The sequence below is a fragment of the Streptomyces sp. f51 genome (genome assembly GCF_037940415.1).
Lineage (GTDB): Bacteria > Actinomycetota > Actinomycetes > Streptomycetales > Streptomycetaceae > Streptomyces.
Genome location: NZ_CP149798.1, coordinates 7,372,339 through 7,430,009, shown reverse-complemented (window position 1 = coordinate 7,430,009; position 57,671 = coordinate 7,372,339). Strand labels below are relative to the sequence as shown.

Annotated in this window: 46 protein-coding genes (2 of these 46 only partly in view); 27 read left to right on the top strand and 19 right to left on the bottom strand. The window is 72.2% G+C overall.

Annotation, left to right across the window (positions count from 1 at the left end):
• A protein-coding gene (gene pntB / locus WJM95_RS32280) for a Re/Si-specific NAD(P)(+) transhydrogenase subunit beta (RefSeq protein WP_339134181.1) crosses the window boundary here: on the top strand, positions 1–920 show its 3' portion. It extends 535 nt beyond the left edge of the window; 920 of the gene's 1,455 nt are visible here — the last part of the coding sequence; the start codon falls outside the window, past its left edge; it ends in the stop codon at positions 918–920.
• Between the two features lie 129 nt (positions 921–1,049).
• Here pntB and WJM95_RS32275 read toward each other — a convergent pair whose 3' ends face one another.
• The gene (locus WJM95_RS32275; RefSeq protein WP_339134179.1) at positions 1,050–1,925 is read right to left on the bottom strand and encodes a PhzF family phenazine biosynthesis isomerase; all 876 of its coding nucleotides are present in this window, start codon (positions 1,923–1,925) and stop codon (positions 1,050–1,052) included.
• A 190-nt stretch (positions 1,926–2,115) separates the two neighbouring features.
• Here WJM95_RS32275 and WJM95_RS32270 point away from each other — a divergent pair, with 190 nt between their 5' ends.
• Both WJM95_RS32270 and WJM95_RS32265 read left to right on the top strand, forming a co-directional pair.
• Positions 2,116–2,787, top strand: a complete 672-nt coding sequence (locus tag WJM95_RS32270; RefSeq protein ID WP_339135990.1) for a HEAT repeat domain-containing protein — start codon at positions 2,116–2,118, stop codon at positions 2,785–2,787.
• A gap of 3 nt (positions 2,788–2,790) precedes the next feature.
• Entirely contained in the window at positions 2,791–3,795 is a 1,005-nt protein-coding gene (locus tag WJM95_RS32265; protein ID WP_339134177.1) for a HEAT repeat domain-containing protein, read from the top strand.
• A gap of 201 nt (positions 3,796–3,996) precedes the next feature.
• Here WJM95_RS32265 and WJM95_RS32260 read toward each other — a convergent pair whose 3' ends face one another.
• Positions 3,997–4,533, bottom strand: coding sequence for a hypothetical protein (locus WJM95_RS32260; protein WP_339134175.1), 537 nt, complete (start codon positions 4,531–4,533; stop codon positions 3,997–3,999).
• A 293-nt stretch (positions 4,534–4,826) separates the two neighbouring features.
• Between WJM95_RS32260 and WJM95_RS32255 the strand changes: the two genes are divergently transcribed.
• Positions 4,827–5,507: a DUF4232 domain-containing protein gene (locus WJM95_RS32255; RefSeq protein ID WP_339134173.1), complete on the top strand. Its 681-nt coding sequence runs from the start codon at positions 4,827–4,829 to the stop codon at positions 5,505–5,507.
• 85 nt (positions 5,508–5,592) lie between these two features.
• On the opposite strand, the gene WJM95_RS32250 is transcribed toward WJM95_RS32255, so the two are convergent.
• Both WJM95_RS32250 and WJM95_RS32245 read right to left on the bottom strand, forming a co-directional pair.
• Positions 5,593–6,501, bottom strand: coding sequence for an aldo/keto reductase (locus tag WJM95_RS32250; RefSeq protein WP_339134171.1), 909 nt, complete (start codon positions 6,499–6,501; stop codon positions 5,593–5,595).
• 330 nt (positions 6,502–6,831) lie between these two features.
• Positions 6,832–6,978, bottom strand: a complete 147-nt coding sequence (locus WJM95_RS32245; RefSeq protein ID WP_339134169.1) for a hypothetical protein — start codon at positions 6,976–6,978, stop codon at positions 6,832–6,834.
• A 196-nt stretch (positions 6,979–7,174) separates the two neighbouring features.
• Between WJM95_RS32245 and WJM95_RS32240 the strand changes: the two genes are divergently transcribed.
• Entirely contained in the window at positions 7,175–8,632 is a 1,458-nt protein-coding gene (locus WJM95_RS32240) for a hypothetical protein (protein ID WP_339134167.1), read from the top strand.
• A 359-nt stretch (positions 8,633–8,991) separates the two neighbouring features.
• On the top strand, positions 8,992–10,470 hold the full coding sequence (locus tag WJM95_RS32235) for a glutamate--cysteine ligase (protein WP_339134165.1): 1,479 nt from the start codon (positions 8,992–8,994) through the stop codon (positions 10,468–10,470).
• A gap of 142 nt (positions 10,471–10,612) precedes the next feature.
• On the opposite strand, the gene ltaE is transcribed toward WJM95_RS32235, so the two are convergent.
• Positions 10,613–11,749 (bottom strand): low-specificity L-threonine aldolase, encoded by a 1,137-nt coding sequence (ltaE, locus tag WJM95_RS32230; RefSeq protein ID WP_339134163.1) that lies wholly within the window; start codon positions 11,747–11,749, stop codon positions 10,613–10,615.
• Between the two features lie 290 nt (positions 11,750–12,039).
• Here ltaE and WJM95_RS32225 point away from each other — a divergent pair, with 290 nt between their 5' ends.
• On the top strand, positions 12,040–16,260 hold the full coding sequence (locus WJM95_RS32225) for a glycoside hydrolase domain-containing protein (RefSeq protein ID WP_339134161.1): 4,221 nt from the start codon (positions 12,040–12,042) through the stop codon (positions 16,258–16,260).
• 102 nt (positions 16,261–16,362) lie between these two features.
• Here the strand turns inward: WJM95_RS32225 and WJM95_RS32220 are convergent, their stop codons facing one another.
• Entirely contained in the window at positions 16,363–17,025 is a 663-nt protein-coding gene (locus WJM95_RS32220; protein ID WP_339134159.1) for an LUD domain-containing protein, read from the bottom strand.
• 167 nt (positions 17,026–17,192) lie between these two features.
• On the opposite strand from WJM95_RS32220, the gene sigJ reads away from it, so the two are divergent.
• Complete coding sequence (gene sigJ, locus WJM95_RS32215) at positions 17,193–18,128, top strand: RNA polymerase sigma factor SigJ (protein ID WP_339134157.1); 936 nt, start codon at positions 17,193–17,195, stop codon at positions 18,126–18,128.
• Positions 18,129–18,176: 48 nt separating this feature from the next.
• Here the strand turns inward: sigJ and WJM95_RS32210 are convergent, their stop codons facing one another.
• Together WJM95_RS32210 and WJM95_RS32205 are read right to left on the bottom strand one after the other, a co-directional pair.
• Complete coding sequence (locus tag WJM95_RS32210; protein WP_339134155.1) at positions 18,177–20,861, bottom strand: cellulase family glycosylhydrolase; 2,685 nt, start codon at positions 20,859–20,861, stop codon at positions 18,177–18,179.
• Positions 20,862–21,179: 318 nt separating this feature from the next.
• Positions 21,180–21,614 (bottom strand): VOC family protein, encoded by a 435-nt coding sequence (locus WJM95_RS32205; RefSeq protein ID WP_339134153.1) that lies wholly within the window; start codon positions 21,612–21,614, stop codon positions 21,180–21,182.
• A 221-nt stretch (positions 21,615–21,835) separates the two neighbouring features.
• On the opposite strand from WJM95_RS32205, the gene WJM95_RS32200 reads away from it, so the two are divergent.
• Positions 21,836–22,606, top strand: coding sequence for a polysaccharide deacetylase family protein (locus WJM95_RS32200; RefSeq protein ID WP_339134151.1), 771 nt, complete (start codon positions 21,836–21,838; stop codon positions 22,604–22,606).
• A gap of 20 nt (positions 22,607–22,626) precedes the next feature.
• Here WJM95_RS32200 and WJM95_RS32195 read toward each other — a convergent pair whose 3' ends face one another.
• Positions 22,627–23,289, bottom strand: a complete 663-nt coding sequence (locus WJM95_RS32195; protein WP_339134149.1) for a hemopexin repeat-containing protein — start codon at positions 23,287–23,289, stop codon at positions 22,627–22,629.
• Positions 23,290–23,515: 226 nt separating this feature from the next.
• On the opposite strand from WJM95_RS32195, the gene WJM95_RS32190 reads away from it, so the two are divergent.
• Both WJM95_RS32190 and WJM95_RS32185 read left to right on the top strand, forming a co-directional pair.
• Positions 23,516–28,819, top strand: coding sequence for a hypothetical protein (locus tag WJM95_RS32190; RefSeq protein WP_339134147.1), 5,304 nt, complete (start codon positions 23,516–23,518; stop codon positions 28,817–28,819).
• Complete coding sequence (locus WJM95_RS32185; protein WP_339134145.1) at positions 28,816–31,929, top strand: hypothetical protein; 3,114 nt, start codon at positions 28,816–28,818, stop codon at positions 31,927–31,929. The genes WJM95_RS32190 and WJM95_RS32185 overlap by 4 nt, the downstream gene beginning before the upstream one ends.
• Before the next feature lie 81 nt (positions 31,930–32,010).
• Here WJM95_RS32185 and WJM95_RS32180 read toward each other — a convergent pair whose 3' ends face one another.
• The 3 genes from WJM95_RS32180 to secD all read right to left on the bottom strand — a co-directional run bounded on the left by WJM95_RS32180 (position 32,011) and on the right by secD (position 35,710).
• A complete protein-coding gene (locus WJM95_RS32180; RefSeq protein WP_339134143.1) occupies positions 32,011–32,217 on the bottom strand; it encodes a hypothetical protein in 207 nt (68 codons plus the stop codon).
• A 284-nt stretch (positions 32,218–32,501) separates the two neighbouring features.
• A complete protein-coding gene (locus WJM95_RS32175) occupies positions 32,502–33,296 on the bottom strand; it encodes a hypothetical protein (protein ID WP_339134141.1) in 795 nt (264 codons plus the stop codon).
• A gap of 161 nt (positions 33,297–33,457) precedes the next feature.
• A complete protein-coding gene (gene secD, locus WJM95_RS32170) occupies positions 33,458–35,710 on the bottom strand; it encodes a protein translocase subunit SecD (RefSeq protein WP_339134139.1) in 2,253 nt (750 codons plus the stop codon).
• A 364-nt stretch (positions 35,711–36,074) separates the two neighbouring features.
• Between secD and WJM95_RS32165 the strand changes: the two genes are divergently transcribed.
• The gene (locus WJM95_RS32165) at positions 36,075–36,638 is read left to right on the top strand and encodes a hypothetical protein (protein WP_339134137.1); all 564 of its coding nucleotides are present in this window, start codon (positions 36,075–36,077) and stop codon (positions 36,636–36,638) included.
• Here WJM95_RS32165 and WJM95_RS32160 read toward each other — a convergent pair.
• Complete coding sequence (locus tag WJM95_RS32160; protein WP_339134135.1) at positions 36,605–37,270, bottom strand: response regulator transcription factor; 666 nt, start codon at positions 37,268–37,270, stop codon at positions 36,605–36,607. The genes WJM95_RS32165 and WJM95_RS32160 overlap by 34 nt on opposite strands.
• Positions 37,267–38,220 carry a sensor histidine kinase gene (locus WJM95_RS32155; protein WP_339134133.1) on the bottom strand — a complete coding sequence of 318 codons (954 nt, stop codon included), beginning with the start codon at positions 38,218–38,220 and terminating at the stop codon, positions 37,267–37,269. The genes WJM95_RS32160 and WJM95_RS32155 overlap by 4 nt, the downstream gene beginning before the upstream one ends.
• A 342-nt stretch (positions 38,221–38,562) precedes the next feature.
• Here WJM95_RS32155 and WJM95_RS32150 point away from each other — a divergent pair, with 342 nt between their 5' ends.
• The 4 genes from WJM95_RS32150 (at position 38,563) to WJM95_RS32135 (ending at position 41,166) form a co-directional block, all read left to right on the top strand.
• The gene (locus tag WJM95_RS32150) at positions 38,563–38,889 is read left to right on the top strand and encodes a TraR/DksA C4-type zinc finger protein (protein ID WP_339134131.1); all 327 of its coding nucleotides are present in this window, start codon (positions 38,563–38,565) and stop codon (positions 38,887–38,889) included.
• Between the two features lie 50 nt (positions 38,890–38,939).
• A complete protein-coding gene (locus WJM95_RS32145) occupies positions 38,940–39,308 on the top strand; it encodes a TraR/DksA C4-type zinc finger protein (RefSeq protein WP_339134129.1) in 369 nt (122 codons plus the stop codon).
• Between the two features lie 201 nt (positions 39,309–39,509).
• Positions 39,510–40,724: a glycoside hydrolase family 3 N-terminal domain-containing protein gene (locus WJM95_RS32140; RefSeq protein WP_339134127.1), complete on the top strand. Its 1,215-nt coding sequence runs from the start codon at positions 39,510–39,512 to the stop codon at positions 40,722–40,724.
• A 58-nt stretch (positions 40,725–40,782) separates the two neighbouring features.
• Positions 40,783–41,166, top strand: coding sequence for a VOC family protein (locus WJM95_RS32135; RefSeq protein WP_339134125.1), 384 nt, complete (start codon positions 40,783–40,785; stop codon positions 41,164–41,166).
• A 131-nt stretch (positions 41,167–41,297) separates the two neighbouring features.
• On the opposite strand, the gene WJM95_RS32130 is transcribed toward WJM95_RS32135, so the two are convergent.
• Positions 41,298–43,721 (bottom strand): FtsX-like permease family protein, encoded by a 2,424-nt coding sequence (locus WJM95_RS32130; protein ID WP_339134123.1) that lies wholly within the window; start codon positions 43,719–43,721, stop codon positions 41,298–41,300.
• Positions 43,718–44,410 carry an ABC transporter ATP-binding protein gene (locus WJM95_RS32125; protein WP_339134121.1) on the bottom strand — a complete coding sequence of 231 codons (693 nt, stop codon included), beginning with the start codon at positions 44,408–44,410 and terminating at the stop codon, positions 43,718–43,720. Before WJM95_RS32125 ends, WJM95_RS32130 begins: the two co-directional genes overlap by 4 nt.
• A gap of 222 nt (positions 44,411–44,632) precedes the next feature.
• On the opposite strand from WJM95_RS32125, the gene WJM95_RS32120 reads away from it, so the two are divergent.
• Both WJM95_RS32120 and WJM95_RS32115 read left to right on the top strand, forming a co-directional pair.
• Positions 44,633–46,096 (top strand): histidine kinase, encoded by a 1,464-nt coding sequence (locus tag WJM95_RS32120; protein WP_339134119.1) that lies wholly within the window; start codon positions 44,633–44,635, stop codon positions 46,094–46,096.
• Positions 46,093–46,797, top strand: a complete 705-nt coding sequence (locus tag WJM95_RS32115) for a response regulator transcription factor (protein ID WP_339134117.1) — start codon at positions 46,093–46,095, stop codon at positions 46,795–46,797. Before WJM95_RS32120 ends, WJM95_RS32115 begins: the two co-directional genes overlap by 4 nt.
• Positions 46,798–46,890: 93 nt before the next feature.
• Here the strand turns inward: WJM95_RS32115 and WJM95_RS32110 are convergent, their stop codons facing one another.
• A complete protein-coding gene (locus WJM95_RS32110) occupies positions 46,891–48,036 on the bottom strand; it encodes a winged helix DNA-binding domain-containing protein (RefSeq protein ID WP_339134115.1) in 1,146 nt (381 codons plus the stop codon).
• Between the two features lie 144 nt (positions 48,037–48,180).
• On the opposite strand from WJM95_RS32110, the gene WJM95_RS32105 reads away from it, so the two are divergent.
• From WJM95_RS32105 to WJM95_RS32090, 4 genes are all read left to right on the top strand, one after another.
• Positions 48,181–48,951 (top strand): hypothetical protein, encoded by a 771-nt coding sequence (locus tag WJM95_RS32105; RefSeq protein ID WP_339134113.1) that lies wholly within the window; start codon positions 48,181–48,183, stop codon positions 48,949–48,951.
• A 51-nt stretch (positions 48,952–49,002) separates the two neighbouring features.
• Positions 49,003–49,905 (top strand): DUF4239 domain-containing protein, encoded by a 903-nt coding sequence (locus WJM95_RS32100; RefSeq protein ID WP_339134111.1) that lies wholly within the window; start codon positions 49,003–49,005, stop codon positions 49,903–49,905.
• Positions 49,906–49,927: 22 nt separating this feature from the next.
• Positions 49,928–50,845 carry an aminoglycoside phosphotransferase family protein gene (locus WJM95_RS32095; RefSeq protein ID WP_339134109.1) on the top strand — a complete coding sequence of 306 codons (918 nt, stop codon included), beginning with the start codon at positions 49,928–49,930 and terminating at the stop codon, positions 50,843–50,845.
• A gap of 115 nt (positions 50,846–50,960) precedes the next feature.
• On the top strand, positions 50,961–51,692 hold the full coding sequence (locus WJM95_RS32090) for a VOC family protein (protein ID WP_339134107.1): 732 nt from the start codon (positions 50,961–50,963) through the stop codon (positions 51,690–51,692).
• Between the two features lie 22 nt (positions 51,693–51,714).
• Here the strand turns inward: WJM95_RS32090 and WJM95_RS32085 are convergent, their stop codons facing one another.
• Positions 51,715–52,629 (bottom strand): EamA family transporter, encoded by a 915-nt coding sequence (locus tag WJM95_RS32085; RefSeq protein ID WP_339134105.1) that lies wholly within the window; start codon positions 52,627–52,629, stop codon positions 51,715–51,717.
• Positions 52,630–52,669: 40 nt separating this feature from the next.
• On the opposite strand from WJM95_RS32085, the gene WJM95_RS32080 reads away from it, so the two are divergent.
• Genes WJM95_RS32080 through WJM95_RS32070 form a run of 3 tightly spaced genes read left to right on the top strand, consistent with a single transcriptional unit; the run spans position 52,670 to position 53,920 of the window.
• Positions 52,670–53,251 carry a MarR family transcriptional regulator gene (locus WJM95_RS32080; protein ID WP_339134103.1) on the top strand — a complete coding sequence of 194 codons (582 nt, stop codon included), beginning with the start codon at positions 52,670–52,672 and terminating at the stop codon, positions 53,249–53,251.
• A gap of 35 nt (positions 53,252–53,286) precedes the next feature.
• Positions 53,287–53,538, top strand: a complete 252-nt coding sequence (locus WJM95_RS32075; RefSeq protein ID WP_339134101.1) for a hypothetical protein — start codon at positions 53,287–53,289, stop codon at positions 53,536–53,538.
• A gap of 4 nt (positions 53,539–53,542) precedes the next feature.
• Positions 53,543–53,920, top strand: coding sequence for a toxin Doc (locus WJM95_RS32070; protein ID WP_339134099.1), 378 nt, complete (start codon positions 53,543–53,545; stop codon positions 53,918–53,920).
• 31 nt (positions 53,921–53,951) lie between these two features.
• On the opposite strand, the gene WJM95_RS32065 is transcribed toward WJM95_RS32070, so the two are convergent.
• Positions 53,952–54,452, bottom strand: coding sequence for a hypothetical protein (locus WJM95_RS32065; RefSeq protein ID WP_339134097.1), 501 nt, complete (start codon positions 54,450–54,452; stop codon positions 53,952–53,954).
• Between the two features lie 153 nt (positions 54,453–54,605).
• Here WJM95_RS32065 and WJM95_RS32060 point away from each other — a divergent pair, with 153 nt between their 5' ends.
• A complete protein-coding gene (locus WJM95_RS32060; RefSeq protein WP_339134095.1) occupies positions 54,606–55,721 on the top strand; it encodes a MerR family transcriptional regulator in 1,116 nt (371 codons plus the stop codon).
• Between the two features lie 311 nt (positions 55,722–56,032).
• Positions 56,033–57,671 carry the 5' portion of a rifamycin-inactivating phosphotransferase gene (rph, locus tag WJM95_RS32055; protein ID WP_339134094.1) on the top strand. The gene runs 962 nt beyond the window's last position, so the window shows 1,639 of its 2,601 coding nt (coding positions 1–1,639); its start codon is at positions 56,033–56,035; its stop codon lies beyond the right edge, outside the window.

Below are 57,671 nucleotides of genomic sequence, written 5' to 3'. Positions count from 1 at the left end.
TGGCTGCTTTCGTGGCGCTGACGGTCTGGTTCACGATCACGCCGAGCCTGGGTCTGATGATCGCTGTGACCGTGCTCGCGCTCGTCCTGGGCTGGCACCTCGTCGCCTCGATCGGCGGCGGCGACATGCCGGTCGTCGTCTCCATGCTCAACAGCTACTCCGGCTGGGCCGCCGCGGCGGCGGGATTCCTGCTCGACAACAACCTGCTGATCGTCACGGGCGCGCTCGTCGGATCGTCGGGCGCCTACCTGTCGTACATCATGTGCAAGGCGATGAACCGTTCCTTCTTCTCGGTCATCGCAGGCGGGTTCGGCATCGAGGCGCCCTCGGGCGGGGACGAGGAGCAGGGTGAGCACCGCGAGGTCCACGCCCAGGAGGTGGCCGAGCTGCTGACGCAGGCCCGCTCGGTCGTGATCACCCCCGGCTACGGCATGGCCGTGGCCCAGGCCCAGCACCCGGTCGCCGAACTCACGCGCCAGCTGCGGGAGCGCGGTGTGGAGGTCCGCTTCGGCGTCCACCCCGTGGCCGGCCGGCTGCCCGGGCACATGAACGTGCTCCTGGCCGAGGCCAAGGTGCCGTACGACATCGTCCTGGAGATGGACGAGATCAACGACGACCTCGCCGACACCTCCGTCGTCCTGGTCATCGGTGCCAACGACACGGTCAACCCGGCCGCGGAGGATGATCCGGGCAGCCCGATCGCGGGCATGCCGGTGCTGCGGGTGTGGGAGGCGGAGCACGTCGTCGTCTTCAAGCGCTCGATGGCCTCCGGCTACGCGGGCGTGCAGAACCCGCTGTTCTTCCGGGAGAACAGCGGCATGCTGTTCGGCGACGCCAAGCAGAGCGTCGAGGACATCCTTCGCGCCCTCCCCTCCGACCCGCGCGCCCAGGCGTCGAGCGAGGCCGCTCTCGCCCGCTGACGCCCGCGCCCCGCGCATGGCCGCGTCCTCGTCACCGGCCCTGTCTCCCACGACGGCCCACCGGCTGCCCCCCTCACCCCCGAGTGCGGGAGGGCGGCCGGTGGGCCGCTGGCGTTCCTTGGCGAACGGCTAGCCGATACGGGTTCCGGCGCCGCTCACCCGGACACGCGGGTCGCCCGCGCGCAGTGTCACCGTGAGCTCGCCGGGGCGGCCCAGGTCCTCGCCCTGGTGCAGGGTCAGGACGGCGTCCTCGGGAACGAGGCCGAGTTCACGGACGTACGCACCGAACGCGGCGGCCGCGGCACCGGTCGCCGGGTCCTCCACGACACCGCCGACGGGGAACGGGTCCCGGACGTGGAAGACATCGGCCGACTCGCGCCAGACGAGCTGGACCGTGGTCAGGTCAAGGCGGTGCATCAGGGCTTCGAGGCGGGCGAAGTCGTAGGCGAGATCGGCGAGCCGGGCGCGCGTGGCCGCAGCGAGGACCAGGTGGCGGGCCCCGGCGAACGCGATCCGGGGCGGGAAGGCCGGGTCGAGGTCGGTGTCCGGCCAGCCGAGCGCGGCGAGCGCCTCGTCGAGGTCGGCGGCGTCGATCCCGTCGAGGTGCGGCTCCACGCTGGTGAGTGTGGCCCGGACGGTTCCGTGTTCCTGGACCACACTGACCGGCACGATGCCGGCCTGTGTGCTGAAGACCAGCTCTCCGGGTCCGATCCGCTCGGCGAGCGCGATGGCGGAGGCGACGGTGGCGTGCCCGCAGAACGGCACCTCCGCCTTCGGGCTGAAGTAGCGGACGCCGTAGGCCCGCCCCTCGTGTCCTTCGAGCCCGTCCGGGAGCGCGGTCAGGAAGGCCGACTCGGAGTATCCGAGGTCGGCGGCGATCGCGAGCATGTCACCGGCGTCCAGGTGCGTGGCGTCCAGGACGACGCCGGCGGGGTTTCCGCCCTCGGGTTCGGCGGAGAAGGCGGTGTAGCGCAGTACCTCGGGCCGCGGCGCATTCGTAGTCATGATCATCAAAACAGGGGGCATCCGCCGGCTATTCCGGGGCGGGTGTCCGGGTTCCTCGGCGGGCATCGGGGTTCCTTCAGCCCTGTGTCTTCGGGGGCGGCGGAGGAGAGCGCCCCCTGTCCTCCCGGCGGTGCCGGTTGACCTTGACACCGTGGCAAGGACTTCACTGCCTGCCGAGGAGGTGGTCTCGATGACGGTCACGGGACAGGACACGGATCAGGTACGCATGCTTCGGGCGCTGGAGCACGGCAGCTCGTCCGTACGGCTGCGGGCGGCCCTCGCGGTCGGCACCGCGCCCGATCCGCTCTTCGTCGCCGAGCTCGTACGGCGCTGCGCGGTGGAGCCCGAGTTCTTCGTCCGCGACATGCTGACCTGGGCGCTCACCCGCCACCCGGTGTCCGTGACACTGCCGGCGCTGCTCGGCGAAGTCCGCTCCGACCGTGCGCAGGCACGCAGCCAGGCACTGCACACGCTGTCCAAGATCGGGGACCGGCGGGCATGGCCGGCGATCACGCCCGCCCTGCTCCACGACCCCGAGGACGAGGTCGCCCGGAGCGCCTGGCGCGCCTCGGTCGTCCTCGCCCCGCCCGGCGAAGAAGCCGTACTGGCGGCGGAGTTGGCGAAGCAGCTCGGACGCGGCGGCAAGGAGACGCACCTGAGCCTCAGCCAGGCTCTGGTGGCGCTGGGCGATGTCGTCGTGCCCGTCCTGCTTGCCGCGACAGCGGCTCCGCACCCGCGCGTACGGGCGCACGCGCTCGCCACGGAGCGGCTGTTGCGCGATCCGGACGCCGGATTCGAGTCGGCCGTCGAGGAGGCGAAGCGCGTCGCGGTCCTGGACGGGCCCGGACACGAGGGACGATAGGGCGTGTTGATCGGTGAGGTGGCGCGACGGTCCGGTGTCAGTGCCCGCATGCTGCGGCACTACGAGTCGCTGGGTCTGGTGCACCCTTCGGGGCGGACCGGTTCCGGCTACCGGGAGTACTCCGGGGACGACATCCGGCGGATCTTCCACATCGAGAGTCTGCGCTCCCTCGGGCTGTCCCTGCGCGAGATCGGGCGCGCGCTCGACGATCCCGGGTTCGCCCCCTCGTCGCTCGTCGGCGGTCTCATCGGTCGGACCCGCGAACGCATCGCGGCGGAGAGCGAGTTGCTCACACGACTGCACAGGATCCAGGACGCGGAACCCGCCGACTGGGAGGACGTGCTCCAAGTCGTCGCGCTGCTCAACGCGTTGACGTCGAAGAGCGCCGACGCTCGGCAGCGTGCGGCGCTGTCCTCGGCCGGCGAGGTGCCGGTGCCGGTGGAGGCTCTGGTCGAGGCCGTTCTCGGCGAGTCGGAGCCGAACGTCGCCGGGGCCCTTCGATGGGCACTGGCGCGCTCCGGCGACCGCGGAGCTGCGCTGCTCGCGGAGGGCCTGGATTCACCGGAGGCCGCGGTGCGGGAACGCGCCGTACGGTCGCTCGCCGAGATGCCCGGCGCCGAGGCCGCCGCCTGTCTGCGAACGGCCCTCGCGGACTCCGACTCCCGGGTCCGCGGACACGCGGCGCTGGCACTGGGGGCGCGCGGGGCGGCCGATGCCGTGCCGACCCTCGTCGACATGATCGTGGAGGGGTGCAACGACACCGAGGCGGCGGACGCGCTGAGCGTGCTGGCGAGCGACCCCGCCACGGCGGACCGGCTCGCGAGCGGGCTCCTCGACCGGCTCGCCGCCCCCGCCACGGAGGCGCCCGCACGCGGACGGCTGACCCAGGCACTGGCGGGCATCCCGGGAACGAGGGCCACGGACGCGCTGGTGGAACTGTCGGCGGACCAGGATCGCGCCGTCGCCCTGACCGCGGCCTACGTCCTTCGACTGCGCGACGGACGGTGAGCGACGGGAGACGGGCGAGGTGTCCTCGCCCGGGACGACGTCACGAGGGCGGGGCGGTCCCGGTGCGCAGGTCCGACGGGGCCGCCCCGGTGCGCTGGTCCCGACGGGGCGGACGCGGTGCGCTGGTCCCGACGGGGCGGACGCGGTGCCGCCGAGGGCCGGGGGCGCGACCGGGAGAGCCCCGCCCTCGTCGTCGCTCCGTCAGCGGCCGTCGATCAAGAGGTACTGGCCCTGGCCGTCGAACTCGACGCGGCAGCTCAGGTTGCCCTCGGCGGAGCAGTTCGGCGCCACCTTCCCGTCGGAGGTGACCGTCGCGGTGATGCGGACCTGCCCGGCGCTGCCGTCGGACGCGTACACGGCCGTGGAGGGGCCGTCGATCGGCACATTGACGAGGTAGTTCGGGTAGATGGCGCGGGGATAGTCTCCGCTGCCTTCGTGCGACGCGAGCTGCACCCCCTGGAACGGCACGCGGGTGCCCGCGACGATACGCACCACCGCCACGCTCGCGCCGGGGGCGCCGACTCCCGTCGACGGGGCTCCGTTCCCGTTGCCCGAGCCGACGACGTTGTCGTGGCCCACGTTGAAGATGTCGCCGTCCGCGCGCTGGTTCACGTTGTTGATGACGACGAGGGGTCCGTCGCCCTTGCCCGCGGCGACGGCGGACGCGGCGGCGGTGCAGGGCAGGGCGACGAGGACCGAGGCGAGCAGTGCGGCGGCCCTGGCAACTGCGCGGTTCACAGATCGTTCCTTCGCGTTCGTCCGTTGGGTTCGAACACGACCGTAGGAACCGCGCAACCGCTCGTGCCGCATCGTCGCCCGCCCGGGTGGTGTCGCTGCGCCGATCGCTCCACCGCGGCGGGTCCCGCGCCCGGGACACCTGAGTACGCGTCCCTGGCGATCCTGCGTGTAACAGGCCTGTACTACAGATCGGCCGGGCGGAACGGGGTGCCGGGGCCCGAGGCTCTTGCTGGTCACAGACGCTCGCTCCCGGCGAGCCGCCGGCACCACCGACCGACACTGGGGAAGAAACCATGCGCGTTCACCAGCTCACCCTCGCCGCTCTGGCCGTTGTCGCGGGTCTCTCGCTCACGGCCTGCCAGAACGGGGACGACGGTACGGGGCAGAGCGCGCCGCCTTCCCCGGCCGGCTCGGCGTCCACGAACGGTGGTTCGGGTCAGGGCGGCGCTTCCGCCTCGGGCGGTTCGGACCAGGGTGGCGGGACCGGTGGCACCGGGAAGGGTTCCGCGGGCAAGGGGACGGAGAGCGGGACGGGTTCCAACGGGGGCGCCCAGGTCGCCAGGTGTCACACGGACGCGTTGGAGATCACGGCGAAGGAGAACACCATCAGCGGCGACCCCGACGGAACGGTCGTCGTCCAGCTGAAGAACCGCGGCGGCAGCGCCTGCGCGATCTCCGGGTACGCGGGCGTCGACCTGAAGACCGCCTCGGGGACCGTGTCCGCGAAGCGCACGGGTCAGCAGGCAACCCGGTCGGTCCTCAAGAGCGGGCAGTCGACCGCCTTCGGCATCACCTACCCGCTCAACACGACGGGCGGCTCCGGCGTCCGCATCACGGGTCTGCTGGTGACCCCGCCGAACGAGACCAAGACGGTCGCCCTGGCCTGGCCGGGCGGTGCCTCGCTGCCGGTCACGGACGGCTCCGGCACCCCGGTGAAGGTCGGCCCGGTCGGAAGCGCCGGCCAGGGCGGCTGACAGGGCGGCTGACCGGCACCACCGCCGGCCGGCGTGCCCGGCCGGCGGCGTGGCGCCGCGATCCCCGGCCAGCGGGGTGGCGCCACTAGGCTCCAGGCGATCCGATCGCGTTCAGGCGGGCCACCTCGTCCTCCGAGAGCCGCAAGGCACCGGCCTCCACGTTCTGCGCGAGGTGCTCCGGATCGCCGGTCCCCGGGATCGCCAGCACATGCGGACCCTGGCGCAGGGTCCAGGCCAGCCGGACCTGCGCCACGGACACCCCGTGCGCGCGGGCGACGGCCCGCACCGCCTCGCGGTCCTGGGCGACCGGCCCCGCCTCGCGCCCGGCGCCCGCGATCGCGAAGAACGGGACGAACGCCAGGCCGAGTTCACCGCAGCGCCGCAGAAGTGCCCGGTCCTCGCCGGACGCACCGATCCCGTACGGGTTCTGCACGCAGACCACCGGGGCGATGGCCCGGGCCTCGTCCAGTTGCCCGGACGTGACGTGGGAGACGCCGAGGTGGCGAATGAGCCCGGCGTCGCGCAGTTCGGCCAGCACGCCGAAGTGCTCGGCGATCGGGCCGGTCCGCAGGCTCGGCGGCACGCGCAGGTTCACCACGTCCAGGTGGTCGCGGCCGAGTTGGCGCAGGTTCTCCTCGACCTGGCCGCGCAACTGCGCCGGCGAGGCCCACCACCAGGCGCCCGAGGGATCGCGGCCCGGCCACACCTTGGTGGTGACGACCAGGTCCTCCGGGTAGGGCGCGAGCGCCCGGTTGATCAGCTCGTTGGCGGAGCGCGTCGCCGAGAAGTAGTAGGCGGCGGTGTCGATGTGGTTCACGCCGAGCTCGATCGCCCTCCGGAGCACGCCGATCGACCGATCGCGGTCGCGCGGCACGCCGTGGCCGAAGGGCGCGGTACCCGTCAGGCGCATCGCCCCGAACCCGACACGGTTGACGATCCGGTCACCGAGCTGCCAAGTACCTTTGACAGGTGGGGTGTTCGTCGATGGACACATGACGTTGATCTCCTCTTGCGGTGAGAAAACGAAGAACTCATCGGTGGGCGCCGCGCGTTCGGGTCGCCAGGCAGGACGAGAACCTCGAACCGGGCCCACCGGCTTCGGGGCAGACAGGCCCCGGGCATGAAAAAAGCCTCCTCGGCGGATCGGGGATCCGTGCCGAGAAGGCTTGCGTGACGGGACCCATTCTAGCAGGGCGGGGGCTCCGCCAACGCGGCACCGGGCAATGGTGTCGGCCTGTTGCCGCGCCCCGGCTCGGATCAGCCCTGCGGCACGGACACGCCGTGCGTCCGGTGCGCAGGTAGTCGCGTCGTGCCCACCAGAAAATCAGGCGCACCGCCACGCCGCACGGGCGTTGTCCGCGTAGGACTGCGCCTGCTTCGAGATCTCGTCGGCTCGCCGGTCCGCGGCTCGGGCCGCCTTCTGCGCGTAGTCGTAGTGACGGCAGCCGCAGCAGCTGCTGTCGCAGAGCATGTGACCGCATTGCGACTTCGCGCTGGAGCCGCCGGACCGCCGACTCCGCGCCAGTTCCTCGATCTCGTCCGGGCCCAGGCGCTCCGCGTCACGCCCTGGTTGCCGCAGACGGCCCTCGTGGGCACGGTCGGCCTCTCGCTGGCTCCGGGTCGATACCGTCGATCATGTTCGGTAGGCGGCCTGGCACTATGGATCGATGCCCGCATCCTTCGAACGTCCTGTCATCGCGCAGCGGAACCTGGCGGTGTTGCTGCGCGGTTTGGCAGGCAACTCCTCCGCACAGCCGGAGATTCTTGTTCGCCTCGCGGAGGCGAACATCGATCGAACCGAGCTCGCGCGGCGCCGTGACCTGCCCGCGCAGGCCGCGGTGATCCTTGCCGGCGATGAGGATGCGAACCTGCGGTCGGAGCTGGCCGCGCATCCGAATCTCCCGGCCGAGGTCCAGATCGTCCTCGCCCGAGACGTCGACTCGCGGGTGCGCGGCCGGTTGGCGGAAGGTGCCGAGTACTTCACCACCGTCGGCGTGCACGGGCGGCATTTCCCGGGGCCGTTGTCACACGAGGTCTACGAACTGCTGGCCCGAGACCCGGAGCCGAAGGTCCGCCGTGCCCTGGCGTTCAACCGCCACCTGCCCGACAACATCCGGGCCGGCATGCTCGATGATGGGGATGCGCGAACGGCCGCCATCGTCGCCGCCGAGTGGAACCCTGCGCCGACCGCCCGGATCGGCGAACTCCTTTCGCAGGCCACCGGTGCCTTCGACCGTAAGATGCTCTTGCTCCGCCTGGACGGTCCGCTTCCCGTTGAGGCTGCCCGCGGCATGCTCGCCGACATCGAATCCTCCGCAGACCCGGCGCACACCGCGGGGCTCCTGCGGCAAATCGCCGCGACCGCCGACCTGGACGCCGATCTGACCGACCGCTTCCTGACGGACCCGCAACTGCGCGTTGCGGTTGCCGCCAATCCGACACTGGACCCCCAGCATGTCGCGGCTCTGGCACACGATCCCGACAACGAGGTCCGCGCGGCAGTCGTCGCACGCCACGGCCTCGACCCGGTACTGCGTGAGTCGGTATCGGTCGAGTACGACGACCGCAGCAGCGGAAACGCCGTCGAGTGGCTGCTGGCCGAAGACCTGTCCGAATCCGATCAGGTCGCCTTCGCGCGAAGCCGTCACCAGGTCTTCCGCAAGACGCTGGCCATGCGCACCGATCTGTCTGACGAGGCCGTGGAGATCCTCGCCGCCGACGACAGCTTCGCCGTGCGGCTGTTCGTGTGCGAACGCCAACCGAACGCCCCCGGTTGGTTGCTGGCACGCATTGCCGCCGACTGGAAGAGCTACAGCCGCTGGGACATGCTCGCCCACAAGAACTTCCCTGCCGATGCCGCCACTGCCCTGGCCCGCTCCGACAACCCGCATGACCGGGTCGTCGCCGCAGCACATCCCGGGCTTCCGATCGAAACGATCGAGGCGCTGCTGGCAGACCACGCCGACTACGTACGACGTCGAGCAGCGACCAACCCGTCAATCCCGACCGACCGGCTGATCACTCTCCTCGAGGCCGACGAGTCGGCCGTCGCCTCCGGGGCGGCCGCGAACCGGACGCTTCCCGTCGTGACGATGCACCAGGTGCTCGATCAAGCCGCGCTGTAAGGATGTGACGCCCGTTGACGGGTGTCTACTGGTGTGACCGCCGGCGGAGGCTCAGCGGTAGCCGCTGACCCGGATCATGGTCCGGTCGGGATGAGGGAGCTGACCCGGTTCTCGCGCTCGCGGCGGGCCTTTCCCTGGGCCGGAACCGCGGGGGCCCCGGACGGCCGGCGAAACCGCCGCCACCGCCACCGCCACCGGGGGCGCCCAGGACGCCGTCGAGCGACCGGCAGCGGGCGCGGAGCCGGCGGTGCACGGCGGGGACGGCACTGACCCACGTGCGTCCCGTCCCGCATGGTCAGACTCGCCCCATGGTGCGACGCTGGAGGGGAGAGGTATCCGTGGGGCCACCGGGAGGACCTATGGGACGCGACGTTCCGGCGCAGGTCTTCACCCGCGAGGACCGGCGCCGGTACCGGATCAAGATGCAGGAGTGCCTCGACGCCTTCGCGCAGATGCTGCGAGAGGCACGGTTCGACATGGAGCGGCCCCAGGTCGGCCTGGAGATCGAGCTGAACCTGACCGACACCGAGGGCGAGCCCACGATGCGGAACGCGGACGTGCTCGACGCCATCGCGGATCCGGCCTGGGACACCGAGCTGGGCCGCTTCAACCTGGAGATCAACATTCCTCCCCGGCGGCTGATCGCGGGCGGTCCCGACGCCTGGGAGGACGAGATACGCGCCGCCCTGAACCACGCGGACGAGCGTGCCAGGTCGATCGGCGTCCATCTGATCATGATCGGCATCCTGCCCACGCTGACGGAGGAGGACGTGGGACCGGAGGCCCTGTCGGAGAACGCCCGCTACCGGCTGATCAACGAGCAGGTCTTCGCGGCACGCGGCGAGGACCTGCTCATCGAGGTGGACGGCGTCGACCGGCTGCGTACGTACGCGGAGACCATCACGCCCGAGGCCGCGTGCACGAGCACGCAGTTCCATCTCCAGGTGTCGCCCGAGGAGTTCGCCGACTACTGGAACGCGGCGCAGGCGATCGCCGGGGTGCAGGTCGCCCTGGCGGCCAACTCGCCCTTCCTGTTCGGCAAAGAGCTGGCGCACGAGACCCGTATCCCGCTCTTCGAGCAGGCGACGGACACCCGCCCGCAGGAGATCAAGGCACAGGGAGTACGGCCCCGGGTCTGGTTCGGCGAGCGGTGGATCAACAGCGTCTTCGATCTCTTCGAGGAGAACCTGCGCTATTTTCCGGCGCTCCTGCCCCTGTGCGAGGACCAGGACCCCACGCAGACGCTGGACCGCGGGGACACGCCGGAGCTGTCCGAACTCACCCTGCACAACGGCACGATCTACCGCTGGAACCGTCCGGTCTACGCCGTGGCCCGGGGCAGGCCGCACCTGAGGGTGGAGAACCGTGTGCTGCCCGCGGGCCCGACGGTCGCCGACACGCTCGCCAACGGCGCCTTCTACTACGGGCTCACCCGCGCCCTGGTGGAGGAGGACCGGCCGGTGTGGTCTCGGATGTCCTTCTCCGCCGCCGAGGACAATCTGCACGCGGCCGCACGGCACGGCATCGACGCCCGGCTGTACTGGCCGGGGGCCGGTGAGATACCGGTGCCCGAACTCGTGCTGCGACGGCTGCTGCCGCTGGCGCACCAGGGCCTGGAGCGCACGGGCATGGACGAGGCGTGGCGGGAGCCGCTGCTCGGCATCATCGAGCAGCGCTGCGTCAACGCGCGCAACGGCGCCGTCTGGCAGAAGGAGATGGTGCACCGCTTCGAGAGGTCGGACCACTGCGGCCGTCACGAGGCACTGCGGCGCATGACACGCCAGTACATCGACTACATGCACCTGAACGCGCCGGTGCACACCTGGCCGGTGGACTGACGCACCGCCGCAGCACATGGCCGGTGAGCTGAAGCGCCGCCGCGGCACGATCCGGGACGCCTCAGCACACCTCAAACACGCCCAGGACGCCCAGGACGCCCAGGACGCCCAGGACGAAAGCCCGGCCAACCGCCCGCCAGGATCAGCCCGTTGTCATCTCGGTCAGCGTCTCGCGCACGATCCGCACCGCGGCTTCCGTGTCGGCCCGGGTCACGTCCAGGTGGAACACGAAGCGCAGCTGACCCGGGTATCCCGCGCAGAGCAGGCCACGACGGGCCAGCCGGTCGCGCAGCTCGTCGGTCTCGACGCCGGGGGCGGACTTCGCGAAGACCATGTTGGTCCCGCTGGGCTCCATGGTCAGGCCCTCGACGTCCTTGAGGCCCTCGGCGAACAGCTCGGCATGGGCGTGGTCGTCGGCGAGCCGTGTCACCTGGTGGTCGAGCGCGTACAGCGCCGCGGCCGCCAGCACTCCGGCCTGGCGCATCCCGCCGCCCAGCACCTTGCGCCAGCGCCGAGCCTCGGCCACGAACTCCCGTGACCCCACGAGCGCCGAGCCGACCGGCGCGCCCAGGCCCTTGCTGAAGCAGACGGAGACGCTGTCGAAGTGGCCGGCGATCTGCCGCGCCTGCTCGTACGGGTCGCCTCCGGCGGCCACCGCCGCGTTGAACAGCCGCGCCCCGTCCAGATGCGTGGCGAGTCCGTGGTCGCGGGCCACGTGCGTGGCCGTCTTCAGGTACTCCACCGGCACGGCCCGGCCACCGATGGTGTTCTCAAGGCAGAGCAGCCGCGTGCGCGCGAAGTGGGCGTCGTCCGGTTTCACGGCGGCCGCGATGTCCAGCGGGTCCAGCGTCCCGTCGGCGCGGTGGGACAGCGGCTGGGGCTGGATGCCTCCGAGCACGGCGGCGCCGCCGCCCTCCCAGCGGTACATGTGGGCCATCTGTCCGGCGATGTACTCGTCCCCGCGGCCGCAATGGGTCAGCAGGGCGCACAGGTTGCTCTGTGTCCCCGAGGAGACGAACAGCGCGGACTCGAAGCCGAGCAGTCCGGCGATCCGCTCCTGAAGCGCGTTGACGGTCGGATCGTCCCCGAAGACGTCGTCGCCGACCTCGGCCTCGGCCATCGCGCGGCGCATCGCCTCACCGGGCCGGGTGACGGTGTCGCTGCGCAGATCGATGAGGCGGCCGGGCTCACCCCGGACGGCACCGGCCGTGTTCGCGGCACGGGAGACATCGGCGGCTTCTGCGGCATCCGCGGCACGGGCGGAATCAGTGGTGGACACACGCACACTCTGCCATGTCAGGAGGGGGACAAGGGCGTGCGGGGTTCGTTCCGCGTTCCGGTCGGGGCACGTCCGCCGTACGCGTACCGTTCGCCCGCCGTACGCCTTCTCCGTGTCTCCTTACCGGTGGCCGTGAACACGACAGGGTGCAATCCCGCGTACGGCTGCCATTCTGTGTGTCCACCTCGTTCTCGACCCCGGTTCGCACGCCCGGCCTCCCGCTCCGACAACGTTGTCTTCCGGGTGGGGCCGGAACCCTGCGTGCGAATGAGTGACGCTGGAGAGGTCCCGTGCCCATCAGAACCCGTGCCCCCTTGCCCCGCGTGCCCCGTACGAGGACCGCCGTCGGACGTCACCGGCCGCTGCGCGCGACGGTCGTCACGCTGCTCGCCGGCGCGCTCGCCCTCGCCGGCGCGGCGGGTGGCGGGACGGCCGCGGCCGTGCCTCGCGCCGCCGGGCCCGTGACGTCCGCGGCCTCCGTGGCACCCGGCGGGACGACCGGCGGGCCGCCGCACGGCACCGACTACACGAAGCTCGTCGACCCGTTCGTGTCGACCGCAGGCGACGACGGCAACGACCTCCCGGGCGCACAGGCGCCCCACGGTCTGGCCAAGGTCAACCCGATGACCACGCCGGGCCGCAACCACTCCGGGTACGACTACGACGAGAACCGCGTCGCCGGGTTCACCGCCACGGACCTCGACGGCGTCGGCGGCTCGGGAGGCGGTGGCGACCTGCTGGTCGTGCCGACCTCCGTGCGGTACGACCGGCGCCCGGCCCCCGGCACGTACGCCCACGCCTCCACGCACGACGACGAGACCGCGACACCCGGGTACTACCGGGCGGGACTCGGGTCGGTCTCCGGGACCGGTGGCTCGGTGACACGGGACTCGGGAACCATCGAGGCCGAGGTGACCGCGACCACCCGCACCGCACTGGAACGCTACCGCTTCCCCTCAGGGGCGAACCCCGAACTGGTCCTCGACCTGGCCAACAACTTCACCAGCCGCACCCGTTCCACGCTCAAGGCGACGACGCTCCCCGACGGGACCACCTCGATCACCGGCCTTGTCGCGGGGTCGTTCAACGGCGCCTCGTACCAGCTGTATTACTACGCCACCACGAACATCCCCGTGACCTCGCTGAAGAGTTGGGGCGGTGACGGCACCCTCAGTGACGCCACCGCGCGGACGGGCGCCGACACCGGCGCCGTCCTGGGCTTCGACTCGGCCGCGGGCCGCGACGTCGAACTGCGCATCACCCTCTCGCCGGTCAGCGCGGAACAGGCCGCCACGGACCAGCGCAACGAGGTGGGCGGGCTCACCTTCGACGAGGCGGGCGCCCGGACCCGGGCGGACTGGAACCGCGCGCTCGGCGCCGTCGACGTGCGAGCCTCCGCGACGTCCGACCCCGGGGCGACGCTCACCAAGGAGTTCTACACGCACCTCTACCGCATGTACGCGCTGCCGGTGAACGCCACCAGCACCAGTGGCACGTACCGCGGCGCGGACGGAGTGGTGCACCGGACGAACGGCTTCACCTATTACGACGGTTGGTCCACCTGGGACGACTTCCGGAAGTACTCCGTGGAGGCGTACATCGACCCGCCCACATACCGGGACATGGTGCAGTCGCTCGTCGAGCTCTTCGCCGACGCGCACACCGCGGGCAAGAACCCGGGCAGCCTGACCCACTCGGTCCCGACCGTCCGCTGGGAGCGCTCGGCCGTGCTGGTGGCCGACGCCCTGTCCAAGGGATACAAGGACTTCGACCGGCTCGACGAGGCGTATCCGGCGTTGGTGTCGTACGCGGGGACCTACACGGACGCGGAGTTGCGGCAGGGGTACATCGCGGGGGATCCCGGGACGACCGTGCAGCGCGGCTACGACCAGTGGGCGCTGTCCGTCATCGCCCACGCGCTCGGCAAGGACAGCGACGCGAAGCAGCTGCGCGCCCGGTCGACCATGGCGATCGACCACCTCGTGAAGTCCGGTGCCTGGACCGCGTCCGACGGCACCGAGGTCGGGCTGCTCACCCCCCGCGCGTCCGGCGGTGACTGGCAGAGCGCCGACTACGAGAAGTTCGAGGCGGCCGGGCTCTACCAGGGCACGCTCTGGCAGTACCACTGGTACGACGCCTACGACATGGGCGGTCTCATCGAGGCCATGGGCGGTGCGAAGGCGGGCAAGGCCGCCGTGGAGCACCTGTTCGGCGAGGACTCCGGCGCCGACGACGGTTCGACCATGCTGCATTCCAACGCGAACGAGATCGATCTCCAGGCCCCGTACCTCTTCAACTACGTCGGCGAGCCGAGCCTGACGCAGAAGTGGGTGCGCGCCATCTACACCGGCTCGACCTGGAACCGCTACATCGCGACGGGCTCCTCGAACGAACTCCCCAGTTCCGGCGGCGAGTTCCGCCCGCCGGTCAGGACTCAGGTCTACCGGCTCTCCCCGAAGGGCTTTCTGCCGACCATGGACAACGACGCCGGCACCATGTCGACCATGTTCGTCGGCGCCGCCCTCGGGCTGTTCCCGGTGACCGCCGGCTCCAGCCAGTTCCAGATCGGGAGCCCGTTCTTCGACTCCACGACCATCCGCTACGCGAACGGCGCCCGGTTCACGGTGAAGGCCCACGGGGTGTCGCCCGACCACTACTACGTGCAGAGCGCGCAGCTCAACGGCAGTCGGTTCTCCGACACTTGGCTCGACTACGCGCAGATCGTCTCCGGCGGGACCCTGGACTTCACCATGGGCTCCAAGCCCTCCGGGTGGGGCGCGCGTACCCGGCCCGCGTACTCGCTGAACACGGACCCGGGTTACCCGGGCGACGGCACGGCGACGGGCAAGGGCGTCACCGTCGTCTCCCTGCGACCCGGCAGCCTCGACACGAAGGCCGACGGCTCCGTCCACCACAGCGTCCACCTCATCCTGTCCAGGCCCGCGTTGTTCGGCGCCCGCAAGGGAACCAGCCTCACCGGCACCGGGGCCGCCACGGTGACCGGGCTGCCGGACGGACTCACGGCGGACCTGCGCGTCAGCGGGCGGCGCACGGCGGAACTCATGCTCACCGGCAGCACGAGGACCGACGCCCGCCTCGGCCTCACGTTCCAGGACAATGCCTTCGGTCACGGCGTGCGGGTCTCGACCGTGCGCGGCACCGGTGTCTCGCCGACCGACCCGCTCCTCGTGTCGGCCGCCGCGCCGCACCGCGAGGCGCTCGACGCGTTCGTCGGCCAGGCGGAGTCGGTACGCCGGGCGAACTACTCCGACAGCTCGTGGAACGCGTTCCGGTCCGCCCTCGACCGCGCGCGGACGGTCCTCGCGGACACCGCGTCCGCGACCGGCACGTTCATGGCGGCGGAGGACGTACTCCGGTCCGCGGCCGGCGCGCTCGCCATCGACGAGGGAGGTTACGCCGTCCTCCAGGCCGAGGACCCGGACCAGAAGGAGGGCCCCTCCCTCGTGAGCGAGGCGTACTACTCGGACGGCGACCTCGGCGGTGTCACCGAGGGATCGTGGGAGCGGTTCACCCGGCTGGACTTCGACGGGACCGCACCGCGGAGCGTCTCGGTCCGGTACGCGAACGCGCAGGCGACGAGCGCCAGGCCGAGCAGCGTCGACATCCACGCCGGTGCCGCCGACGGCCCTCTCGTGGCCACCGTCCAGCTCCCCGGGACGGGCGGCTGGCAGTACTACGGCACGGTGCGTGCGGCCGTCACCGACCCGGAGGCCCTGCTGGGCGCGGCGAGCGCGACCTTCGTCTTCCACGCCCCCTCCGGCCAGTCGTGGGTGTCGAACTTCGACTGGTACCGGTTCTCGCCGAACGACGCCTCCCCCGTGGCCTTCGACGCGACCGCGTTCCGCTCGAACAGCGGCGGCGGCCTCAAGAGCGAGGCGGCCGGCTGGAGCGGCGCGGGTTCCGCCACCGACCTCGGCGGCACCTACGACGGGGCGTGGCTCGACTACGGGGACCTCGACTTCGGTGACTCCGCCAAGAACACCGTCACCCTGACCTATGTGAACAACTCCGCCCGCTGCGGCACCGGTTCGGTCGTCCAGATCTACCTGGACTCCTTCGACGCGGCCTCCCCCGGGACGCCGTACGCGACGGTCCCGCTGCCCGTCACGGGAGCCGCCTGGTCGTCCGGGGGAACGGCGAGCCTGACGCTGCCCGAGGCGGTCACCGGCACCCATGCCGTCCATCTGCGGCTGGTGACGACCCCCGACTCCTCGCACCCCTACGTCGCCAACCTGGGCCGGATCACCTTCGACCAGGTGGACGCGCCCGCCGTCACGGACACGTCCGGCCTGCGGAAGGCGATCGAGAGGTACGCGGGACTCTCCGGTGAGGCGGAGCGCTACGACACGATCGACTTCGGGGTGTTCGAGCGCGAACTCGGCGCGGCGCGCGCCCTCTTGGACGCGGACGGCGTGACCCAGCTCGAAGTCGACGCGCAGACCCGGCGGCTGAGGCTCGCCGCCGAGCAACTGGTCCCGCTCCCCGGCTGAGACGGAAGCACTCCGGCAGGGAGCGCGGCGCTCCCCCACTCCCCCGTTCCGCGCCGACGGACACCCGCCGCGTGCCCTCACGGCGCGGCCGGTTCCGCCGGGTCAGAACCCGATGGCCTCCCGCAGGAGCAGGACCGTGCCGCGCCCCGGGTGGGGTTCCGCGTTGAGGACGAGCAGGCGGTTGAGCGCGCTGGGCACGCCGTAGACCTTCTTGGCCCGCTCGTCCTCCAGTGGGACGCAGTACTCGCCGACGCGGCGCAGCGCGGTGTCCAGGTCGGAAACGACCTTCTGCGCCCCGACGACCCAGATCGCGCGGGGGGCGGAGCCGGCGAAGGCGGGCAGCTGGCTGCCGCTGGCCGAGGCGGCCACGAGGGAGCCGGTCTCGGTGACCGCGCAGACGCTGCCCACCACGACGTCGGGGCAGGCGATCATCCGCCAGATCTCGGCCATCTGCGTGGCGCGGTCCATGGTCAGCCCGCGTGCTTTGACGGAGTCGTACCGCCCGCTTTCGTTGATGTCCGCTTCGATGCCGGACAGCCGCAGGGTCTCACTGGCCACGGTGAACACGGCGCTGCCCTCGGGGATCAGGTCCTTGACCCGGGCGCGTGCCGCGGCGGCGTCGTCGAGGATCTCGACGTCGAAGTTCTTCTCCTTGAGCGCGGCGGCCACCCGTTCGAGCAGTTCGTCGGTCGCCGGGGCGGTGAACGGTCCCGGCGAGGGGGTGCTCGGTGTCGACGAGGCGGTGATCGGTGTCGGGGCAGTCATGATGGCTCGGGCCTTCCTGTCCGCTGGATGATGGGTCGGCTGTTCCGGTCCCATCGGTTCGACAGGACAGCCCCGCGGAATGTGAGGCGCGGCTCCGGCCTCACATTCCGGTGCGCTGTCCTGTCGAACCTGTGAGAGCGGATGCGACCGAGGGAGCTGTCGGCACCATGACCACCCGATCCGAACCAGAGGACGTCCGGCCCGGTCCGGGCCTGGACGCGGTGATGAGCGAGCGGCGTCATCTGGTCAACCTCGCCTACCGGCTGCTGGGTTCCCTGACGGAGGCCGAGGACGCCGTCCAGGAGACGTACACCCGCTGGTACGCCATGTCCCGCGAGCAGCAGGACGCCATCGAGTCCCCGGGCGCCTGGCTGACGACGGTCGCCAGTCGCGTCTGCCTGAACGTGCTCGGCTCGGCACGGGTCAGGCGCGAGACCTACGTGGGTGAGTGGATCCCCGAGCCGCTGCCCGGGCGCACCGAGTGGATCAGCGGGCGGACGGGGGGCGCGAGCGTCGACCCGGCGGACCGGGTGACGCTGGACGAGTCGGTCGGTCTGGCGTTTCTGGTCGTGCTCGATGCGATGACCCCGGCCGAGCGCGTCGCGTTCGTGCTGCACGACGTCTTCTGCCATTCCTTCGCGGAGGTCGCCGACATCGTCGGCCGTACCCCGGCGGCCTGCCGCCAGCTGGCGTCCTCCGCCCGCCGCCGGGTCCGGGCCGCGCGGCCTTCCGTGACGGCGACCGGAGGGCGCGCCGATGTCGTCGGCGCCTTCAAGGAGGCGTGGGAGGCCAAAGACATCGACGCCCTCATCGGTCTGCTCGATCCGGACGCCACGGCGGTCGCCGACGGCGGCGGACTCGCCTCGACCTTCCTGCACCCCATCGAGGGCGGGGAGCGGATCGCGCACGCCTGGGTCGAACTCGCCCGCCGCAGGCCGGAAGGCATGACCCTGTTGGAGCGTACGGTCAACGGCCGGCCCGGCCTGGTGGCCCGGCAGGACGGTGTCACCGTCACGGTGTTCGGGTTCGAGGTCGCGGGCGACCGGATCCGGCACATCTGGGTGGTGCGCAACCCGGAGAAGCTGCGTCGCTGGACCGCCTGATGACCGTCGGCCGGCCCGCCCCCGAGGCGGGCCGGCCGACGGCCGGCTCTACGCCACGTGCAGGGTGTAGCGGCCGGAGGTCCGCGCGGTGAGCCGCCAACCACCGGGCCTGCGCTCCAGCCCGATACCGGTGAGGCCGCTCTTCTCGACCTCGGGACGGCCCGCTCCGGGAACCCAGACGTCCAGGGTGCCCGTCCCGTCACCCGCCAGCCGCAGGTCCCGCTGCGTGAGCGAGGACCGCAGCGAGGTCAGGCGGCCGGGCGCGCTGCGCGGGTAGGCCTGGGACAGCGCCGTGATCTCGAAGGCCGCGCTCGGCAGCGGCTTGCCTTCGGGGCAGGTGTACAGCACGACGCCGCCACCCGAGGTGGTCGCCGCGGGGTCGTTCTGCGGATCGCCGCAGGCCTTCTTCCACACCCAGATCGCCGAGCCCAGCAGGTCGGTGTTCTGCCGTCGCAGGAAGCGGTCGAACCGGGCGCGGAAGTCGTCGGGTTCCCCGAACCAGCCCCACTCGCCCGACCACAGCGGTGCCCCGTAGGCGCGGGCGGTGCGCTCGGCGGCGGTGTAGCCCTGCTCGATCGAGGTGAGGGTGACGCCCAGGCCCTGGTCCATGGTGATCGACTCGCTGTACAGGTGGGGCGAGAAGACGAGCAGCGGGTCGTCGGCGAACCCGGCCGGCGGGGTGGTGTCGAAGCCGAGGCCCGACCAGAGGATCGAGGGCTCGAAGAACACCAGGTGGTGGAAGCTGCCCGGCACCTTCGACTCCGCGGTCCGGATCGAGGTGATCGCCTGCTGGTAGAGGCGTCCGAGCAGGATCGAGGAGGTGACACCGGGGGCGTTGCCGGGGCCGGGCTCGTTGAGGAGGTCGTAGCCGGCGACCGCGGGTTCGTCCGCGAAGGCGTCGGCGAGGTGGCCCCAGGCGCGGGCGAACTCGGTGCCGATGCCGTCGGTGTCGTCGTAGAGGTTGGTGAACGCCTGCTGCACATTGGGGGCGAGGTCGCGGCCGAGGAAGCCGCAGGCCTTGGCGCCTTCGGTGCGGGTCGCCCACTTCGGGGCGCCGTCGTTGCCGAACTCCGGTGAGGCGTTGGCGCGGCACCGTGTTCCCGGTGCGGCGCTGACGTACTTCGAGAACGTGTCCTGGTGCAGGTCCAGGACGGTGTGGATCCCATGGGCGGCGGCCTGGTCGACGGCGGTGCGCACCCGTGCGAGATACGCCTCGTCGAAGTCGCCCCGCTTCGGCTCCAGGGCCGACCAGGACAGGGCCAGACGCTGGACGTCGAACCCGTACCGCGCCATCAGGGCGTAGTCGGAGTCCTCGAGCGGCCACACCGTGGGCTTGCCCGGGTCGGGCTGTCCGTAGTCGACGAGCTGGTTGACGTTCACGCCGCGGAGCAGCACCTGGCGTCCCGTGCTGTCACCGATGACCGGGTCCTGCCCCTCGCGGCGCAGCACGGTCAGCGGCAGCAGTCCGGTCCGGTCGCCGAGGGAGGCGGCCTGTCTCGGCGCGTCGACGGCGGCGACTCCCGTCACCGATCCCGGTGCGAGGGTGCCTGCGGCGAGGGCGAGTACGGCGGCGATCGCGACCGGCGGTGCCCAGCGGACGGCGAGGGCGAGGCCGCCGCGCTCGGCCGAGGCCTCCGTACGGCGCCTCCACGCCAGCTCCGCGACCCAGGGCACGCACACGACGCCCGCGCACACGCCAGCCGTCGCGCCCTCGGCGACGTGCGCGAGCACCGACGCGACCGGGAACAGCGCTCCGCCGAAGCCGTTGAGGATCCCGTCGAGAAGCCACAGGGGCGCGAATCCGAGGACGCCCGCCACGGTGAGGGTCGTCGCGAGCGACCACAGCGTCACGCCGGTGCCGGCGCGGGACAGGCCCGGTGAGACCACCCGGCGCCACAGCCCGATACCGGCGAGGACGGCCGCGGCCCCGGTGACCAGCGTGGCCGTGCCCAGGCCGCCGGGTATCGGGCCCGCGGCCCAGGCGAATCCGCCGCCACCCGCCTGGAGCGCCACGGCGGCACCGGCCGGCAGCCACGCGAACCCGGCGATCCCCGCGATCCCGGCGACTCCGGCGCGGCCGGTGCCGGCGATCCCGGCGGTACGCCCGACGCGCTCGTCACCGTCCTCGCGCGCTTCGCCTTCACCGCGCGCCGCGCCGGCACCGCTTCCGCCGCTCTCGTTGCTCTCGCCGCGCTTGTTGCTCCTGCCGCTCTTGCCGCTCTGGTCGCGGAAGCGCCCGACAGCGATCCTGTAGGCCGCCGCGGCCGGGCCCGCGACCAGCGGCCCGAACACCGCGTACTTCGCGCCCGTCATCCCGCATTCGGCGAGCAGCGCCCCGGCCGTCGGGAACAGGTGCAGTCCGCCCGGACCGGCGATCGCCAGAAGCAGCACGCTGTAGGCCAGCTTGGCCAGGAACGCGACCAGGATCAGGCTCGACCAGACGGCGCCGAAGACCCACCGCGCGGTCGCCGCCGGGGCAACTGCGCGCACCAGCCGGTGGACGGCCAGCGTGCTGCCGCCGATGAGCAGCGGCAGGAACACCACGGTGGCCCAGGCGGGGCTGGTCGCGCCGTCGGGTACGAGTCCCGCGTCCGGCCAGTTCTCCGGAGCGAACAGCCCGGTCCCGTCGGCGTAGCCGAGAACGGCGCAGAGGACCGCGAGGACGACCGCGGTGGTGAGAGAGGCGGTGTGGCCGAGCCGACGGCCGCCGCGCTGATCATCGGCAAGGAGCATGGATGCAGAAGATAGAGCAGCCCGAAGGTCACGCGGAAGGCCTGTGAGCAGGAATTTCTTCGAATCGACGGCGTCTGGTCCAGACCGGGCCGGGCGGTGGCCCGGTGCCGTTCCCGCGGCGTCCGTACACCGGAGCGGGCGGCGGGAGCCGAACTCGCCCTCCGGGCTGGGGAGTCACCGGATCCGGCACTCCCCTTCCCCGCGCCGGAAAGGCCCCGGAGGGACCGCCGGCCGTCCCCCGGGGCGCCGGATCACAAGGTGGACACGGTGGCGCCGACGGGGACGGCGAGGATGCCGGGGACGGCGGGGACGGCGAAATCAGTCGAGGCAGAACTCGTTGCCCTCGATGTCCTGCATCGGGATGCAGGACTCGTTCTCGTCGTCGGCGAGGAGCGTCCGCACGTGCACCGCGCCGAGCGCGACCAGTCGTGCGCATTCGGCCTCCAGCGCCGCCAGGCGCTCCGCGCCCACGAGTCCGGTGCCGACCCGTACGTCGAGATGCACCCGGTTCTTGACGACCCTGCCCTCGGGGACGCGCTGGAAGTACAGCCGCGGTCCGGCGTTTTCGGGATCGACGGCCACGAACCACGCATCCCGGTCCTCGGGCGACTGCGAGCTCTTGAACTCGTCCCAGGTGGCGAACCCCTGCGGCGGCGGTGGCACGACGTATCCCAGCACCTCGCACCAGAAGCGGGCGACACGCTCCGGTTCCGCGCAGTCGAAGGTGACCTGGACCTGCCTCACGGATGACATCTGATCACCGTATCAGGGCAGCCATGCCGCTCAACTTCTTTATGGAGCGGCTCCGTTGCCCCGCATCGCGCGCCCCTTCTGCCCCGTATCCCGTGCCGCATTGTCCCGGTTCCCTCCCGGAATTGTCCGTGATCCGTAACAGGCGGATCCCCCGGCGGACGACGCTCGTCCTGCCAGGTGGTCGGGGGACGACCGGAGAACTGCGCGAGAGTGGGGCGGACATGGCACGGCACGGCAGCAGGCGTGGCTGGTACGGCAAGGTGGCCGGGGCGGCGCTTGGGGTGACATTGCTGGCCGCCGGCGCCTCGATGTGGACCGCTCAGGCCGGCGCCGTGCACGGCCCGTCGACCCGCCCCTCCTCTTCGGGCGCCCGGGCCGCCGTCAAGCCGGTCGAGGTCACCATCGCGCACTCCTCGGACAAGGGACCGCAGGGCGTCAACATCACCATCGACGACGGACCCGACCCCGTGTGGACCCCTCAAGTCCTGGACGTGCTGCGCGAGTACGGGGTGAAGGCGACCTTCTGCATGGTGGGCACGCAGGCGCAGGCCCACCCCGACCTCGTGAAGAAGGTCGTCGCGGCCGGACACCGGCTGTGCGACCACTCCGTGTCGCACGACACGACGATGGACACCAAGCCCGAGGCGTACCAGTCGCGCGAGATACTCGACGCCGAGCGCATGATCACCAAGGCGTCCGGAGGTGTGCGGCCGATGTACTACCGCGCGCCCGGCGGGGCCTTCACCCCCTACAGCCGCAAGCTGGCCGCCTCCCGGGGCATGCGGCCCCTGGGCTGGAACGTGGACTCGAAGGACTTCGAGCGGCCGGGCACGGACGCGGTCGTCGCCACGGTGCAGCGGGAACTGCCCAACGGCCCGACCATCCTGTTCCACGACGCGGGCGGTGACCGCTCCGAGACCGTGCAGGCCCTGCGACGGCTCCTCCCCTGGCTCAAGGGGCAGGGTCACACCTTCGGCTTCCCGGTGCGCTGACCCCCGCCCGCGGCCGAGCCTCAGGGGTGGTTCGGGTTGATCCACACCGCGTCGAAGTCCCGCGGGGTGAACGTCGACGGCCAGCCGACCCACTCGTCCGCGGTCTTCAGCGGATAGCCGCTGTCGACCGTGAGGGTCAGCGGGTCGGCACGGACGTACATGTCCTCCTTGAAGAGGTACGCCTTGCCGTTGGGGAGACGTACGGCGTCGTCGATGTCGAAGCCGAGTCCCGCGTCGGCGAGGCTCGGCGCCAGGGACGCGATCGGGTCCGGGCCGGTGATGATTCCGCTGGAGGCGTCCCCGCGCAGGCACATGTCGTCGTGGAAGAACCAGCACGTGCCGTCCCCCACGTCGAGGGCGCCGTCGATGTAGTTCTCAAAGCCCGTGCCGGTCACGAAGTTTGACCATCCGTCCGTGAGCGGCCACGGATAGGGCGGTTCACCCACGAGGTCGGAGATGTTGTTCGCCGCGATGTCGTACCGGACGTACGTGCCGGCCTGGTAGAAGTAGACGTATCCGGCGCCGTCGTTCACGGCGGCGTCGATGCCCCGGTCGAATCCGCGCACGGCCATGCTTCCCCAGTTCGCGCCGATCGATTTGACGTATTCGACGGTTCCGGGATCCGGGTCGAGCGCGTAACGCGCATAGCTGTCGCCCTTGATGAAGTAGACCTTGGCTCCCATGGCACGCACCTTCTCGGAGGCGTCAAATCACGGCCGTTCAGCTGCGATCCATGGTTCTCTCCCGTGACAGGACACGCAAACGCAGTAGCGGAGCGGGGCGCCCGTCCCCGCAACGGGAACGCCGCCCGGCTCGGGGCGGGAACTGGCCTGGTTCGCCGTACGGTTGCGGATCACCAGCCAGGGGAGCAGGCTTTTCTTAGGTGCCGGGTCGACGAAGAGGTCTGTCGTGACCGTGACGATGCTCGACTTCCTGGAACCGCTCCTCCCCGACGCTCTGGCCCGTATCGTCCTTCCGGCCGACATCCGCGGGCTGCTCGACCACCTGGCGCCCGACCCGTCCGCGCCGGCCGGTCCTGTCACGGGCCCGTTCTCGGGAAACCTGAGAGCGACGGCCGACGACTCCGCCGGCGGTTTCGCCCGGCTCTCCGTCACTCCCCTCGGACCCGCGATCCCTTTCACGCTGCGGCTGACCGGACCGGTGGCCGCCCGCACCGGCTTCGAGTTGGACCTGATCCCGGCGAGCGGACTGCTGAAGCTGCCGGCCGCCTGCGGGCCGGCCTCGGTCCAGCCGGATCCCGTCACCGGCGGGCGCCGGCTAGTCGCCGATCCGGCGGGCGGCACCGTCGCCCTCACGCTCAACGGAACGGATCCGCTGGCCATTCGGATCGAGGGCAGCGCCGGTGGGATCGCCCGGCAGGGCATCGTCGCCCTCGACGCGGCAGGGCAGGGACTGTTGACCGTCGGGACGGCACCCGACGCCTTCCTGCTGGGCGGTCAGGGTTTCGGGCTCCATCTGCCCGGTGGGCTCACGGTCGACTCGTCGCCGTCGCTCGCACCCCCGCCGGGCCCCGCCGGCACGGGCGGGCCGCCGCCCTCCGAAACGCCGGGCTGGCAGGGCATCGCCGTCCGGGGAGCCGAACTCTTCCTGCCCGCGAGCACTCCCCTGGTCGGCGCGGGGCCGATCCCCGTCGACCTCGACCTCGGCACACCGGTCGGTCTCTACGGACGGACCGAGGTCCGTGTACAGGCCGACGGACCGCGCCCGGCCTTCGACGCCACCGTCGTCTGGGACGACCCGGGTGCCACCTCGCTCGCCTCGGCACTCCCGGCCATGATCGAGATTCGCGTCTCCTGGAGCCCAGACATCACACCGGGGCCGCCCGGCGCCGGGTCGATCGAATGGCTCGGCGGGCGCCCGCTGCGCGTGACCGGCCGGTTCACCCGCAGGTCCGGCAGCGGCGACTTCGACTTCGGTCTCGTCGTGGAGGCCGAAGGCGACCAGGGGCTGCTGGTCGTGAAGGGCCCCGGCACGGCCGGCATGGTCGTCGTCACCGCGGCCGCGGTCGCCGCCGCCTTCATGGCCGACGCCGACCCGCCGACTCCCCAACAGCCCCGGTACGACGGCTTCGGCGCGACGCTCCACGCGCTGCTCGTGGCGGCAGTGGGGCTGAGCGCCTTCACCGAGAACGGCACCGTCACCGTGCACGCCGTCGAGGTGGACTCCGGCTTCTCCCCCGCCGGGACCATGCTCGGCCTGCGGGTCGACTACAGCGTCGACGTGCTGGTCAAGAGCATCGACCTCGGATTCATGAGCATCGGCATGAAACCCGACGTGCCGATGCGCCTGCGCTATCGCAACGTCCGGCTGCTGGTCGACTTCGCCCAGCAGGGACTCGAACGCTTCCACCTCTCCTACGGCGAGGCCGACGTGGACGTGGAGGACCCCGGAGGGTGGCGGGTCGACTCGCCCGGAACCCTCAAGGACCTCTTCGATGTGCTGGGCAGCCGCTCCGGCCACGGCTCCCAGTGGTTCGAGATCGACCTCCGCTTCGCCCTCGACCTCGGTCCGGTCAAGGTCAGCGGCGCGACCGTCCGTGTCACGCTCGCGCCGAGCGGCGCCCTGCACCCCCAACTGCGCGGCCTCGACGCCGCCTTGGAGATGCCCGGACTGTTCGAGGGCGAGGGAAGGGCGTCACTGGGTGAGGGCGAGCTTGACCTCGCCCTGGCCGCCCGGATCGTCCCGCTGAACATCGCCACGGCCGCCTCCCTCACGTACAAGCCCTGCGGCTCGGGCGCGAACCAGCTGGTCCTCTCGCTGCGGACCGACCTGCCGGGGCCCATCCCGCTCGGCAACAGCGGACTCGGTCTCTACGGGCTCGGTGGCGTGTTCGGTGTCCACGCGGCGCTGCCCCGTCCCGGCCCCGGCGTCGATCCGGTCCTCTTCCAGCTCCGCCTCGACCCGTTCAGGACCGACGCCTACACCTGCGCCGACGGCAGCGTGTTCGGACTCGGCGCGGTCGTCGGCACCGCGCCCGACCTCGGCTTCACCTTCAGCGCCAAGTGCGTCCTCGTGATCGGGCTGCCGGACGTCGCCGTGCGGGCCTCGCTCCAGGGCCGGTTCCTCTCACCCCGCGTGACGATGACCGAGGACCTCGGAGAACCGTCCGCCGGCGGCAGCCTCGTCGGCGCGCTCACCGTCGACGACGACGGCGTCACGGCCGCGCTGCGCGCGCACTACGAGGTGCCGGTCCTGTTCACCGCCGACGCGCCCTTCGGTGCCCGATTCCCCGCCCGGGGGCGCGACTGGTACGTCAGGCTCGGCTCGGACAACGTGCTGGGGCGCGGACCGGGACCGCTTCAAGTACGAGTGCTGCCCGACTTCTTCCCCATCGGCGCGTGGGCCTATCTGATGGTCGAGGGCGACGGGATCCCGCATCTGGGCGGCGACCCCGCGCTGTCACCGGCCGGGTTCTCGCTCGGCTTCGGCGCCGGGTTCACCGCCCGATTCGGCATCCCGCTCATCCACGTCGACGTCAGCGCCTCCGTCCTGCTGGCCCTCGGCACCCGGCCCGTCCTGCTGGCCGGCGTCGGCCACCTGTCCGGCAGCCTGCATCTGGGGCCGGTCTCCATCGGCGCCAGTGCGGAGGTGACGTTCCAGGTCGCCCCCGAACTCGGCGACACCTGGATCCAGTTCAAGGTCTGCGGCGAGGTCGACCTGTTCTTCTTCAGCCTCCAGGGCTGTGCCGGCGTCGAACTCGGCACGAAGGGCGACACGATCCCCGACCCGGTCGACTGGCCGCTCGAATCGGTCGCGCTCGCCGACCACCGCTACACCACGACGGCCGTCGCCGTACGGTCCGAGACCCGGCCGCCGACGGACTCCCTGCCCACCGTGTGGCCGGACGCCATTCCCCTGCTCCAGTTCACCACCGGACCGGCCGACGGCCTTCAGCCGGGCCCCTTCAGCGCCGATCTGGCCTGGGCCGCCGCCGAGATCGGGGACGGAGTCGTCGGCAACGACCGGATCAGCCACACCTACACCCTCACCTCGCTCGATCTGACCGCGGTCGACCCCGCGACCGGTGCCGAGACACCGGTCGACGGGCCGCTCGACGCCGCCTGGCAGGACATCAAAGCCGGAGCGCCCGGGCAACGCGGCGCGCGCGAACTGGCGCTGCTCACCTGGGAGTCGGCCCTGTGGACGCGCAAACTGGCCGACGGCGGCGCCCTCGATCCGAACAACCCCGCCCCGAAGATCGCACACCGCTGCCGCACCCGGTACGAGCCCGACCCCGGATGGGCCCTGGGTGAACTCGGCGTCCGGCACGGCCCGGGAACCCCGTGGCGGCTGCCCACCGAGCCCGCGACCAACGCGTACGCCTCGGTGTTCGACGCGGGTGTCGACGCCGTCTGGGGCCACGTCCCCCTGGACGACCCGACCGCGGGCCTGTTCCCGTACACCTTCCCCCTGCGGCTCGGCACGCCCGTCTCCTTCGATGGGCAACTGACCACGGCCGAGCGCCCGTTCACCGGTGCCTTCGCCCTCCCGCACGTGGACGGCCTGCCGTACGACAGCGACCCGCAGGAGAGCGCTCCCGGGGTCGGAGAGGTGTGGATCGACGTCTTCCTCGCCTTCTCCGAGGAGCTCAGGGACCCGTGCCTGATGCTTCAACTGCCCTTCTGGCCGGACGGGTTCGCGGACCGGATGCAGGTCGCGCTGCTCGGTCCCGACGGTTCGTCGACGCCGTTCCCGTACACGCCCGCGGACGACCGGCAGGGACGCGGTGACACGTTCGTCCGGCGCTACGAACTGCGGGACGGCACGGAGTACACGGGGGTCCTCCTGAGCTACCACCCCGCGCTCGCCCCCCAGGTACTGGGAGTCAGGGCCGTCACCCACAAGGCGTGGGAGACCGCCGAGGCGTCCACGTCCGCGGCCGGGCAGGCCGGGAGCACCGCGGCGGCGAAGGCGGCCGCCGTCACCCCGCAGCCGATGCTGCGGCCCGGCACCGTCTACCGCCTCGACGTCGGCGTCGACGGCCGGGGCCGGCGCGACGGCAAGGACGGAAACCCGGTCCACCACACGGACCGCTACTGGTTCCGTACCGCCGACATGTCGGGGCCCGCCCCCAGCGGCGGCGAGCAGTACGTACAGGGCCCCACACCGCCCACCCCCGCGTCACGCGCGCTGGCCAGGAACCACTACGGCGCCTTCGTCGCCGCACCGAGCGTCCACCGGCGGACCGACCGCTTCGACCCCGTCTACCTCCAGCGCTACGTCCTGTCCTGGATGCCCCGGGACAAGGCCGGCGCCTGGTTCCACGGCGACCCCGTCGGCGTCCAGCTGGAGGTCGACCACGTTCCCGATCTGGCGGCCGTCTACGACCACGACACCGTCGTACGGGTCCGCCGCACGGACCCGACCAAGGGGCACCCGGACCCGTTCGAGGAACAGTCCTTCACGGCCGCGGGGCATCTCTGGAAGGCCGTCGTCTCCGAGGCGCAGTCACCGGCGGACCGGCTGCTCCAGAAGGAGCTCGGCGCGTACGGTGGCTGCGCCTATCCGAAGCCCGGCGCGACGGCGGGCGGCAGACCCACGCTCCAGCCGCTGAGCACGTACGAACTCTCCCTCGCCTTCCCGTTCCTCGATTCCGGTGGCACCGGGGACACGGGCGGCGCGGAGATCCGCGGCGGGATCTTCGGCACCTCCCGCTACAGCGGTCCCCCGGAGCTCCTCGAGGACCTCGGCTTCACGCATGACGGCACCGGAGGCGGGCTCGCCGGTGATCTGCGGGCCGTGAAGGTGCCGATGCCCCCGGGCGACACCACGGCGGACGGCGGTCTCGAACAGGCCCTCGTACGGCTCGGGATCGACCGGCTCGCGGCCGTCCGCTCCGGACGCACGAGCGCGCTGTGGGTGGACCAGGGCGGCGTCTGGGCCCTCCACGGCGTGCTGGTGGAAGCGCCCGAACCGGTGCACAGGACCGACTCCCTCGGCATCAGCGGCTACGGCGGACGGCTACGGGTGGGCGGTCTGCGCTGCGGTCCGCACGCCTTCGAGACGGTGATCCGCAGCGGTTCGGGGGACCGGCTCCTCTTCCTCACCGCCGGACCGTTCCGGCCGGCCGGTCCGCTCGCCCTGTCCGTGACGGTGCAGGACGTACCGCTGGAGACCGCCACCACGGCGACGACGGCGGACGTCGTCTGCCCCGTGCCGACGACGCCCGGTTTCGCGGAGGACCTGCCATGAGCACCCCCATCGCCCCGCCCTCGCTGTTCCGGGCCGGCGCCCTCGCCGCGAGCGACACGACCTGGCTGGCCGAGGGCTTCCACCTCCGTGTGCGGGTCAGTCCCTGGCTCGGGTTCCCGCTGCACCCCTTCGCCGCCTGGCGGTTGTCCGGCTTCGAGACGGAACGGACGCAGGTCGTGTGGCGGGACGTCCGCGGACAGCGCCTGACCGTCCCGTTCGAGCTGGAGGACGCCGGCGGGCGGGCCGAGGGCTGCCTCTTCGGCGTCCCCGCCGACGACCCGTACGTCTGGGCCGAGGTCTCGGTGCCCGACGACCGGGGGCTGCGGATGGACCTGCTGGACGCGAACCGCACGGCGGGCGGGGGCGACCGGGTCGTCGCCACCCGGACCTCGGCGTCCTACCGCTTCGGCCACACACCCGTCGTCCGGCTGCGGGCGACCGGCGCCGGAACCATCGGCGAGACCCTGGGCGTACGACAGTCGTCCGTGAACCTGTCGGGCCTCGGCGACCTTCGCCCCGAGGTGTTCGGGCTGCCGATCGAGCTTCCGCCGTACTGGTACGCCCCTGATCCGCGCACCTCCCCGCGGGGCGCCGCACGGGACCGTGTCGCCGCGGCCGTCCCGCCCCGGCTCGGCCCGCCGGACGAGTACGGTCCTGACCCTTCGGGACCCGATCCCAGCGCGGACACCGACAGGACGATGGAGCGGATCGGGCCCGAGTTCATCGACCCGTGGCTCTCCAGCGGCTGGAGCGATCCCGCCACGGCACCGGCCCTCGCCTCCTTCGGCGATCTGCTCACCCTGGACGACGGCCGGACCGGCCGTGCCACGGCCCCGGTGACCCCGTCGCTGCTGACCATGTCCGTGGACCCGCAGACGGCCCGCTATCTCGGGCTGGCGACCCTGGTTCCCTTCGGCTCCACCGGACCGGTCGAGGACTGCAACCTCTGGCTCGTCGCGGCCCGCTGGGCGGTCCAGGAACGGCGCGTGGTCCGGGAAGCGGGCAGTGCCTTCACCGGACCGGTCACCCTGGGCGACGTGCTCGGACCCCCGCCCGCACTGCCCGGCGGCCTCGACCAGACGCTCGACGCCCTCTTCCCCGACGCGCCCGACCTCATCGCCGGCCTTTCGGACGTGGACGGCGGTGACTCCGGCCCCTGGACGTGCCGCACTCTCCTGACCCTCGCTGTCGCCCCGGGCGACGCGCAGCAGGACCCGCCCGACCCCTTCCGGCTCGCCGCCGACTCCCCGGGGGCCTGGAATCCGCGGGAGAATCCCGGGCGGCCCGGACCCGAGAGCTGGCGGCAGACCCTGTCCCTCGGCGACGAGCCGGCCCGGGGCATGGTCGGATGCGTGCGGACCGCTCCAGGACCCGCCGCGCCGCTGAACCGATTCGAGCCCCCGCCGGGCGAGGGGTACGTCAGCCGCGCCCTGGCGCTCGTACCGAACTGGGCCGGCAACAACCGCCGGACCCTGGCCGACGGGGCGGTCCCCGCCGACCCCGACGGCGCGGGCTGGCGGGTGTGGGGCGCCGACGAGTTCGGCCAGTGGTCCGAAGGCTCCGATCTCACCGCACCTCTGCCGGACCGGCCCGCCCCGCCGCCGCCCGTAATCGAGGCGACCTTCGACGCGGACGCCGACGACGGGACGAGCGCGCCGCGCGTGCCCGGCACGCTCCGGCTGCGCTGCGCCGTCCCGGACTCCGGGCACACGGCCCCGGGCGGCTCGCCCGTCCGCGAACTGTGGGTCGAGGCCGACGGGATCGCGCTCCCCGCCGAATCCGTCGCCGAGAACCAAGTGGTGCTTCTGGAAGCCCGGCCCACGGCCTTCGCCGTCGGACAGCGGCGCGGAGTCCCGGTCGTCGCCTGGTTCGTCGACGCCCAGGGCACTCCCTCGGCGAAGTCCACCGTCCTCGTGGCCACCCATGACGCCCGCTCCCCGCACAGCGTGCCCACATCGCCGACGCTCGTCTGGACCTCGGGGGCGGACTCCACGGGCACGGCCGAACTGTCGCTGCGCTGGCCTCCGCGAACGGGCGCGGCCCGCTACCGGGTCTACCTCGGTGACGCGCGCCGTCTGGCCGGGTCACTCGTCCCGCCCGTCGCCCTCCCCCCGGCCGATTCCGTCAGGGCCGCGCAGGCACAGCGGCTGCACGCCGTCCGCGACCGTCTCACCGACAAAGGGGTGTTCACCTTCCTCGGGGAGACCGGCGGTGCCACGGAGGCGGACGGCACGGTCCACTACTCCACCCGGCTGCCCGGGGGGCTGCGCAGCGTCCAGTTCGTGCGGATCGTCCCGCTCACGGCCGGTGGCGCGGAGCCGCCGTTCGCGACGTGCGGTCTCGTCCCGGTCGCCGTCCCCCGGGCCGACCGGCCGCAGCCGCCCCTCGTGGACGCCGTCACCGCCCCGGACGGCGGGCTGACCCTCACCGTACGGGCCCGGGGGCTGCGGACCGAACTGCTCGCAGGGGCGGCGGGCCGTGCGCCGGAGTTCCGGATCCGGCGTACCCGTACCGGTGCCGACCGTCGGTTCGCGCCGGTGTGGACGACCGGGGAGCTGACCGCACCGGTCGACGGCGCGCCGTGGACGGCGCAGGTGACGGTACCGGCGAGCGCGCTCAGCCCCTTCGCGCACACCGACTGGTACGCCGAGGTGCGCTACCCCGCCGAGCCGTCCCTGCCGCCGGGGACCGCCGCCGTACCCGTCGACGGGGGCGTGGAACCCGTATGGGGAGCGATCGGGGACGACGCGGAGGGGACCTGGAGCGAGCCGTCCCTGCCCGCGGTGTCCCTGCTGGTTCCGGCGGGTCCGCCGACGGCTCCGGCCGCTCCCGTGCTCACCACGGCGGCGGACGGTTCGGTGACGCTCGCGTTCAGCGGCCTTCCGACCACGCATCCCGCGTCCGTCAGCCCGTACCGGCTGGAGATCTACCGGGGCGCGCCCGACAGCGTGCCGCGGGAGCTGGCGGTTCTGTCCGTCGCCTCCGACGCCCTGTCGTGGCAGGACGCGGCACCGGTTCCGGCGTACGCCCGCTATGCCCTGGTCGTCGTGGACCCGCTGGGCCGACGCAGCCCGGTCACCGAGGCGGCCGTGAACGGTCACGTGCCCTAGGACCGCGCCGCAGCGGACCGGTCGCGGCAGCGGCCCGGAAGCGGTCTGCTTCCGGGCCGCTGTCGGGCGGTGAGGGGCGGGTCAGCCCTGCTGCGTGCCGGGCGGGAGCGCCAGGCCGGCGGGAGCGCCGGTCCAGGAGCTCTCGGTCGGGGCGGGCGCCGAAGTCCGCAGGGGCGGCATCACCCGTTGCAGGTCGCTGCGAATCCGCTCGGCCTCACCTCGGACCTGCGCGGGGACGTCACCGCGCTCCGCGACGAGCTGGCGGTAGATCGGGGCTTCCTGGAACACGGACAACGCGTCCTTCCTGTCGGTGCCTCGCGCCGGACACGGAGGCGGTTGCCGAGTGTACGGGCCTCGGGGCCCCCTCAGGTCCCGCTCGGGACACTGCTGCGCCCACCGAACCCCTGCCGGCCCGCGGCCGACCGGCCGCACACCGCTTCCCCTGCCCGCTTCCGGCCCCAACAGCACACACAGGAGCGGCTGTTCGACCCGGCCCGCTCCCCCGGCGGCGAGGAATGTGCATCCGGCCACACTGGTGCCGCGCTCGGCACTCGCGTCCAGGGAGTGGTCCGTCAGTACCGCCAGGCGAAGGCCGCGCTTTCGCGGAGATCGCCGGGGTGGACGGCATCGGCGACCCGGTGCGCGAAGCGCCGGTACGCGGCCTCCTGTTCGGTGGTCAGCACCCGCGAGGCCGGTTCGCCCGAGTCCGTGCGAGCGGGCGGGGCGAGCAGCGGCCGCAACAGGGCCAGATCCTCCGGCGCCGGCTCGGGACCCAGGGTGTCCAGCAGGATCCGCAGATGGCCGCACAGGCTCGACGCGGTGGACGGGCCGAGCGGGTAGGGGTGTTGCTCGGCGATCCGGTCCAGGAGCGCGGCACCGTGCAGCCGCCCGGCGACGACCCGCGTCAGGCGGTCCAGCAGGGCCCTGAGCGTGTCCAGGTCGCGCACCGCGAGCTCCACCAGGTGTACGGGTATGTGCTCGCGCCCGTCGGGGTCCCGCAGGCCGCTTCCGCGGGCGACCCGGTCGCGTTCCTCCTCGGCCTGCCCGTACACACCGTCGCCCGCCGGTGCCGCGGGGCCCGTGCGCTCCGTACGGTCCGCGGTTTCGGTGACGTCATCTGCGGGCTCGGGGACGTACGCGCGCAGCGCTTCGGGGAGGGCGGCGCACAGGGCCTGCCACGCCGTCAGGGCCGCCACCGGGTCGACTCCGTCCGGCAGTTGGGCCGGTTCCCGCTCGGCCGCCGCGGCGAGGGGGGCGAGAAGCAGGGAGTGCGCCCCGTGGAAGTCCCAGAGCCAGGCGGGGTCGCCCGGCACGAGCCGTTCGCGGCGGACGGCCACCGTGCCGGGGGTGTCTTCGCCGAGTGTCACAGGATCCTCCGAGTCAGCCGGTTCAAGGGATGCGGGGACGGGCGTACGGACACACGGAAGTACGGCGTCCGCACGGGCCCACCCGACGACACGTTCACCATATCGTCAAGTTGACGATATGCGGGAGGCTTCCCGGGAATCGGGCATGGCACCGGCCACCTTCACGTGCGCTGGTGCAGTGCGATGGCCAGGGGTGTGGCGGTGAACATCGAGGAGTAGGTGCCCACCACGAGCCCGATGAGCAGGGCGAGAGCGAAGTCGGTCAGGGTGTCGCCGCCGAGGACGGCCAGCGCGGTGAGGATGAACGCGGCGCCCATGCCGGTGTTGACCGTGCGGGGCAGGGTCTCCAGGAGAGCCCGGTTGGCGACACGCGCGAAGGGCTCCCCGCGGTCGCGGCGGCCGAGTTCCCTGATCCGGTCGAAGACGACGACGGAGTCGTTGACCGAGTAGCCGATCACCGTGAGGAGCGCGGCCACGAAGACGCCGTCGACGGGCTTGCCGAGCCAGGCGAAGACGCCGACGAGGATCACGGCGTCGTGGGCGAGTGCGGCGACGGCGGAGGTCCCGAGGAGCCAGCGGAAGCGTGCGGCGAGATAGACGAGTTGGGCGCCCAGCGCGACCAGGAGGGCGATGAGGGCACCTTGGCGCAGCTCCTTGCCGAGGCTGGCTCCGATGGTTTCGTCGCGGATCTTGTCGGCTCGGCCCGCCAGGTCGCCGACCGTGTCGTCGATGGTGACCGCCTGGGTGTCGGTCAGATGCTCGGTGCGGACGGTGAGCCGGCTCTCTCCGGAGGTCTGGACGACGGCCCGGGGGAATCCGGCGTCGGCGAGCGCCGTACGGGCCCGGTCGGGGTCGACGGGAGCTGCTGTGGCGTACTCGACGAGGCGGCCGCCGGTGAATTCGACACCGAAGTCGAGGCCGCGCACGGCGATGCCGGAGGCGGCGAGGACGAGTGCGGCGGCGGACACGGCCAGCCAGCGGCGCGCGTGGCGCATCAGGTCCGGCTCGGTGCGGGCGAGGCGGGCGCGGACGGCGCCGGTGTGGGCGATGCCGGTGAGGTGGGGGCGGCGGCGCAGACCGGGGCGGGCGACGACGAGGTCGGCGAGGGCCCGGGTGATGACCAGCGCGCTGACCATGGACGCGAGGACGCCGATCCCCAGCGTGACACCGAAGCCGCGCACCGGCCCCGAGGCCAGGAAGAACAGGAGGCCGGCGGCGATGAGGGTGGTGATGTTGGAGTCGGCGATGGCGCTGAAGGCCCTGCGGAATCCCGCGGTCAGGGACGACCGCGGGGTGGGGCGGAGGCGGGAGGCGTACTCCTCGCGGGCGCGTTCGAAGACGAGCACGTTGGCGTCGACCGCCATGCCGATGGCCAGCACGAACCCGGCGAGGCCCGGGAGGGTCAGGGTGGCGCCGAGGACGGCGAGGGCGGCGTAGGAGATGAGGCCGTAGCAGGCCAGCGCGACGGTGGCCAGGATCCCCATGATCCGGTAGACGGCGATGATGAACAGCGAGGTCAGGGCGGTGCCGATGGCAGCGGCCCAGGCACTGGCCGTGATGGCCCGCGCGCCCAGGGTGGGGCCGACTGTGCGCTGCTCGACGGTCTCGACCGGCACCGGCAGGGCGCCCCCGTTGACGAGCAGGGCCAGATCCTTGGCCTCGCGGGCGTCGAACGTCCCGGTGATCTGGGTGGAGCCGCCGACGATGCCGGACCGGCAGCTGACGGAGGGGGCGACCTGCGGCGAAGAGATGATCCTGCCGTCCAGGACGATGGCGACCCGGCGGCCCGGATCGCCGGCGGGGTGGCAGGCCGCCTCGCCGGTCAGGCGGGCCCAGCCCGTCTCGCCGGCTCCCTTGAAGTCGACGGTGACGTGCCAGCCGGCACCGCCCTGCTGGTCGAAGGCGGCGACCGCCTTCTCGACGTCCTTGCCCGTCAGTGAGGCCGCCTTGAGGCGCAGCCCCTGGCCGGACTCGTCGGCGATCACTTGCTCGTGAGGCCGTTTCGGCAGCGGTCCGGGCCCGTCGTGAGCGTCGGCTGCCGTGCCGAGCACCTGGTGGAAGGACAGCCGCGCGGTACGTCCGAGCACGTCGGACGCCTCGCGGGGATCCTGGAGACCGGGCAGCTCGACGACGATCCGGTCGCTGCCGGAGCGCACGATGGTCGGCTCGGCGACACCGAGCGCGTCGATACGGCCCCGCAGTACCTCCACCGTACGGTCCGTCGCCTCGTCGTCGGCATCGGCATCGGCATCGGCATCGGCATCGGCATCGGCGGTGGGGCGGGTCTCCAGCACGATCTGGGTACCGCCCCGCAGATCGAGTCCGAGGTGGACGGGCACAGTGAGCGCGACATACAGGGAAAGGGCGACGGCAGCGAGGGCGATCAGCCCTCTGACGTGCTGGGATCGGTTCACAGCGGGCCTCCGGCGGGCCGACCTCGGCCAGGACGACGGCCGAGGTCGATAAGGAGAGAAGGGGGAACGAACGGGTTCAGGTGCCGGAGGGCGACGGGGGTGCCCTGACCCCATGACGGCGCACCGGTCGCTCCGATGCGGCAGGGCCTGCCGCCGGGACGAGGCTCCGCCCGGGCCTGAGCGGGTCGAGCGCTGTGCCGTGTGACGCGCCCGGGGCGGAGACCGGCGGAGCGTGCCGCTCGCCGAAGGTATCCCGAAGGGCGCGAACGGCGGCGGCGGAGAGAGCCGGGTCGGCGTTGTGCGCATGGGGCCCGCCCTGGCCGGTGTTGTCCGCATGGGGCCCGCCGGGTTCGGCGCTTTCCGCATGAAGTTCGCCCGGGTCGGCGTTGTGCGCATGGGGCTCGCCCGGGTCAGCGACGTCCTCGCGAGGCCCGCCCTGGCCAGCGTTGTCCGCCTGGGGCTCGCCAGGTTCGACGCCTTCCCTATGAAGCTCGCCCGGGTCGGCGCTTTCCCCATGAAGCTCGCCGGGTTCAGCGCCTTCCGCATAAGGCTCGCCGTGGTCGGCGCTCTCCGCATGAGGCTCGCCGGAACACCCGGGACCGTGTGCGGGCTCGGCCCCGGCGGCCAGCACGGGGCCGCCCGGAACGCGCAGGGACTCACCGCCGAGGACGGACGAGCCCAGCAGCGCGCCACAGGTGACGAGGCCGACGAGGACCGCGAGCAGGACCGCCGGCAGCGACGCCGGGCCTGGGCGACGCGTGCCCGGAACACCGTACGCGCGCCGGACCGCCCCGCCTCCCCCCGTCCGCATCCCCCGTCCTCCTGTCTGTCCGGCCTGTATGTCCGGCCTTGGGCGAACCCCGGCCGTGGCGGGCCCGGGGGCGGTCGAGCGGTTCAGGCTTCGATGAGGCCGGCGCGGATCGCGTAGCGGGTGAGTTCCAGCCGGTCGCGCAGACCGAGCTTGTGCAGCAGGTTCTCCCGGTGCCGGTGGACGGTCTTGATGCTGATGAAGAGCATCTCCGCGATCTCCTTGGAGGAGTGGCCCTCGGCGACGAGCTTGAGGACCTCCTCCTCGCGCGCGGTCAGGACCCGCTCGGGCAGCTCCTCGCCGTGGCGGACCCGGTCGAGGTAGTTGCGGATGAGCGCCGTGACGGCACCCGGGTACAGGAAGGGCTCGTCGCGCATGGCGGCCCGGCACGCCGCCACCAGGTCACGGTCCGCCACGGACTTCAGCACGTATCCCCCGGCACCGGCTTTCAGCGCCTGGAAGAAGTACTGCTCGTTGTCGTGCATGGTCAGCATCAGCACCCGTACCCCGGGCTTGACCGCGAGGAGTTCCCGGGTGGCTTGCAGGCCGGTCAGCCGGGGCATGGCGATGTCCATGACCGCCAGGTCGACCTCGTGGGTGCGGGCCAGCTCGATGGCCTCCGCCCCGTCCCCCGCCTCGGCGACGACCTCCAGGTCCGGCTCCCGTTCGAGGATGAGCCGCACCCCCCGACGTACCAGCGCGTGGTCGTCGGCGAGAAGGATACGGATCTTGGAGGTGTGGGGCGTGGTCATGGCTGCTTCCTGAGAAGGGGCACGGTCAGCCGGACCTGCGTACCGGCCCGGGGCTCGGAGGTGACATCCAGCGTGGCGCCGATGAGCAGGGCCCGCTCGCGCATGCCGCGGATCCCCGCGCCCTCGCGGGCGACGCCGGTTCCGCGGCCGTCGTCCACGACGGCCAGCACCACCGCGTCGCCGGTGCGGCGCAGGCTCACCTCGACCTGCTCCGCCTCGGCGTGCCGGGCGGCGTTGGTCAGGGCCTCCTGGGCGACGCGGTACAGCACGAGTTCCGTCTGCCGGTCGAACGCGGGCAGGCCGGTGTCGAAGCGGCGCACCACGCGCAGTCCGACGTGGGTGGCGAACTCGCTGGTCAGCGAGGTCAGGGCGCTGATCAGGCCAAGGTCCTCCAGGGCGCCGGGCCGCAGTCGCCTGGCCAGTCGGCTCACCTCGTCCAGACTCCCCCGGGTGATCTCCTGTACCTGCCGGAGTTCACCGCGCAGGGGCTCGTCCGCCTCCCCCGCGGCGCGTTCGAGCGCCAGCAGGATCGCGGTCAGGCTCTGGCCGACCTCGTCGTGCAGTTCCTGGGCGATACGGCGCCGCTCCGTCTCCTGCGCGAACAGGGCGCGGGCGCTGCTGGTGGCCCGTTCGTGTTCGAGGCGTTCGAGCATGGCGTTGAAGGTGCGGATCAGTTCGGCGATCTCACCGCGGCCCCGCACCGGCAGCCGCTGGCCCGGGTGCAGCAGATCGACGGTGGTCATCATCCGGGTGAGCCGGCCGAGCGGGGTCAGGCCGATCCGCAGCAGGGCCGCGTTGGCCACCAGCATGACGGCCAGGCCGGCCACGAGGATGACGGCCTCGGTCAGCACCACCGGCACGGAGACGGTCACGGGCGCCCACAGGAGCAGCGCGGTGGCGCCTCCCAGCACGATCGCGTTGAGCGCGTAGATCCGCCAGAACAGGGACACCGGGATGACGCCTCTCGCTAGGTGACACGGCTTTCCTTCTACTGTCGGTCACCGTGCACCTCTCGCGTGAGCTGCGGCCACTGGTCCTGACCGGTCTTCCGCCCAGGCTGCCCGTTCGCGGTCGCCGCGTCGATGGGTGCCCGTACCCATTTCCCGCGCCCGGCCCGTCCACGCCGTGATGGGCCCGGGACCGAGCCGCGTATGGGTATCGCGCCCGATGGGCTTTACGGCGCGGCGCGGTCAGGGTGGAGGCATCAACCGGCCCCCGCGGCTCCCCCCTGCCATCACCCCCGACCGCTCTCCCCCGGCGCGGTCCACCGCCTGCTCGAAGAAGGAACGGCCATGTCGCTCGATACGTCCCGGACCGAGACCCGTCACGAACGGCTGACGGCGCACGAGGCACTCCAGCGTCTCGAACACGAGAAGGCGTCCCGTCTCACCCAGCTGCGGGCGATCGGCGAGTCCGGGCCCGAGACCGAGGACCAGGTGATGTCCGCGCAGCGGGACACCGTCCGGCGCGTCCTCAAGGAGGTGGAGGCCGCCTTCGCCCGTGTCCGGGACGGCAGCTACGGCCTCTGCCGGACCTGCGCCAAGCCGATTCCGGTCGAGCGCCTGGAGATCCTGCCGCACACGCCGTTCTGCGTCCCCTGTCAGCGCGACTCCGTCTGACGGGAATCCGTCCGCTCTTCCCTCTCCCGCCTTGCCCAGGGGGTGACTTGGTGAACCGCCAGATCATGGACGACATCGACACGAGTCTGTCGGTCGAGGACTTCGCCGCGCTGCGCGAGAACCTGTGCGAACAGCGCCAGTTCCGGCAGGAGCAGCTCCAGCAGCTCTCGGCCGCCGCCGCGGCCGCGGACCCGTTCCTCGACGGTGAGGCCGCTTCCCAGGTCGAGGTCCGCGTCAAGCTCGCCGCTTCCGCCCGTATGGTGCTGGCCGACGTCGAAGCCGCGCTCGTGCGCATGGCCGAGTGCCGCTACGGAAGCTGTCACTTGTGCCGCGGGCCCATCGCCCGCGAGCGGCTGAGAATCGTGCCGCAGGCCCGCTACTGTTCCCGCTGTCAGCAGGTCAGAGAGGCCGGCCGGTGACCCCGACGCCCCGTTCCTCCCACCGCGTACTCTCGCCGCGCCGGGCGCTCGCGTCCCTTTCCGCGACGGGCACGATACGACGTCGGGGGCGTCCTCGCACGCCCGGAGTCAGCCGATCTGTGCGGAGGTACGCTGGATTCGGCAACTGACTATCCGCTCAAGATACAAGCGGCCCGCAGCAGGCATCCCCGGAGTACCTTCATGGCATCGCACCAGTCGCCCACCCGTCGTTCCGGCGTCAACCGACGTGTCTGGATCGCGTCGTCGGTCGTCGTGTCACTCGCGGCGGCTGGAATCGGGGGCGTGCAGATCTCGCAGGCCGCGACGATCGACACGTCCGCGTCGTCCTCGAAGCTCGCGGCGTCCACCTGCGCCGATCAGACGTATTCGGCGATGACGACGGCGCAGCGGGTCGGTCAGCTCTTCATGGGATCGGTCACGCCGTCCTCTCCTGACAGCAACCGGATCGCTCTCATGCGCCAGTACCACGTCGGCTCGGTGTTCCTCGCCGGGCGCAGCAAGGCCGGGACGACGGCGACCAAGAGCCTGGTCGACGGTCTTCAGGCGAAGGCCGACAGCGTGGCCGGTCATCGCGTGGGGCTCCTGGTCTCGACGGACCAGGAGGGCGGCCAGGTCCAGGTGCTGACGGGGCCCGGTTTCTCGACCATTCCGAGCGCGCTGACGCAAGGGACGTGGACGACGACGAAGTTGCGCGGTGAAGCCGCCGTGTGGGCCAAGGAGCTCAAGTCGGCCGGCGTCAACCTGAACCTCGCGCCCGTCGCGGACGTCGTGCCCGCGAGCCTGGGCACGGCCAACGCTCCGATCGGCAAGTTCAACCGCGAGTTCGGTCACACCGCGGCGACGGTGGCCCCCCACAGCAACGCGTTCCTCGAAGGCTCCACCCAGTCCGGGGTGCTGGCCACGCTCAAGCACTTCCCGGGGCTCGGCTTCGTCCGGGGCAACACCGACACCACGGCCAACGTGGTGGACACCGTGACGACGAGTTCGAGCCCGAGCATCAGTACGTTCAAGTCCGGTATCAACGCCGGGGCGCCGTTCGTCATGATCTCCTCGGCGACGTACAGCAAGATCGACGCGAGGAACCGCGCCGCGTTCTCCCCGACGGTGATCCAGACCATGCTCCGCAAGAACATGGGCTTCAAGGGTGTGGTCATCTCGGACGACCTCGGCAACGCGGTGGCGGTCAAGGCCGTGGCCCCGGGCGACCGCGCGGTCAAGTTCATCTCGGCCGGTGGTGACGTGGTCCTGACGGTCGAGCCGAACCTGATCCCGGCCATGACCAAGGCCGTTCAGAGCCGGATGACGCAGAGCGCGGCGTTCCGCACGCAGGTGAGCCAGAGCGTCCACCGCGTCCTGGCCGCCAAGCAGAAGGCGGGTCTGCTGACGTGCGGCTGACCGGGCCGCCGCCGCGCGTGTGCGCGACGGGCCCGGGATCGTGGTGCAGGATGCCGGCATGCGATCACGGACATCCGGCATGTGGTGGGGAACGACGATCGAGGCACCGGACCCGGGCGGCCTGGCGCGGTTCTACGCCGATCTCCTCGGCTGGCACATCGGGCACGAGGAGCCGGGAACGGCCGTCGTCGCCGCTTCCCCGCAGGGGCCGTTCCTCGTGTTCCAGCGGGCCGACGGCTACCGGGCTCCGGTCTGGCCGCCGGCCGACGGGGACCAACGGCCCATGATGCACCTCGACTTCCAGGTCGGCGATCTGGTGGAGGCGGTGGCCGAGGCCGTCGCCCTGGGCGCCACCGTGGCGGACTTCCAGCCGCGGGACAACGTCCGTGTGCTCTTCGATCCGGCCGGCCACCCCTTCTGCCTGTGCTCCGACCAGGAATGAGGCGTGGGGCGGCCTGAGGTCGGGATCGGGTCGGGATCGTCCGGCCGCCGGATCCGACGCCGTGCGGCACGAAGCGGTACGAACTCCCGTGTCCCGGCAGCTCGTACGGCACGGCGTCGGCGGTTCGTCCGTCACTCGGTGCGCAGCGCCGTGGCCGTGCGGACCTTGGCGGCCCATCCCGCCGGGGCCGTCGCGCCCAGCAGGGCGACGAGCACTCCGGCCAGGCCGAGCAGCACCAGTTGCGCGGGGTCGTACACGTCGAGGACCGACGGGGGCAGGCCGGTTCCGGCGGCCCTTCCCATGACCGGCAGCACGTAGGCGTGCAGGGCGAACCCGGCCGGTACACCGATCAGTCCGCCGACGACGCCGATCCCGGCCACCGAGGCGAGGACGAGACTCACGGTCTGCCGCGGTGACATGCCGAGCGCCTTGCACACGCCCAGGTCGTGGACGCGCTCGCGGGTGTCGAGGACGACGGAGTTGAGGACGCCGAGGCCCGCGACGGAGACCAGCATGAGTGTGAGCAGCGCGGCCATCGCCTCCAGCAGGGCGATCATGTTCGCCCCCTGCGGGGCGGATTCGGCGAAGGCGTGGCCGCCAAGCGGCTCGATCACCGCGCTCAGCTTCCGGGCGTAATCGGCTGGAGAGACACCCGACTTGACCTCGATGTGGAAGACCTGGGGCGCCGCCTTCGCGAAGCTGTCGAGATCGGCGTGCAGCCGCAGACCGTCGTCCGAGGTGTCGAAGGCTTCACCGACGATCCGCAGGTTCACCGTCTCCTTCTGGAACGTCACCCGCACGCTGTCGCCGATCCGGGTGCCGGTCCGCTCCAGGAAGCGGGTGGGCACGACGACCTGGCCCCGCCCGGAGGTCCAGTGTCCCGCGATCATCTCGAAGCTGCCGGGGAGGGAGTCGCCTTGGTAGAGGGTGGCGCGGACGGTGCCGGAGACCCCGGACACCTCGGCGTCGCCGCTCGTCGTGCCGTAGTACGAGGCGGTGCCGGACCGCGCCGCGATCGCCGCACGGACCGCGGCCGGATCCGCCGACGCCCGCTGCCCGTTCGGGCCCGAGGCGGTCGGCGCCTGCCCGGAGCCGCTCCCCGGCGGCTTCTGCCGCTTCTCCACCCTGCCCGGTCCCGAGCCGGCGTCGGGCCCTCCTGTGACGGCGGTGACCTGGGCGCGGTTCTCGGGATCCTGCGCGTGCGCCACCGCGTCGAGGGACTGTGTCAGCCCGACCGCGAACGTCGCGGCGACGGTCCCGAAGGTGACCGCCAGCACCATCGCGATCGCGCGGACGGGGTGCGCGAAGGGACTCGCGAGGCCGTACGTCACCGGGCGGGGCAGCGGAAGCCGTCCCGCGGCCCGGTGCACCCACTGTCCCCGCGTGGTGCGCGGCGCCCTGCCGACGGCGATGGCCTCGACCGTCCGCAGCCTCCCGGCCCGCAGTGCGGGGACCAGGGCCGCGATCGCGACGACGAGCAGCGCGCCGGCCGGCACCACGACGTCCACCCACCAGGCGACCGAGAGCGACACCGTCCCGTACACGGACTCGGTGTCGTTCAGCAGCGGCACGGCCAGCAGGTTGCCGAGGACGACCCCGAGCGCGATGCCGGCCGCGGCGGGGATCAACGCCTGGGCCACATAGGCCCGTACGACCTCGCGGGGGGTGAATCCGATCGCCTTGAGAATGCCGATCCGGCGCAGACCTGTGCCGACGGCGCCGCTGATCACGCTGCCGACGATGATCACCGACATGACGATGCCGAGCACACCGAACGCGAACAGGAAGGGGATCGTCGCCGCGGCCCCCTGTTCGGTGGCGCGTTTGGTGTCCAGCCACGACTGGGTGCCGACCAGCGCGCCGGAGGGCAGGGCGGAGGTGAGCCTCTTCCGGTCGGCCGTGATCTGCGCCTTCGTCGCCGCGGAGCCGAAGCGGTAGAGCATCTGGTTCGTGAGGGGGCTGTCCCCGGTCGCGAGGGACCTGACCTGTGCGGGGGTCGCCCAGACGTCGGCGGTGTCGCCCGCGGACAGCGCGAAGCCGACGACGGTCAGCTTCCGCGCGTCGGCGGCGTCGGAACTCATCAGGGTCGATCCGAGGTCGAGCAACGGTCCGGAGAACGACGCGGACAGCACGATCTCGCCCGGACCGCGGGCCCACCGGCCGGACTTGAGGTCCAGTGCGTCCACGTCCCTGCCCGGACCGGGCCGTCCGACCAGCGTCAGCGCGGGCAGGTGTCCGCCGTCGGTGCCCACCGGTTCGATCGTCGTGGTCGGGAACGGTCCCGCGCTCGCCGTGACCCCCTCCAGGGCTCGGGTGCCCGCCAGTTGGGCCGCGCTCGCCCGGTGCGGGTCGAACGCGGCGGTGAGATGCGGCCCGTGCTGCCGGGCGAAGGCGTGGTCGAAGGGCGCGTTCGTGGCGACCAGGAGGGAACCGGCGACCACGGCCGAGGCGACCGCCATCATCGTGGCCACGGCGATCACGACCGTCTGGACGCGCCGTCTGCCGACCCCGGAGCGCACCACCCGACCGAGTGCCCCGCCGCCGAACCGGATCATCGGACGGCCTCCGCGTTCGTGTCGAGGGCGACACGGCCGTCGACCAGGTGGATCGTGCGCTGTGCGCAGGCCCGGGCCAGTTCGAGGTCGTGCGTGACCAGGACGACGGTCTGCCCGCCGCGGTGCAGGTCCACGAGCAGTTCGCGCACCTCCTGCCCCGACGCGGTGTCCAGGGCGCCGGTCGGCTCGTCGGCGAGCAACAGGGCGGGCCTGTTCACCAAGGCCCTTGCCACGGCGACCCGTTGGCGTTCCCCGCCGGACAACCGCCCCGGGTAGGCGTGGGCGTGCTTCTGGATGCCCAGGGTCTCCATGAGCTCCCCGGCGCGGGACGCGGCCACGCGCCGTGCGGTTCCGGTCAGTTGGGCGGGGAGCTGGATGTTGTCGGCGACGGTGAGGTCGTCGAGCAGATTGAAGAACTGGAAGACCATGCCGATGTGCTGGCGGCGGAACCGGGCCAGCGCGTGCTCGCTCAGCCGGTCGACGCGCTGCCCGGCCACGCTCACGGAGCCCTCGCTCGGCCGGTCGAGACCGGCGACGAGGTTGAGCAGCGTGGACTTGCCGCTGCCGGACGGCCCCGTCACGGCCAGGGCCTCGCCCTGGGCCACGCCGAGATCGACCGGCCCCAGTGCCGGGGCGTCGGCGCCGCCGTACCGCTTGGCGACGCCATCCAGTTCGATCACGTGAGTCATGGGTGTGTCCGTCCTTCGTGGGTCGGGAGGCCGATGCCCCGTGCGGGTCCGGTGAACGTACGGGCGGACGCGGGAGCGGCGCGTCGACCGTGGCACCGACATGGGGCCCTCCCCCGGGAGGACCCGGCCGCGGGGTCGTCCTGGAGGAGTACGCCCGGCGGACAGGTGGGCCGGTCCCCCAGGGGGACGTGGACCGGTGGCACGGGCCCGCACAATGTGCGCATGGAGAAGGAGGACCCGTACGGGCGGCCGCGTGATGGAGCGGGGGCGGGGACGGACGCCTGGCGGCCACCGGCGGGCGACCTGCCTCGGCCGGGGGCGTGGTGGGCGGGTGTGCGCGACGCGATGCGGCCGAAGAGGTCGTGGGCGGGTGTGCGCGACGCGGTGCGGCCGGGGGCGTGGTGGGCGCGGGTGCGCGAGGCGATGCGGCCGCAGGGTGAGGCCGAGCCGCTGTCCCGGCGCGCGGTGCGCGTGGACGTCGTGCTGGCGCTCGCGCTGACCGTGGTCGCGCTGTTCGTGGCCGCGCGCTACCCGGGCGACGGACCGGTCCGCATCAGTTCCAGGGCCGTGACCGTGAGCCGGGACGCGATCCCTCACCCGGTGCGGCCTCCGGCTCCCGGCCCGGGAACCGTGCGCGACCCGCGGCCCTCCGCGCCCACGGTCCTGGTCGTGCTGTCGGCGCTGCCGCTCGTGGCCAGGCGCCGCTATCCGCTGCTCGCCTTCGGAGTGATCGCCGCCGCCGCGCTGGCCCTGGGGGACGCCGTCTCCTGGATCAACGTGCTGACCTGGAGCGTCGCCGCGTACGGAGCCGTCGCGCGCAGCCGCTACCGCACGCGGGCTCTGGCGGCACTGATCTTCACGGCCGTACTGGCGGGTGTCGCGTTCCGGGACACCGATCCCATGCTCCCGGGCTGGTCGAGCCCCGCGGTGGTGCTCCTGGTCGTCGGGGTGCTGGCCGGCCTGGTCCGGCTCGGACGGCTGCGTCTGGAGGCCAGCCGGAAGCGTTTCACGGACCTTCAGCAGGCTCAGGAGCAGGCGATGCGCCGGGCCGTCGCGGAGGAGCGTGCCCGAATAGCCGCCGAGCTCCACGATGTCGTCACCCACAATGTGAGCGTGATGGTCATACAGGCGGGCGCGGCGCGCAAGGTGATGGACGCGGCGCCGGAGCGGTCCAAGGAGGCGCTGCTGGCGGTGGAGGCCGGCGGCCGTGCGGCGATGGCCGAACTCCGCCATGTGATGGGCCTGCTGGCGGGCCCGGACGCGGGTGCCGACATCGCCGCCGACGGCCTGGAGCCGCAGCCGGGACTCGGACAGCTCGACGCCCTCGCCGAGCGGGTGCGGGCCGCCGGAACACCGGTGCGCCTGACCGTGTCGCTGCCGCCGGGGCCACTGCCGCCCGGGGTGGAACTCACGGCGTACCGCGTGGTGCAGGAGGCCCTCACGAACACGATCAAGCACGCGGCGGGGGCCGAGGCGGCGGTGCTGATCGGCTTCTCCGGCTCCTGGCTGGAGTTGGAGGTCACGGACACGGGCGCCGTGCGAGACTCGCCCCCGGTGGACGGCAACGGCCGCGGGCTGATCGGGCTGCGCGAGCGACTGGCCGTCTACGGCGGCAAGTTGACCGCCGGTCCCGCGCCCACCGGCGGATACCGGGTCACGGCCCGCGTCCCGTGGGAGGCGGTGTGAACGCGCCCGCGCTGCGCGCCGTCATCGCGGACGACCAGGCCCTGGTGCGTACGGGATTCGGGATGATCCTCGCCGCCGACGGCATCGAGGTGACGGCCGAGGCGGCGGACGGGGCCGAGGCGGTCGAGGCCGTGCGACGCACCCGGCCCGACGTCGTCCTCATGGACATCCGGATGCCGCGGATGGACGGCATCGAGGCCACCCGCCGCATTCTCGGCGACCGCCCCGACGGACCCGACGGCCTCGACGGCACCCGGGTCGTCATCCTGACGACGTACGACCTCGACCACTACGTGTACGCGGCGCTCACCGCAGGAGCGAGCGGCTTCCTGCTCAAGGACGTCACCCCCGAGCACCTGGTGGCGGCCGTGCGTCTGGTGCGCTCCGGTGACGCGCTGCTCGCGCCCACCATCACCCGCAGGCTGATCGAGCGTTTCGCGCACCGCCAGGAGTCCCCGCGGACCGGCCTGAACCGCGACCTGTCCGGGTTGACCCCGCGTGAACTGGAAGTACTGCGCCTGCTGGCCACCGGCCTCAGCAACGCGGAACTCGCGGACCGCCTCATACTCAGCCCCACCACGGTCAAGACGCACGTGGGCCGCATCCTGTCGAAACTCGACCTGCGGGACCGCGTGCAGGCCGTCGTGCTCGCCTACGAGAGCGGCCTGATCTCCCCGCAGGGGCCGCCCGGCACGGGCTGAGGGCCAAGGCGCCCCGCACGGACTGAGGACCAGGCGCCCGGCACGGGCTGAGGACCAGGGGCCGTTCACCACGCGGTCCCCCGCGGGCCCGGTTCAACTCCCCTTGACCCGCCGGGTCTCCACGCCCGGGATTCCCTTGTCCCACCAGTGGTTGTAGCGGCTGTACGGGGTCGGGTCCCGTTCGGCGAGCAGGGCCGCCAGCTTCTCCGCCTCCTCGGTCACGGCGCGCCAGTCCGCCGTGCCGAGCTTGCGGAACACAGTCAGTTCCAGCCCTTCGTCCACGGTGCGCCACACCCCGGCGACCCGGCCGTCGACGAGCAGGGTGGGCAGGATGTCGCCGTTGCGCCGGACGACGAGGGGCCGGAGGTCCTGGGGCATGACGCGCCCGGGGAGGGCGTGGGCGAGCAGTGTGCTGTCCCACATCGGAAGCAGCCTCGGCGGTGCGGGGGTGTCCTCGTCGGGCACGGTGGCGCCCGGCAGGTCGTACAGGACGGCGCGTCCCGGCCCGGGAACCCGTACGACCCGGTCCCCCAGTTCGTCCAGCGCCTGGGTGATCGCCGGTCGTCCCAGCAGGGTGAAGCGGGCGAAGTCCCGCGCCGACGCCGGTCCGAACGCCCGGAGATGGGCGAGCAGGAGCCGTCCCACACCCTCCGCCGCCGCTTCCCGCGTCTCCGCGCCGGGGTCGACAGGGGAGGCGCGGTAGGTGTTGGGAAGGCGGAAGGACCACGGACCGCCGGTCGGCACGTGCTGGATCGGCGCGTACGTCTTCAGCGCCCACCACACGCGCTGCGCCTCCTCGCCGAAGCCGGCCGTGAACTCCGCCTCCACGTCGGCCCCGGTGTGCGGGCGGGCCAGGAACGCGGCGAGCCTCGGCAGCATCCCGTCGGCGTCCTCCTCGGTCAGGTCGGTCGAGGTGTAGCGGCGGTCGTACAGCCGCGACGCCCGCAGGCTCCGGACCATGGCGGCGTGGTAGGGCGCGTAGTCGTCGGCGTGGACGGCGTGCAGGGTGATCCGCATGAGGGTCGCCTTGACGATCCGCCGGTCCGCGAACGCCGCGTCGAGCTCCTCGGGCACGAAGCCCTCCACCCGGTTCCACAGGGCCACGTACGGCGACACGGGCGCCTGGGCCTGCACGGCACAGACCCGGCGGACGGCCTCCGCCACATCCAGACGCCCGCGTTCCAGGAGCAGTTGACGGTCCAGGGTCGCCAGGGTGAGCTGTCGCTCGGTGAAGGTCACGCCGGAATTATCCCGCCCCCGCGCCGCCGTGCGTCCCCGGACACGGTCACGGCTCCTCCCTGACATGCCGTCAGGGTCGTCTCAGGGTCGAGGCGGGGACGTCACCGATAGCGGCGCCGGGGGCGTGGCCAGCACGCTGTGGGCATGTCGAACACCGCCTCGGACAGCCGTCGCCCCTCCCTCGCCCGCCGCGCCGGGCTCACCCTCGCCGGAGCCGCCGCCCTCGCGGGACTGGTGGGCGCGTACACGCCGGGCCTCGCGTACGCGGAACCGGACTCCGCCGCCCCCGCGACCGTCACCGACTTCAGCGACTGCCCCGCCCTGCCCGCCGGGACCGACCCGGCCCGCTGGCGCTGCGAAGTCCACACGGCGGCACCCCTGTTGACCATGGGCACGATCCAAGTGGCGCTCGCTCCCATCACCATGACGCACGCCGAGGGACCGATGCCGGACGGCACCGACGGACAGGTGTGGGGTGCGATGCACAGCACACCGACGGCCGTTCCCGGCGGCCTGACCAACACCGCGGCGGGCGACCACGCGGGGCTGCTGCGACTGGCGATCCAGCCGGTGTACGGCGGTCGATCCGACTTCTACACAGGGCAGTTCAGCCTCCGTCTGCGGTTGTCGAGCCCGCTCCTGTCGCACGGGTGCACCATCGGGGCGGACGCTCCGATCGATTTCCGGCTCAAGCGCTCGGGACCCTCGGAATGGGTCTCGCAGGATCCGCCGGTGATCAAATTCTCGGCCTACGACGACGCTTTCACGGCCCCCGCCGCCGAGCACTGCGGGCCCCTGACCTCGGCGCTGAACCGACGTCTTGGGCTGCCCGCGCCGACCGGAAATCTGATGACCTACGACGCGACCTACACGTTCAGGACGTACGACGACCTGGACTCTCACCCAGTGGTGTGAACTTGCCGGGCACACCCGTAGCCGCCGTCCTCGGTCCGCGTTTGGGCGGGTGTGTCCCCTCTAGACTCCACGCATCTCTCGCTCTGGCTGCTCAACCACTTCAGCACCTTCGCGCTGGCCGTCGCGATCGTCGGGGGAACCGTCCTCCTCGCCGTCGGCGGCAGTGTGCTGCTGCGCCGCAGATATCCCTCGGTGGCACGCGGTGAACACAACGAGATGGTCGGGGTCACACTCGGCATGTTCGGCGCGATCTACGGGATCATTCTCGCCTTCGTCATCGTCACCCTCTGGACCCAACTGGAGGACACCCAGACCATCGTCGCGTCCGAGGCCACGGACGCGGCGCTCATCACCCGTGACGCCGGCGCGTTCCCGGCACAGGTGCGGACCCGTCTCGACTCCACCATGAACGGATACGTCCACGCGGTCGTCGAGGACCAGTGGCCACGGATGCGCGCCGGGAACCCCAGTTACGGAGCCACAGAAGTCCACCTCGGCGCCGCCTTCCAGGCGCTCCAGGAGTACGACCCGAAGAGTCAGAGCGAGCAGGTCTTCTACGAGGAGGCGGTGAACCACCTCAACGACGTGGCCTCCCAGCGCCGCGCCCGCATCACCATGGCACGCCAGGAACTCCCGCCGCTGCTCCAGGTTCTGGCCTTCGGCGGCGCGCTGGTCCTGATCCCGCTCACGTTCCTCTACGGCATGCGCAAACTGAGGGTCCAGATCCTCTTCGTCGCCTCGGTCGCCGGGCTCGTCGGCTTCAGCCTGCTCCTCGTCTTCGTCCTGGACCGCCCCTTCGCGGGCGAACTCAGCGTCAGCCCGGCCCCGTACAAGGAGGGAGCCCTGGCCCAGTACTGGACCGGAGGAACGCACGACACGAACCCCGAACACCAGGCACTCGACACGAAGCCCGGCCACCCGGCACTGGGCACGGAATCCGGGGCACGCAAGTAGAAGCCCAACTACCGTTGCCTCCATGACCATCACCGCGTCGGACATCACGGAGGACCTGATCCGGGACCTGCTGCGTGAGCAGCACCCCGACCTGGCGGAACTCCCCCTGAAACTCGGGGCGTTGGGCTGGGACAATCAGATCTGGCGGCTCGGCGACGACCTCGCCGTCCGCCTGCCCTGGGCCACGGAGTCCGCGGACGCGCTGCTGCGCAAGGAGTACACGTGGGTACCGTTCCTCGCCCCGCGCCTTCCTCTGGACGTCCCCGTGCCGCAGCGCCTCGGGCAGCCCTCCGAACGCTTTCCCCGGCCGTGGCTCGTCACCACCTGGGTACCCGGCGAACCCGCCGACCGCACCCCCGCGACGCATCCCGGGAAAGCGGCCGTCGCCCTGGCCGCCTTCCTCACCGCACTGCACCGGCCCGCCCCCGACGAAGCGCCGGCGGGCCGGGACCGCGGGGGCCCGCTGGCCGACACCGCCGCACACCTCGACCATGCGCTCGCCTCGGCCACCGGGCTGGGGCTCGTTCGTGACCCGGACGCCGTCCGCGCGGTCTGGGAGGACGCGGCCGACGCGCCCGAATGGACGGGCCCCCGTCTCTGGCTCCACGGCGACCTGCACCCGGCGAACGTCCTGACCACGAACGGCACGATCTCCGGCGTGATCGACTTCGGTGACCTCTTCGCCGGGGACCCTGCCTTCGACCTCGCCGCGGCCTGGATCCTGCTGCCGGACGGCGCCGTAGACGCCTTCCACCGGGCCTACATGCCGAGCCCTGACTCCGCCACCCTGCGCCGCGCCCGCGGCTGGGCGGTGCTGCGGGCCCTCAGCTGTCTCCACATCGCGGACGCCGGAGTCCGCGGCCGCCCCGGAGGCAAACCCACCTGGGGCCCACCCGCCCACGCCGCACTACGCCGTCTGACCGCATCGGCCCACCACTGAACAGATGCCCCCGCGGCGGAAATGGGATGCGGCGGCCGGACGGCCATCTCTAGGCTGCACGCGCCCGCCGGGCACGTTCGTCGAGTCGGCGTCAGCGGATCGGAGATGCACGGGTATGAGCAGTCAGTTGTCCGCGATCTGCTTCCGCGCGACCAGGCCGTCGGACCTGGCGGCGTTCTGGTCCGGTGTCCTGGGCTGGGAGCGGGCCGACACCGACGACGGCGTTCCGGACGGCGGCATCGCGATCCTGCCGCCCGATGCCGCCGGGTTCGGCATCCGGTTCCTGCCGAGCCAGGAGCCCAGGTCCGGCCGGAACAGGGCGCACTTCGACCTCACGAGCGTCTCCCCCGAGGCCCAGTCGCAGACGGTGGCCCGGGCCCTGGAACTCGGCGGCGCGCACCTCGACGTGGGTCAGCGCCCCGAGGAGGGGCACGTGGTGCTCGCCGACCCGGACGGCAACGAGTTCTGCGTGATCGAGGCGGGCAACAAGTTCCTGGCCGACACCGGCTTCATCGGAGCGCTGGCCTGCGACGGAACGCGTGAGGTCGGCTGCTTCTGGAGCGAGGCGCTGCGGTGGCCGCTGGTCTGGGACCAGGACCAGGAGACCGCGATCCAGTCGCCGAGCGGCGGTACGAAGATCACCTGGGGTGGTCCCCCGGTGGCGCCGAAGACCGGCGCGAACCGGCTGTTCTTCGAGCTGACCGTTCCTGCCGGTTCTCTCGACGCCGAGATCGATCGCCTGATCTCGCTCGGCGCGGCACACGCCGCCGATACGGAGGTCCCGGGCGAGGGGGTCCCGCTGCTCGACCCCGACGGCAACGAGTTCCTCGTACGGAGGGACGGATAGCGACCCCTTCCCGACGCGGGCCTCATCGCCCTGGTGGCGTCGGGACCGTCGGCCGTCCGCGCCCGGGCACCCGCGCCGCTCCGCGTCCCCCCGCACGCCTGGGCCTGCCGAGGACGACTCCGGCCAGGACCAGGACGAGCCCGCCCAGTTGCTGAACGGTCAGCACCTCACCGGCGACCACCGTGCCGAGCAGCACTCCGGTGACGGGATTGAGCAGTCCGATCAGTCCGACGGTCCCCGTGGGCAGATGCCTCAGCCCGGTGAACCAGGCGGCGAAGGCGAGCGCGGTGGCGATCAGGGTGACGTAGCCGAACGCGAGGAGCGTCGGCCCGGGGAGCGCGGGCGGAGCGCCTTCGACGACCGCGGCGACCGGCAGCAGGAACACACCTCCGGCGGTGAGCTGCCAGGCGGTCGAGGCGAGCACGTCCGCACCGGCGTTCCACCGTTTGGCCAGGATGTACCCGAAGGACGAGACCAGCATGGCGGCGGCCGAGGCGAGGACACCCGGGACGCTCACCTCGTCCACCCCGGTGAGCAGCAAGAGGCAGACCCCCGCGAGCCCGACCACGGCGCCGGCCAGATGGGCGGCCCGGGGCCGTTCGGACACCAGGGGCCAGGCGATGAGCATCATCGTCAGGGGCGCGACCGCCATGACGGTCGAGGCCACGCTCGTCGGCAGCAGCTGGGAAGCCGTGTAGACGAGGACGAAGAACACGCTCATGTTGAGCAGGCCGAGCACCGCGGAGCGCCACCACCAGGCGCCGCGCGGCAGCCGCCGGCACAGGGCGAGCAGGACGAGTCCGGCGGGCAGGGCCCGCAGAGCCGCCCCGTACAGCGGCCGGTCGGCCGGCAGGTACTCGTGCGTCACGAAGTAGTTGGTCCCCCAGGCCACCGGCGCGAACGCCGTCACGGCCACCCACCGCAGATTGGCTTCCATGGAAGCCAATATACCTTCCCGGGAAGATAGGATGGTGGGCATGGAGCACGGAGAACCTCTCGACCGCGTCGCGGGCATCCAGGCGGAGTGGCGCCGCGAGCGGCCCGACCTCGACATCACCCCACAGGGAGTGATCGGCCGGCTGCACCGCCTGGCCGACCGACTCGGCGAGGAACTGCGCCTCGTCTACGACCGCTACGGACTGGGCGAGGGCGAGTTCGACGTCCTGTGCGCACTGCGCCGGGCCGGTGAACCCTACGAACGGGCGCCCGGCGAACTCGCCGCCCACACGATGGTCACCACCGGCGCGATGACGAAACGGATCGACCGCCTGGAGCGGGCCGGACTCGTCACCCGCCGCCGTTCCGGAGACGACCAGCGCGGCCGGATCGTCGCCCTCACCGCCCCCGGACGCGACCTGATCGACCAGGCGTTCACCGACCACATGCGCAACGAACGCCGCCTGCTGGATCTGCTGACCCCGGCCGAGGCCGAGGCCCTGGAGCCGCTGCTCACCGCCTGGCTCTCCCGCCTGGAGCACCCGCGCGGTGCCGCCGAGCCGGTCACCCGGGGGCCCGGAACCCCGGGAGGTACCTCGCGTACGCGCCCTGAGCTGGGATGATTGAGCTCGGGGTACCTCGGCGGTACCCTGCCGTCATGGCAGCACTCAACGTGGAATTCTCCGAGGCGGAACTCGCGGACCTGCGGGCGATCGCCCAGGAGCAGAACATCCCGATGAAGGCGTTCGTGCGGGCCTCCACCGCCGGCGCGATCGCCCACCACCGGGCGCTCCAGGAGGGTGCCGCGGTCTTCCGGAGCGTCTTCGACGATCCGGCGCTCGCCGAGGCCATCGCCGCCGCGGGCATCGACGACGGTCCGCTCACCCGCACGACGGGCAGGGCCGCCTGAACCCATGGCTCCCGTCGTCCACATCGACGTGCGCTGGCTCCTGCGGCAGCACGAGGCGGCACTCCCCGACCAGCCCCACATCAGCGACTTCTCCGCGCTCGTCGCGGCGGTGGCGCGGCACCGTGTGGATCCGCCGCGCCTGGGCGTCGATCCCGACGCTTCGTGGCGCGCGGCGGCGCTGCTGCACACCCTGCTCCTGCTGCGGCCCCTTCCCTCGCTCAACGTCCGCTTCGCGTGCGCCGTCACCATCGCCTACATGCACGCCAGCGGCGAAGGACTCGACAGCCCCTACGGGGAACTCGTGGACCTGTGCAAGGACCTCATCGCGGGCAAGAAGGACGTGTTCGGCGCGGCCGACGTGATCCGGTCCCGGCGCATCTGACGACCCGTCGGGCGCGCACACGGCCCCGCAGTCATTCCTCCCGCATGCCGCCCAGGGCCGACGCCCTCTTCAGGGCCGGCACGAACTCCGGTTTCGCCTGGAGGACGAGGATCGCCACCGTCCCGGCGTCGCGGCGCACCAGCTCGAACCGGTGGAAGGTGAGCAGGGGCGACATGTTGGACATGTGCTTCAGGACGGTGATCCGGTCCCACGGCACGACGTGCTTCAGCCGGCCGAAGAGACCGGTGACGGCGAGGCCACCGGTGTGGAGGTGACACACGCGCACCCCGAGCCGCACGGACACCCGGACCCAGGCGGCCCGCAGACCGACCAGACCGAGGATCACGGCCACCGTGATCAGCCCTTTGGAGAGCCCGCCGTCGGGCCTCTTGAAGATCAGGAATCCCAGCACGACGAGGCAGAAGATCACGGCGAACCGCCGGAACATCTGAAGCAGGGCCCCGGTGACACCCGCTATCGGATAGCTCCCGCGTCTCTCGCCGAGTTCCGCCACGCTCTCGTCCCGCCTCAAAGGCCTGCTCCCCGTCATCCGCCCCGACCCGCGTCGAACGGGACAACTATCAAGGCGCTCCCGCCGAGTTGACAAGTCCCCACCAATGCCGCGTACGGCTGCGGAACCCGAGACCTTGACCCTCACGTGACGTCATGCCGCATCGTCGGGGGTGTGGAGGAACACCTGACCGTGGGACGCGTGGCGGAGTTCGCCGGTGTGAGCGTCCGCACGCTGCATCACTACGACGCGATCGGTCTCGTACGGCCGTCCGCGCGGACTCCGGCCGGATACCGGGCGTACGCGGCGGGCGACGTGGAGCGGCTCCGGGAGGTGCTCGCCTACCGGCGACTCGGCTTCGGACTGAGCGAGATCGCGCGGCTGGTCGACGACCCCGGAACGGACGCGGTCGCCCATCTGCGCCGGTTGCGCGGCCTGTTGCTGCGACAACGGGACCGGGCGACGGCGGCCGTCATCGCGATCGACAGGGAACTGGAGGCACGGGCCATGGGGATCGGGACGACACCGGAGGAGCAACTCACCATGTTCGGGGCGCGGTTGTACGACACCATCGGCTCCGCCTACCCGGCGACGCGGCGGACCGAGCCGCGGATCGCCGCCCGGGTCTGGGAGGCGCTCGGGGACGCGCGAACGGTACTGAACGTCGGCGCGGGCACCGGTTCGTACGAACCCCCGGACCGCGAAGTGACCGCGGTGGAACCGTCGGCGGTGATGCGGGCACAGCGTCCGGCGGGCTCGGCTCCGTGTGTGGCCGCCGACGCGGAGCGCCTCCCGTTCGAGGACGGGGCCTTCGACGCGGCCATGGCCTTCAGCACCGTTCATCACTGGCGGGACCCCATCGCCGGGCTGCGCGAGATGCGGCGCGTGGCCCGGCGCGTGGTGGTGTTCACGCACGACGGCAGCGACGCGGCGTGGCGCGAGCGGTTCTGGCTCACCCGCGACTATCTGCCCGAGGTCTCGGGTCTCGTCGCCGACTGGCCTTCCCTGGCCGAACTGGCGCGTGCGGTCGGGGGCCGGGCGGAGCCCGTGCTCATTCCGTGGGACTGCGCCGACGGCTTCTTCGAGGCGCACTGGCGCCGGCCCGAGGCGTACCTGGAGGAGTCCGTGCGTCGCGCGGTGTCGGTGTGGACCAGGGTCGGACCGCAGGCCGAGCGGCGGGCCGTGACGGGGCTGCGCGACGACCTCGCCTCGGGCCGGTGGGCCGACCGCAACGGCGACCTGCTCGCCCTGGACACGGCGGAACTCGGGCTGCGCCTGCTCGTCGCCTGATACGGACATGGCGAAGGCAAGGAGAGCCCTCTCCTTGCCTCTCTCAACGTATAGCGCACAGGGGGGCTTGCCGCAAGGCCCCGGTCCGGGCGCACAATCGTCGGCCTGTGCCCCGGCCTGCGCGGACGCGTCGGTGCTCCGCCCGGCAAGAGCGGCCGGACGACTCGTCACCGGACGGGTCGTCAGCGGGCGGGCCGGAGGGGTTCAGGGATGAGAACGTGCACGACAAGGGGTTCGACAGAGTGGGAGGCGCCCGTGACGCGATCGGACAGCGCGGGACGACGGAGCACGGCTGCCTCGGAGGCATCGCGATGACAGAGCAGTACGTGCTGGATCTTCAAGACCTCGACGCGACGCGGATCGCGGACGTCGGCGGCAAGGGCGCGCACCTGGGCGCGCTGACGCGGATCGAGGGCACGCGCGTGCCGGACGGCTTCTGCGTGACGACGGCCGCCTTCCGGCGGATCATGGCGTCGGCGCCGTCGATCGACGGGCCGCTCGACGAGCTGTCGCGGGTGAGCCCGGACGACCGGGAGGCCGTCCGCACGCTCAGCGCCCGGATCCGGGAAGGCATCGAGGGCACGGCCGTCCCGGCCGATCTCGCGGAGGTGATCACCGGCGCGCTCGCCCGGCTGGGCCGGGGGGCCGCGTACGCGGTCCGCTCCAGCGCGACGGCGGAGGACCTGCCGACGGCGTCGTTCGCCGGCCAGCAGGACACGTATCTGAACGTCATGGGCCCTGAGGAGATCCTCCGGCACATCAGCCGGTGCTGGGCCTCGCTTTTCACCGAGCGGGCCGTGACCTACCGCCGGCGGAACGGCATCGACCACCGGACGGTCCACATGGCCGTGGTCGTCCAGCGGATGGTGTTCCCGGACGCGTCCGGCATCCTGTTCACGGCCGACCCCGTGACGGGGAACCGCAGGGTCGCCACGGTGGACGCCGGGTTCGGCCTGGGCGAGGCCCTGGTGTCGGGACTGGTGAACCCGGACGTCTTCACGGTGCGCGACGGCGAGGTCGTCGCCCGGACGATCGCCGCCAAGCACCGTGCCCTGCACGCCCTGCCGGGCGGCGGCACGCGCGAAGCGGAGATCGAGCCGCGTCGGCGGGAACTGCCGGCGCTGACGGACGACCAGGTCGTGCGGCTCGTGGAGCTGGGGCGGAGGATCGAGGCGCACTTCGGCCGCCCCCAGGACATCGAATGGTGTCTGGCCGAGGACGGCTTCCGGATCGTCCAGAGCCGGCCGATCACGACCCTGTTCCCCGTTCCCGAGCGGGACGACGAGGAGAACCACGTCTACGTGTCCGTCGGCCATCAGCAGATGATGACCGACCCCATGAAGCCCCTGGGGCTCTCCCTGTGGCGGCTGACGGCGATGGTGCCGATGCACGAGGCCGGCGGACGGCTGTTCGTCGACGTCGCCCCGCGCCTGGCCTCGCCCGCGAGCCGCGCCGCGCTCCTGGAGGTCATGGGACGAGGTGATCCGCTGGTCAGGGACGCGTTGGAGACCGTCCTCGAACACAGTGGTCTCGTCCCCCCGCTCCCGGACGCGGGCCCTGCCGGCCCGCGGGCGGGAGAGGTGCCCGCCGTCCCCACCGAGGCCGATCCGGGCATCGTCACCGAACTGATCGAGCGCAGCAGGGCGTCCGTCGCGGCTCTGGAGCACGGTATCCGCGCGAAGACCGGACCGGAGCTGTTCGCGTACCTGCTGGAGGCCTTCGCGGAGCACAGGCGGGTCCTCGGGGATCCGCTGAACATCCAGGCGATCATGGCGGGGATGGAGGCCACCTGGTGGCTGAACGACAGGCTGCTGGAATGGCTGGGCGAGAAGAACGCGGCCGACACGCTGACGCTGTCCGCCCCCGACAACATCACCTCGGAGATGGGACTTGAGCTGCTCGACGTCGCCGACGTGATCCGGGCGCGGCCCGACGTGGTGGCGTTCCTGC

Excerpts from the sequence above, each read along its gene's own strand:
- WJM95_RS32275 (WP_339134179.1), bottom strand. The coding sequence starts at position 1,925 with ATGACTACGAATGCGCCGCGGCCCGAGGTACTGCGCTACACCGCCTTC.
- WJM95_RS32270 (WP_339135990.1), top strand. The coding sequence starts at position 2,116 with ATGACGGTCACGGGACAGGACACGGATCAGGTACGCATGCTTCGGGCG.
- WJM95_RS32255 (WP_339134173.1), top strand. The coding sequence starts at position 4,827 with ATGCGCGTTCACCAGCTCACCCTCGCCGCTCTGGCCGTTGTCGCGGGT.
- WJM95_RS32250 (WP_339134171.1), bottom strand. The coding sequence starts at position 6,501 with ATGTGTCCATCGACGAACACCCCACCTGTCAAAGGTACTTGGCAGCTC.
- WJM95_RS32245 (WP_339134169.1), bottom strand. The coding sequence starts at position 6,978 with ATGCTCTGCGACAGCAGCTGCTGCGGCTGCCGTCACTACGACTACGCG.
- WJM95_RS32240 (WP_339134167.1), top strand. The coding sequence starts at position 7,175 with ATGCCCGCATCCTTCGAACGTCCTGTCATCGCGCAGCGGAACCTGGCG.
- WJM95_RS32235 (WP_339134165.1), top strand. The coding sequence starts at position 8,992 with ATGGGACGCGACGTTCCGGCGCAGGTCTTCACCCGCGAGGACCGGCGC.
- WJM95_RS32220 (WP_339134159.1), bottom strand. The coding sequence starts at position 17,025 with ATGACTGCCCCGACACCGATCACCGCCTCGTCGACACCGAGCACCCCC.
- sigJ (WP_339134157.1), top strand. The coding sequence starts at position 17,193 with ATGACCACCCGATCCGAACCAGAGGACGTCCGGCCCGGTCCGGGCCTG.
- WJM95_RS32210 (WP_339134155.1), bottom strand. The coding sequence starts at position 20,861 with ATGCTCCTTGCCGATGATCAGCGCGGCGGCCGTCGGCTCGGCCACACC.
- WJM95_RS32205 (WP_339134153.1), bottom strand. The coding sequence starts at position 21,614 with ATGTCATCCGTGAGGCAGGTCCAGGTCACCTTCGACTGCGCGGAACCG.
- WJM95_RS32200 (WP_339134151.1), top strand. The coding sequence starts at position 21,836 with ATGGCACGGCACGGCAGCAGGCGTGGCTGGTACGGCAAGGTGGCCGGG.
- WJM95_RS32195 (WP_339134149.1), bottom strand. The coding sequence starts at position 23,289 with ATGGGAGCCAAGGTCTACTTCATCAAGGGCGACAGCTATGCGCGTTAC.
- WJM95_RS32185 (WP_339134145.1), top strand. The coding sequence starts at position 28,816 with ATGAGCACCCCCATCGCCCCGCCCTCGCTGTTCCGGGCCGGCGCCCTC.
- WJM95_RS32165 (WP_339134137.1), top strand. The coding sequence starts at position 36,075 with ATGAAGTTCGCCCGGGTCGGCGTTGTGCGCATGGGGCTCGCCCGGGTC.
- WJM95_RS32160 (WP_339134135.1), bottom strand. The coding sequence starts at position 37,270 with ATGACCACGCCCCACACCTCCAAGATCCGTATCCTTCTCGCCGACGAC.
- WJM95_RS32150 (WP_339134131.1), top strand. The coding sequence starts at position 38,563 with ATGTCGCTCGATACGTCCCGGACCGAGACCCGTCACGAACGGCTGACG.
- WJM95_RS32140 (WP_339134127.1), top strand. The coding sequence starts at position 39,510 with ATGGCATCGCACCAGTCGCCCACCCGTCGTTCCGGCGTCAACCGACGT.
- WJM95_RS32135 (WP_339134125.1), top strand. The coding sequence starts at position 40,783 with ATGCGATCACGGACATCCGGCATGTGGTGGGGAACGACGATCGAGGCA.
- WJM95_RS32130 (WP_339134123.1), bottom strand. The coding sequence starts at position 43,721 with ATGATCCGGTTCGGCGGCGGGGCACTCGGTCGGGTGGTGCGCTCCGGG.
- WJM95_RS32125 (WP_339134121.1), bottom strand. The coding sequence starts at position 44,410 with ATGACTCACGTGATCGAACTGGATGGCGTCGCCAAGCGGTACGGCGGC.
- WJM95_RS32120 (WP_339134119.1), top strand. The coding sequence starts at position 44,633 with ATGGAGAAGGAGGACCCGTACGGGCGGCCGCGTGATGGAGCGGGGGCG.
- WJM95_RS32105 (WP_339134113.1), top strand. The coding sequence starts at position 48,181 with ATGTCGAACACCGCCTCGGACAGCCGTCGCCCCTCCCTCGCCCGCCGC.
- WJM95_RS32095 (WP_339134109.1), top strand. The coding sequence starts at position 49,928 with ATGACCATCACCGCGTCGGACATCACGGAGGACCTGATCCGGGACCTG.
- WJM95_RS32090 (WP_339134107.1), top strand. The coding sequence starts at position 50,961 with ATGAGCAGTCAGTTGTCCGCGATCTGCTTCCGCGCGACCAGGCCGTCG.
- WJM95_RS32085 (WP_339134105.1), bottom strand. The coding sequence starts at position 52,629 with ATGGAAGCCAATCTGCGGTGGGTGGCCGTGACGGCGTTCGCGCCGGTG.
- WJM95_RS32080 (WP_339134103.1), top strand. The coding sequence starts at position 52,670 with ATGGAGCACGGAGAACCTCTCGACCGCGTCGCGGGCATCCAGGCGGAG.
- WJM95_RS32075 (WP_339134101.1), top strand. The coding sequence starts at position 53,287 with ATGGCAGCACTCAACGTGGAATTCTCCGAGGCGGAACTCGCGGACCTG.
- WJM95_RS32070 (WP_339134099.1), top strand. The coding sequence starts at position 53,543 with ATGGCTCCCGTCGTCCACATCGACGTGCGCTGGCTCCTGCGGCAGCAC.